The sequence below is a fragment of the Roseofilum reptotaenium CS-1145 genome (assembly GCF_028330985.1).
Taxonomy (GTDB): Bacteria; Cyanobacteriota; Cyanobacteriia; order Cyanobacteriales; family Desertifilaceae; genus Roseofilum; species Roseofilum reptotaenium.
This window is the reverse complement of record NZ_JAQMUE010000036.1, coordinates 1-49,300: the sequence shown is the minus strand read 5'-3', so window position 1 is coordinate 49,300 and position 49,300 is coordinate 1. Positions and strand designations below refer to the sequence as shown.

General features: G+C 44.7%; 49 protein-coding genes and 4 pseudogenes. 32 read left to right on the top strand and 21 right to left on the bottom strand.

Features of this window, described 5'->3' with window-relative positions; genetic code table 11:
• Positions 1-180: pseudogene (locus PN466_RS06055) on the top strand (photosystem II q(b) protein); the annotation flags it as partial.
• A gap of 234 nt (positions 181-414) precedes the next feature.
• On the opposite strand, the gene PN466_RS06050 reads toward PN466_RS06055, so the two are convergent.
• The gene (locus PN466_RS06050; RefSeq protein WP_271937776.1) at positions 415-663 is read right to left on the bottom strand and encodes a transposase; all 249 of its coding nucleotides are present in this window, start codon (positions 661-663) and stop codon (positions 415-417) included.
• A 164-nt stretch (positions 664-827) separates the two neighbouring features.
• Between PN466_RS06050 and PN466_RS26215 the strand changes: the two are divergent.
• Positions 828-935 (top strand): annotated as a pseudogene (locus tag PN466_RS26215) (IS630 family transposase); the annotation flags it as partial.
• A gap of 111 nt (positions 936-1,046) precedes the next feature.
• On the opposite strand, the gene mraY reads toward PN466_RS26215, so the two are convergent.
• Both mraY and PN466_RS06040 read right to left on the bottom strand, forming a co-directional pair.
• On the bottom strand, positions 1,047-2,135 hold the full coding sequence (gene mraY, locus PN466_RS06045; RefSeq protein ID WP_271937774.1) for a phospho-N-acetylmuramoyl-pentapeptide-transferase: 1,089 nt from the start codon (positions 2,133-2,135) through the stop codon (positions 1,047-1,049).
• A 155-nt stretch (positions 2,136-2,290) separates the two neighbouring features.
• A complete protein-coding gene (locus PN466_RS06040) occupies positions 2,291-2,566 on the bottom strand; it encodes a DUF3134 domain-containing protein (RefSeq protein WP_271937772.1) in 276 nt (91 codons plus the stop codon).
• Between the two features lie 102 nt (positions 2,567-2,668).
• Here PN466_RS06040 and PN466_RS06035 point away from each other — a divergent pair, with 102 nt between their 5' ends.
• From PN466_RS06035 to PN466_RS06020, 4 genes are all read left to right on the top strand, one after another.
• The gene (locus PN466_RS06035) at positions 2,669-3,253 is read left to right on the top strand and encodes a PAP/fibrillin family protein (RefSeq protein ID WP_271937770.1); all 585 of its coding nucleotides are present in this window, start codon (positions 2,669-2,671) and stop codon (positions 3,251-3,253) included.
• Positions 3,254-3,297: 44 nt separating this feature from the next.
• The gene (locus tag PN466_RS06030) at positions 3,298-4,113 is read left to right on the top strand and encodes a PD-(D/E)XK nuclease family protein (RefSeq protein ID WP_271937769.1); all 816 of its coding nucleotides are present in this window, start codon (positions 3,298-3,300) and stop codon (positions 4,111-4,113) included.
• 102 nt (positions 4,114-4,215) lie between these two features.
• Complete coding sequence (locus tag PN466_RS06025; protein WP_278003004.1) at positions 4,216-5,022, top strand: prohibitin family protein; 807 nt, start codon at positions 4,216-4,218, stop codon at positions 5,020-5,022.
• Between the two features lie 148 nt (positions 5,023-5,170).
• Positions 5,171-6,151 (top strand): GAF domain-containing protein, encoded by a 981-nt coding sequence (locus PN466_RS06020; RefSeq protein ID WP_271937767.1) that lies wholly within the window; start codon positions 5,171-5,173, stop codon positions 6,149-6,151.
• Positions 6,152-6,364: 213 nt separating this feature from the next.
• Here PN466_RS06020 and PN466_RS06015 read toward each other — a convergent pair whose 3' ends face one another.
• The 8 genes from PN466_RS06015 to hoxE form a co-directional block, all read right to left on the bottom strand.
• Positions 6,365-7,051: a Uma2 family endonuclease gene (locus PN466_RS06015; protein WP_271937766.1), complete on the bottom strand. Its 687-nt coding sequence runs from the start codon at positions 7,049-7,051 to the stop codon at positions 6,365-6,367.
• Between the two features lie 134 nt (positions 7,052-7,185).
• Entirely contained in the window at positions 7,186-8,616 is a 1,431-nt protein-coding gene (locus PN466_RS06010; protein ID WP_271937765.1) for a Ni/Fe hydrogenase subunit alpha, read from the bottom strand.
• Positions 8,617-8,725: 109 nt separating this feature from the next.
• Positions 8,726-9,274, bottom strand: a complete 549-nt coding sequence (locus tag PN466_RS06005) for an NADH-quinone oxidoreductase subunit B family protein (RefSeq protein WP_271937764.1) — start codon at positions 9,272-9,274, stop codon at positions 8,726-8,728.
• Positions 9,275-9,291: 17 nt separating this feature from the next.
• On the bottom strand, positions 9,292-9,762 hold the full coding sequence (locus tag PN466_RS06000) for a hypothetical protein (protein ID WP_271937763.1): 471 nt from the start codon (positions 9,760-9,762) through the stop codon (positions 9,292-9,294).
• Between the two features lie 27 nt (positions 9,763-9,789).
• Positions 9,790-10,506, bottom strand: coding sequence for a bidirectional hydrogenase complex protein HoxU (hoxU, locus tag PN466_RS05995; RefSeq protein WP_271937762.1), 717 nt, complete (start codon positions 10,504-10,506; stop codon positions 9,790-9,792).
• 115 nt (positions 10,507-10,621) lie between these two features.
• The gene (gene hcp, locus PN466_RS05990; protein WP_271937761.1) at positions 10,622-12,265 is read right to left on the bottom strand and encodes a hydroxylamine reductase; all 1,644 of its coding nucleotides are present in this window, start codon (positions 12,263-12,265) and stop codon (positions 10,622-10,624) included.
• Between the two features lie 54 nt (positions 12,266-12,319).
• The gene (locus PN466_RS05985; protein ID WP_271937759.1) at positions 12,320-13,933 is read right to left on the bottom strand and encodes a NuoF family protein; all 1,614 of its coding nucleotides are present in this window, start codon (positions 13,931-13,933) and stop codon (positions 12,320-12,322) included.
• A gap of 88 nt (positions 13,934-14,021) precedes the next feature.
• Positions 14,022-14,546: a bidirectional hydrogenase complex protein HoxE gene (gene hoxE / locus PN466_RS05980; RefSeq protein ID WP_271937757.1), complete on the bottom strand. Its 525-nt coding sequence runs from the start codon at positions 14,544-14,546 to the stop codon at positions 14,022-14,024.
• A 469-nt stretch (positions 14,547-15,015) separates the two neighbouring features.
• On the opposite strand from hoxE, the gene PN466_RS05975 reads away from it, so the two are divergent.
• Positions 15,016-17,208: a hybrid sensor histidine kinase/response regulator gene (locus PN466_RS05975; protein ID WP_271937755.1), complete on the top strand. Its 2,193-nt coding sequence runs from the start codon at positions 15,016-15,018 to the stop codon at positions 17,206-17,208.
• Between the two features lie 76 nt (positions 17,209-17,284).
• On the opposite strand, the gene PN466_RS05970 is transcribed toward PN466_RS05975, so the two are convergent.
• From PN466_RS05970 to PN466_RS05955, 4 genes are all read right to left on the bottom strand, one after another.
• Complete coding sequence (locus PN466_RS05970) at positions 17,285-17,857, bottom strand: Uma2 family endonuclease (protein ID WP_271937753.1); 573 nt, start codon at positions 17,855-17,857, stop codon at positions 17,285-17,287.
• Between the two features lie 130 nt (positions 17,858-17,987).
• Positions 17,988-19,577 carry a glycoside hydrolase family 57 protein gene (locus PN466_RS05965; RefSeq protein ID WP_271937752.1) on the bottom strand — a complete coding sequence of 530 codons (1,590 nt, stop codon included), beginning with the start codon at positions 19,575-19,577 and terminating at the stop codon, positions 17,988-17,990.
• A gap of 169 nt (positions 19,578-19,746) precedes the next feature.
• Positions 19,747-21,198, bottom strand: coding sequence for an LCP family protein (locus tag PN466_RS05960; RefSeq protein ID WP_271937751.1), 1,452 nt, complete (start codon positions 21,196-21,198; stop codon positions 19,747-19,749).
• Positions 21,199-21,341: 143 nt separating this feature from the next.
• Positions 21,342-21,710, bottom strand: coding sequence for a hypothetical protein (locus tag PN466_RS05955; protein ID WP_271937750.1), 369 nt, complete (start codon positions 21,708-21,710; stop codon positions 21,342-21,344).
• A gap of 132 nt (positions 21,711-21,842) precedes the next feature.
• On the opposite strand from PN466_RS05955, the gene PN466_RS05950 reads away from it, so the two are divergent.
• The 6 genes and pseudogenes from PN466_RS05950 to PN466_RS05925 form a co-directional block, all read left to right on the top strand.
• On the top strand, positions 21,843-23,063 hold the full coding sequence (locus PN466_RS05950) for a caspase family protein (protein WP_271937748.1): 1,221 nt from the start codon (positions 21,843-21,845) through the stop codon (positions 23,061-23,063).
• Positions 23,064-23,074: 11 nt separating this feature from the next.
• A complete protein-coding gene (locus tag PN466_RS05945; protein ID WP_271937747.1) occupies positions 23,075-23,359 on the top strand; it encodes a hypothetical protein in 285 nt (94 codons plus the stop codon).
• 36 nt (positions 23,360-23,395) lie between these two features.
• A complete protein-coding gene (locus PN466_RS05940) occupies positions 23,396-23,641 on the top strand; it encodes a hypothetical protein (protein ID WP_271937745.1) in 246 nt (81 codons plus the stop codon).
• Positions 23,642-23,657: 16 nt separating this feature from the next.
• Entirely contained in the window at positions 23,658-23,900 is a 243-nt protein-coding gene (locus tag PN466_RS05935; protein ID WP_271937743.1) for a hypothetical protein, read from the top strand.
• Between the two features lie 19 nt (positions 23,901-23,919).
• Positions 23,920-24,129: a hypothetical protein gene (locus tag PN466_RS05930; RefSeq protein WP_271937742.1), complete on the top strand. Its 210-nt coding sequence runs from the start codon at positions 23,920-23,922 to the stop codon at positions 24,127-24,129.
• Positions 24,119-24,331: pseudogene (locus tag PN466_RS05925) on the top strand (PIN domain-containing protein); the annotation flags it as partial. The gene PN466_RS05930 and the pseudogene PN466_RS05925, both read left to right, overlap by 11 nt.
• An 83-nt stretch (positions 24,332-24,414) precedes the next feature.
• Here PN466_RS05925 and PN466_RS05920 read toward each other — a convergent pair.
• Both PN466_RS05920 and PN466_RS05915 read right to left on the bottom strand, forming a co-directional pair.
• The gene (locus PN466_RS05920; protein ID WP_271937738.1) at positions 24,415-24,708 is read right to left on the bottom strand and encodes a hypothetical protein; all 294 of its coding nucleotides are present in this window, start codon (positions 24,706-24,708) and stop codon (positions 24,415-24,417) included.
• A gap of 202 nt (positions 24,709-24,910) precedes the next feature.
• A complete protein-coding gene (locus tag PN466_RS05915; RefSeq protein WP_271937736.1) occupies positions 24,911-27,391 on the bottom strand; it encodes an HAD-IC family P-type ATPase in 2,481 nt (826 codons plus the stop codon).
• 80 nt (positions 27,392-27,471) lie between these two features.
• Here PN466_RS05915 and PN466_RS05910 point away from each other — a divergent pair, with 80 nt between their 5' ends.
• Positions 27,472-28,410 carry a D-hexose-6-phosphate mutarotase gene (locus PN466_RS05910; RefSeq protein ID WP_271937734.1) on the top strand — a complete coding sequence of 313 codons (939 nt, stop codon included), beginning with the start codon at positions 27,472-27,474 and terminating at the stop codon, positions 28,408-28,410.
• Between the two features lie 174 nt (positions 28,411-28,584).
• Positions 28,585-28,725, top strand: coding sequence for a hypothetical protein (locus PN466_RS05905; protein ID WP_271937732.1), 141 nt, complete (start codon positions 28,585-28,587; stop codon positions 28,723-28,725).
• A 61-nt stretch (positions 28,726-28,786) separates the two neighbouring features.
• Here PN466_RS05905 and PN466_RS26210 read toward each other — a convergent pair whose 3' ends face one another.
• On the bottom strand, positions 28,787-28,921 hold the full coding sequence (locus PN466_RS26210; protein WP_390889975.1) for a DUF6887 family protein: 135 nt from the start codon (positions 28,919-28,921) through the stop codon (positions 28,787-28,789).
• Positions 28,922-29,247: 326 nt separating this feature from the next.
• Here PN466_RS26210 and PN466_RS05900 point away from each other — a divergent pair, with 326 nt between their 5' ends.
• The 4 genes and pseudogenes from PN466_RS05900 to PN466_RS05885 all read left to right on the top strand — a co-directional run bounded on the left by PN466_RS05900 (position 29,248) and on the right by PN466_RS05885 (position 33,012).
• A complete protein-coding gene (locus tag PN466_RS05900) occupies positions 29,248-29,820 on the top strand; it encodes a Uma2 family endonuclease (protein WP_271937730.1) in 573 nt (190 codons plus the stop codon).
• A gap of 133 nt (positions 29,821-29,953) precedes the next feature.
• Positions 29,954-30,520: pseudogene (locus tag PN466_RS05895) on the top strand (Uma2 family endonuclease).
• A gap of 98 nt (positions 30,521-30,618) precedes the next feature.
• On the top strand, positions 30,619-31,614 hold the full coding sequence (gene ilvC / locus PN466_RS05890; protein ID WP_271937728.1) for a ketol-acid reductoisomerase: 996 nt from the start codon (positions 30,619-30,621) through the stop codon (positions 31,612-31,614).
• 162 nt (positions 31,615-31,776) lie between these two features.
• Positions 31,777-33,012, top strand: coding sequence for an LL-diaminopimelate aminotransferase (locus tag PN466_RS05885; protein ID WP_271937727.1), 1,236 nt, complete (start codon positions 31,777-31,779; stop codon positions 33,010-33,012).
• A gap of 347 nt (positions 33,013-33,359) precedes the next feature.
• On the opposite strand, the gene fba is transcribed toward PN466_RS05885, so the two are convergent.
• Both fba and PN466_RS05875 read right to left on the bottom strand, forming a co-directional pair.
• Positions 33,360-34,439 carry a class II fructose-bisphosphate aldolase gene (gene fba, locus PN466_RS05880; protein WP_271937726.1) on the bottom strand — a complete coding sequence of 360 codons (1,080 nt, stop codon included), beginning with the start codon at positions 34,437-34,439 and terminating at the stop codon, positions 33,360-33,362.
• A 133-nt stretch (positions 34,440-34,572) separates the two neighbouring features.
• Positions 34,573-35,007, bottom strand: a complete 435-nt coding sequence (locus PN466_RS05875; protein WP_271937724.1) for a hypothetical protein — start codon at positions 35,005-35,007, stop codon at positions 34,573-34,575.
• Between the two features lie 303 nt (positions 35,008-35,310).
• On the opposite strand from PN466_RS05875, the gene PN466_RS05870 reads away from it, so the two are divergent.
• The 8 genes from PN466_RS05870 (at position 35,311) to PN466_RS05835 (ending at position 43,380) form a co-directional block, all read left to right on the top strand.
• The gene (locus PN466_RS05870; RefSeq protein ID WP_271937722.1) at positions 35,311-36,531 is read left to right on the top strand and encodes a hypothetical protein; all 1,221 of its coding nucleotides are present in this window, start codon (positions 35,311-35,313) and stop codon (positions 36,529-36,531) included.
• A gap of 50 nt (positions 36,532-36,581) precedes the next feature.
• Positions 36,582-37,025 carry a hypothetical protein gene (locus PN466_RS05865; protein WP_271937721.1) on the top strand — a complete coding sequence of 148 codons (444 nt, stop codon included), beginning with the start codon at positions 36,582-36,584 and terminating at the stop codon, positions 37,023-37,025.
• Entirely contained in the window at positions 37,025-37,540 is a 516-nt protein-coding gene (locus tag PN466_RS05860; protein ID WP_271937720.1) for a hypothetical protein, read from the top strand. The genes PN466_RS05865 and PN466_RS05860 overlap by 1 nt, the downstream gene beginning before the upstream one ends.
• Positions 37,541-37,684: 144 nt before the next feature.
• Complete coding sequence (locus PN466_RS05855) at positions 37,685-38,269, top strand: hypothetical protein (RefSeq protein WP_271937719.1); 585 nt, start codon at positions 37,685-37,687, stop codon at positions 38,267-38,269.
• Between the two features lie 250 nt (positions 38,270-38,519).
• A complete protein-coding gene (locus PN466_RS05850; RefSeq protein WP_271937717.1) occupies positions 38,520-39,248 on the top strand; it encodes a hypothetical protein in 729 nt (242 codons plus the stop codon).
• A 16-nt stretch (positions 39,249-39,264) separates the two neighbouring features.
• Positions 39,265-40,350, top strand: a complete 1,086-nt coding sequence (locus PN466_RS05845) for an AAA family ATPase (RefSeq protein ID WP_271937716.1) — start codon at positions 39,265-39,267, stop codon at positions 40,348-40,350.
• Positions 40,351-41,356: 1,006 nt separating this feature from the next.
• Positions 41,357-41,977: a Uma2 family endonuclease gene (locus tag PN466_RS05840; protein ID WP_271937715.1), complete on the top strand. Its 621-nt coding sequence runs from the start codon at positions 41,357-41,359 to the stop codon at positions 41,975-41,977.
• A 128-nt stretch (positions 41,978-42,105) separates the two neighbouring features.
• Positions 42,106-43,380: a DUF2201 family putative metallopeptidase gene (locus PN466_RS05835; protein ID WP_271937713.1), complete on the top strand. Its 1,275-nt coding sequence runs from the start codon at positions 42,106-42,108 to the stop codon at positions 43,378-43,380.
• 339 nt (positions 43,381-43,719) lie between these two features.
• Here the strand turns inward: PN466_RS05835 and PN466_RS05830 are convergent, their stop codons facing one another.
• Positions 43,720-44,112 carry a transposase gene (locus tag PN466_RS05830; RefSeq protein WP_278003002.1) on the bottom strand — a complete coding sequence of 131 codons (393 nt, stop codon included), beginning with the start codon at positions 44,110-44,112 and terminating at the stop codon, positions 43,720-43,722.
• Positions 44,113-44,582: 470 nt separating this feature from the next.
• On the opposite strand from PN466_RS05830, the gene PN466_RS05825 reads away from it, so the two are divergent.
• The 5 genes from PN466_RS05825 to PN466_RS05805 all read left to right on the top strand — a co-directional run bounded on the left by PN466_RS05825 (position 44,583) and on the right by PN466_RS05805 (position 49,184).
• Complete coding sequence (locus tag PN466_RS05825; RefSeq protein WP_271937710.1) at positions 44,583-45,248, top strand: hypothetical protein; 666 nt, start codon at positions 44,583-44,585, stop codon at positions 45,246-45,248.
• A gap of 342 nt (positions 45,249-45,590) precedes the next feature.
• A complete protein-coding gene (gene hemJ, locus PN466_RS05820; protein WP_271937709.1) occupies positions 45,591-46,181 on the top strand; it encodes a protoporphyrinogen oxidase HemJ in 591 nt (196 codons plus the stop codon).
• A 173-nt stretch (positions 46,182-46,354) separates the two neighbouring features.
• Positions 46,355-46,741 (top strand): hypothetical protein, encoded by a 387-nt coding sequence (locus tag PN466_RS05815; protein WP_271937708.1) that lies wholly within the window; start codon positions 46,355-46,357, stop codon positions 46,739-46,741.
• 336 nt (positions 46,742-47,077) lie between these two features.
• Positions 47,078-47,629 (top strand): L,D-transpeptidase family protein, encoded by a 552-nt coding sequence (locus PN466_RS05810; protein ID WP_271937706.1) that lies wholly within the window; start codon positions 47,078-47,080, stop codon positions 47,627-47,629.
• Between the two features lie 277 nt (positions 47,630-47,906).
• Positions 47,907-49,184, top strand: a complete 1,278-nt coding sequence (locus PN466_RS05805) for a hypothetical protein (protein ID WP_271937705.1) — start codon at positions 47,907-47,909, stop codon at positions 49,182-49,184.
• Positions 49,185-49,300: the final 116 nt, after the last annotated feature.

Genomic DNA, 49,300 nt, shown 5'->3' with positions numbered 1-49,300 from the left:
TTCAACCAATCGATTATGGATTCCCAAGGTCACGTAATCAACACCTGGGCAGATGTAATCAACCGTGCCAACTTAGGTATGGAAGTAATGCACGAGCGCAACGCTCACAACTTCCCCTTAGACTTGGCGGCTGGAGAAGAAACTCCTGTAGCTTTAACTGCTCCTGCTATCAACGGTTAATTCCAGTTTTTAATCAACTGATTTAATCTAAAAAAACGCTCTCCGCAAGGGGGGCGTTTTTTTTGGCTTGCTATAATCTCATTAGCCGTCAATCGTTAAGGCCATGGATATCGAACAATTATGGGCACTCTATATAGCGTTTCTCTCTTCTATGAGGTACAGCTTGAAGCCTTAGAACCGAATCCATACAAGCTATTGCCTATTGCCTAGCGCGAAGCGCTATAGTCATTCCAATTAAGTTCCGTACAGTTTAACGATCTCATCGAGAGTCGTACCAGGCTGGGCATAAATCCTCTGCTTTTTGAGAATAGCAAAATCTTCTTCGATAGGACTATACTCAGGTGAAGAAGCTGGTAAAAACACAACCGGGTGTCCGTGAGTTTTGGCAATCGCTCGAATATCTCCTTGCTTGTGAAAGGCAGCATTGTCCATAATTAGCAGGCTCTTAGGATTGAGTTCTGGTAGTAGATGATGTTCTGCCAATGGTTAAAAAACACGGCATTGGTTGTTCGTGTGAATAAAACGGGGGCTAATAGTTTTGAGCCTCTCCTACCAGCAATCAAGTAGGTGCGCTGACGGGGTTTGCCGTCGCGTTCTCCATAAACTTTTTTCCCTTTTTCTGCCCACCCATAAGGACGAAATGTGGTTTGAGTAAAGCCGGATGGCATATGAGTGAGAAGGTTATACTACCAGAAAGGCTAGATTTGCTCTTTCTACCTTCCCATTCTCCCGAATTACAACCAGCCGAGAGATTGTAATCTGTTGTCAAAGTGTACTGAAGCAGCCGGGAAGGATTCGAGAGTTGACCAATTTTCAATAGCTAAAGGGGCGATCGCCGTTCGATCTATAAACACTGACAGGATGACCTAGAAGTAACTGAGAATGGCAAGGATACCAACAAAGCCATAAAATACGCCAACCACTTGGGTTTCTGACCATCCAGAGAGTTCAAGATGATGGTGTAGAGGAGCCATTTTCAGAATCCGTTTACCGATACCGTCGGGTCCTTTGGTGGCTTTGTAGTAGCTCACTTGTAAGATAACGGAGAGGGCTTCAATGACAAAGAGACCGCTGAGAATCAATAAGCTCCAGATGTTACCGCTAATGAGGGCGATCGCCGCTAAACCGCCGCCAAGAGCCATAGAACCCGTATCTCCCATAAATACTTGGGCAGGGTTGCGGTTGTAGACTAAGAAACCAATACAACTGCCACTGATGGCAGCGCAGAGGATCATTAAACTGGGAGCAGTAGGTGCTAGCAAAACACCGAGGGCTAAAAAGGCGATCGCACAGGTTCCTCCCGCTAAACCGTCTAAACCATCTGTGAGGTTCACCGCATTACTTTCAGAAACTAGGGCAAAAGCTGCTATCGGCCAAAAGACAAAACCCAAAGGCAGGCTAACCGCTCCAAATAGAGCCACTGTGGTCAGATCTCCTGGTTGTGTCCAGAGCATCCACAGGCAAAAAACAACCGCCAATAGGGTTTGTAGGATCAGCTTCATCCGAGGAGAAATCCCCTTATTGGAGCGGCGGCGGAGAATTTGCCAATCATCAATCCACCCGATCGTTCCATAGCCTAAGATAACAAGGGAAACGATTAGAACCAGGCGATCGCCACCCGAAGCCACCAGCGCCACCAGAACAGCTACTGGAATAAAAAAGATCCCTCCCATAGTTGGAGTGCCCGCTTTCTTCAAATGGTCTTGCGGCCCATCTTCGCGGATAATTTGGCCAGCTTTAATCTTCCTTAACGTCGGTACAGCCCAAGCCCCCATGAGGGCAGTCAGTAGGAACCCGCTCCAGAATGGCAGACTCAGGGAAAACCAACCCTGGGATAATTGGTTCATCTGTAGATCTAACGTTAAAGCCGTCAGTCCCAGACCGACCAGTAAGATTAAAAATAGACGGGTTCCCCAGGGAAAGGAAAACCCCCCAAAGCTAAGTTTCGCGTCCACAGTTTTTCCTCACATTCACACTCAAAAAAACACTCAATCTAGAGTTACAGCAATTTTCACCTTAGAAAAGGGGGCAGTAAAAGTCCCCCGATCTTCGGGGGATTTAGGGGGATTGTTCTGACTGTACCTCATGACATCACAAAGTGCTGTATCGCTTACTCATCCTCGACGGAATCATCATCGTCATCATAGTTATCGTCTCCTCCCTCAATCAGTTCGAGTTCAGAGATATCCACATCATTATCTACAAACTCTTGCTCTTGGGGATCGCGGGCAGACATGCGTCCGGTTTTTTCCAACCAGTCTACTAGGGACTCGGTTTGAGGAGAAGGAAGAATAGGAGCCAGTTGAGAACGAGGGGTTTCTCGCAAGGAGGGGTTTTTGATCGGTACAAATTTGGCAGACATGGCTGAGAGAATAGGAAAATCCAATTGGTGATACTCATCTCTTTTGAGTTTATCAGGATTCTGGAAAGCCAGTTGTTAGCATAAGCATAGCTGTTAATTGTATAGGTCATTCACTTAGGGGGAATTATGATTGGTAAAGACCGTTTGTTAGAAGCGATCGCCGGCACAAATCGGGGTATATTGGCTTCAGCCACTGAAAAACAGGCTATTTTGTCCTATGTGGTGCAACTCGAAGAGCGCAACCCCAACCCTCGCCCAACTGAATTTCCGGAACTTCTGAGTGGCGACTGGCGTTTGCTGTATACCACCAGTGCAGAGTTGTTGAATATTGATCGCATTCCCCTGTATCAGTTGGGCCAAATCTATCAATGTATTCGGGCTGATGAGCAAGCAGTTTATAATATTGGTGAACTCGATGGTTTGCCTTATTTAGACTCTCTCGTAAGTGTTCGGGCCAGTTTCTCCGTAGTCAATGAGCGACGGGTAAATGTGCGATTTAATCGAGGAATTTTCGGCCTGCAACGGGTTTTGGGTTATGAATCTCCCTCACAAATAATTGAGAAAATACAAGAGAGTGCCACCTTCTGGCCGTTTGATTTCCCCATTAGTGAGGAAAATCAAAAAGGTTGGTTAGATATTACCTATTTAGATCAAGATTTACGCATTAATCGTGGCAATAAGGAGAGTGTATTTGTGCTAGCTCGATGTTAGCGTGCTACGGGCTGGGAAGGGGTAATGAATAATAGGTGATGGAAATGATGGAGCAGTTGAGCTTGCGCCTCTCTCAAGGTCATTTAAATATTTTGAGTACCTGTGGGCGTAAATTTCAGTATATCTTTTTGGAAAAAATTCCTTATGTTGTTCCTGTGGAGCAACAGGAAAAATCTGAATGGGGAAGCCAGTTTCATTTGTTGATGCAACAGCGAGAATTAGGGTTACCCATTGAAGGGATTTTGGCGCGCGACCCTCAATTTAAACAGGGTTTAGAACGATTAATGACTACTTATCCGGGATTGTTTGCAGATGGGGGGGATTTTCGGGAAAGTGAACACCAGCGAACCCTGGAGTTTGAGGGGTATTGGCTGACAGTGATTTATGATTTATTGATTTGCCGATCGCACCAGGCGCAAATTATGGATTGGAAAACCTATCTGCAACCGCAAAATAGCGATCGCCTGAAACAGAATTGGCAAACCCGTCTTTATCCCTTTGTCTTAGCCGAAACCAGTCATTATCCCCCTGAACAGATTTCCATAACCTACTGGTTTGTCAAAGGTAAAAATTCGTTACATAATCGAGCAACTGCCCTCGAATTTAAGTATGATAACGGGCAACATAAACAAACAAAACTGGAATTAAGTAAACTTTTATGCCAACTCAACCAAGAGTTAAAGGACTATATCCAGGGACATGATTTTCCTCAAGTTCCAGTCACATCAAGTGAATGTACCCGATGTCCATTTGCGCGCCGATGCGATCGCCTCTCCTCTGATCAAGTGACAGAAGTTACGGTAGATTCTGAATTATGGTCTCTCCCTCCCCTAGACAGTATTCCAGAAATCCCCATTTAATAAGACGACCCATTAACCCTTCTCGATTATCCATTACCCATTCCCATTATGAAATCGCCTAATCCTTTTCCCTCAAACTCCCAATTCACCAATCCCCAATTGATGATTCCCGTATTAGGAGCATTTTTCCTCGTATTTATCAGTTTGATTTTTCGTCCTTTTGTCATCGTGAATGCTGGAGAAAGGGGCGTAGTCATGAAATTTGGCAAAGTCCAAGATGTCATATTAGACGAGGGGATTCATCCTATTATTCCAGTGATGACAACCGTACAAAGTCTCAGTGTACGAGTCCAGAAAAATGATGTCAATGCAGAAGCTTCTTCCCGTGATTTACAAGATGTGGGCATGGAAATTGCCATTAATTGGCATATCGATCCATCACGAGTGAATCGAGTCTTTCAACAAATTGGTAATCACGAACAAATCCTGATTCGGATTATTACGCCCTCGGTTTCCGAAGTCGTGAAAGCCGCAACCGCTAAGAAAAATGCCGAAGAAATCATTACTCGACGAACCGAATTAAAACAGGAAATCGATCAAGCTCTGAAGCAAAGAATTACATCCTATGGCATTTTGATTGATGATGTTTCCCTGGTCAATGTCTCCTTTTCACCAGAATTTTCCAAAGCCATTGAAGCCAAACAAATTGCTGAACAAGAAGCAAAGCGGGCAGACTTTGAAGCCTTGAAAGCAGAAAAAGAAGCCCAAGCGGAAATCAACCGCGCCAAAGGACAAGCCGAAGCGCAACGACTGCAACGACAAACCCTAACACCGATTTTGCTGCAAAAACTAGCCATTGAAAAATGGGATGGTCACTTTCCGACCGTTATGGGTGGCCAAGGTGCGCTACCCTTTATTAATCTATCACCGGAAACTTTAGCCACTCCAGCGCCAGCCCAAAATCCTTAAACCACAGTTTCCTACTATGAGGTAAACTATCGATGGGTTTTCCTTCAGTAGTTATTTTGGGGAAAGTCTTAAACATAGGGACTTTCGAGGAAGAAAAAGGTTTATCCATTACCAGCGCCCAGCGCGATAATTTCAGGACTAAGGAAAAATGAGCGATCGTCTAGACGAGAACCTAACCGCAGAACTCCATCATTTGCATCAAGAGATCCGGAATCTGAAACAGGATCAAAAAGCCTTTGAAGCTCAAAATGAACTGCTCCGCACATTTACAAATTTAATGCGGACTTCGACGGGTTCGTTGATGCTGCGATCGGTTCTACAACAAACCTTGAAAATCGCTATTCAGTTTACAGAAGCAGAAGAAGGGAGCTTATTTTTCTTAGATCCAAAAGGAACAGTAGTCGCCAGTGTATTAGCGCGGGGGGCAACCATTCGAGATCATAAACAGGCGATCATTGGTCAAGTCTTAGACAAAGGATTAGCTGGTTGGGTGAATCATCATCGAGAAATTGGTTTAATTACTGATACAAAAACCGACGATCGCTGGTTAACCCTTCCTGATGAGCCTTATTTGGTGCGTTCAGCATTAGGTGTGCCCATTTTTCGCTCTCAAACCCTTTTGGGAATTTTAACCCTCATGCATCCTGAACCGGGATATTTTACGGAAGATACTGCGAGTTTAATGGAGAAAACAGCCGAACAAATGGGGGTAGTGTTGGATAATGTCCGGCTTTATGTAGAATATCAAAAACTGGAGCGTCCCTCTTCTATACCAGAGAAGAGTGCTGAAGAACCCTCCCACGAAGAAGACTCCTTAGACAAGTTAGGATTCTATATGCTCACGGAACGGGGAAAGTTTGTGTATGCGAATCGGCAGTTAGCTAATCTATTTGGCTATCGATTTGCAGAATTAGTCGGTTTAGAGTCATTTCTGGATTTAATGGCAGTGGAAAGTAGGCGCTCTGTGTTCGATCAAATTCACGAGTGTTTTCAGGGCGATCGCAAGCGGTTAACCTATCAGGGTAAGGGTCGATGTAGTGATGGTAAGCTGATAGCGATCGATCTCTATGGAGAACGAACCAAACTCTATGGCAAGTTGGTCATTATTGGTGTAGTCCAGCAATGCTAGAGTAGGAGCTTTTACCTCCTATAATTGTGATGCCATGCAATGCGAGGTTGCAAGTTTTGTGTCAACGCTACCAGTCAAGATGAGTAATATCAATTAAAAATTAAAAATGATGGACTGGTTCTATTGTATCGGAAATTTCTGCAAAGAAACCGGGTTTGTCGCTCCTCTCCATCCCAGGGTGCATCTGTGGGCACAAACCCGGTTTCTAATTCCCTAGAGATCGGATAAAAACTGGACAAAATCTTGATGCTCTTCTGTAGCCATTCCTGCTTGCAAAACCTCCAATACCTGGGCTAAATTACCGCTCAACAGTGCCCGAACATCTAACCATAACCCGGGATACATTTCACTGCGAATTATCCCTTGTTCGTCGGCTTCTAATTTGTCATATTCACTCCCTCGCAGTCGAAACCAATCTATCTCATTATCTTGGACGCGCCATACCAGGTATTCTTGCACCTGATGACGACAATAAACCTGCAACTTATCATGCAGATCGAGGGATACGGTAGAAGCGGCTATTTCTACCACTAACTCCGGCGCTCCTTCCACATATCCCGCATCATTAATTCTAGATAGTCCTTCCTTCTCAATGCGAAGCAGTCCATCCGGTTGCGGTTCATTTTGGTTATCTAGAAGTACGGTACAATTATCTCCACTTTCTACACCTGAAGTCATGGCTTCATAAGTGCCTAACCATGTCATAATATGACTGTGAGGTTTGCCATGTTGCTTGAGCCGTAACGCTGATGCCATATAGACTCTTCCTTCAATGAGTTCCGCTTTCTTGAGTTCCGGCATGTTGTTGTAGCGCCGCTCAAATTCTGCGCGAGAGAGGCGATCGCCGTTTTCTAACCGTGGAATTTCTATATTTCGAGTAATAATTGTGCTGACTACCATGCTTGTCTCCGTTCTCCCATAGCTTTAAAACCCAGTTTCTAATGCGTCGGTTGTAGGGGCGAAGGCCGTTCGCCCCTACAAGATTTATCGTAACCCCTATAAGATTAGCGTGGGAGAGGGGTTGGAGAGAGGACTTAATCCCGATAAAGCTGGTGTGCAATACTACCATCGGGGCGCACTAACTCTAGATGCAACGGCATTTGTCCTATGGCATGAGTCGAGCAGCTCAGACAGGGATCGTAGGCGCGAATTCCGGCTTCTGTGCGGTTGAGCATGGCTTCAGGAATCTCATTGCCGTGGATATAATGTTTGGCAATTTGAGTCACGGTTTTATTCATCGCCAGGTTATTTTGACCGGTGGCAATAATCAGGTTAACTTTCTCAATTAAGCCCTGTTCATCCACTTTATAGTGATGGAAAAGGGTTCCTCTCGGCGCTTCGCTGACTCCAATTCCTTCTAGGTTATTAATGCCTCCAGTGGCGCGAACGCGGGACGAAACCACATCAGGATCGTCTACTAATTGTTCTAAGCGCTCCAGACACGCCATGATTTCAATCAACCGAGCATAGTGGTAGTAGAAGGAAGAAGTCGCAACCCGTCCGCCCGCGCGATCGCGCATTTCTTGTAATTCTCGGTCTGCATTCGGTGTTCCCACGCGATCGCACACATTCAACCGCGCTAAGGGACCGACGCGATAGATGCCATCGGGATATCCTAGAGGTTTATAGTAGGGGAATTTCAAATACGACCAATTTTCCACTGCTTCGCCGATAAAGTCTTGATAATTATCCTCGCTCAAATGATCGGCAACGATATTCCCCTCGCTGTCAATAAAGCGCAGATGACCGCCATAATGTTCCCAACTGCCATCAGCTCCAACTAAGCCCATAAATAAGGAGGAGAACTTACCAAAAACTTCGGCTTCTGTGGTTAACTCACTATCCAATAGGCGCTTAAACAGAGCTAGGGCTTTCTCCGTCACTGCGCGCGACTCTGGTAGACGCTCCTTGATCCAAGCGCGACCTTCGTCTGAAAGTGGCGATCGCACTCCACCCGGAACTGCCCAGGCTGAATGAATTTTCCTCGCGCCTAACAGTTCAATAATCGTTTGTCCAAACTGCCGCAGGCGAATTCCTTCCCGTGCCAACTCTGGATCCGCTGCAATTAAGCCAAATACATTTCGAGTTGCTGGATCGCTCTCCCATCCCAGCAGAAAATCGGGACTACTGAGATGGAAAAAGCTCAAAGCATGGGATTGAGTCAACTGAGCTAAATTCATCATTCGCCGCAGTTTTTCCCCTCCCGGAGGCACTTGTACAGCTAATATTTTATCTCCAGTTTTGGCAGCAGCTAACAGGTGACTAACCGGACAAATTCCACAGATTCGGGCGGTAATGCCAGCCATTTCAAACATGGGTCGCCCTTCACAGAATTTCTCAAATCCGCGAAATTCAACAACATGAAACTGGGCATTTTCCACTTCTCCCGCATCATCTAAGAAGATAGAAATTTTGGCATGACCTTCAATACGGGTTACGGGATCGATAACAACTTTTTTACTCATTTTAGCGTTCTCCTTTATTGGTTTTGGGGTGGGGATGTATGGGGTTGGGGCGGGTTTGCACAAACCAAGTTCAACCTGCCCCTACGGGTTTTTAGCGAGGATGGATGGGTTAGCCAAATTTAATCATTTCCCGTCCTTCCATGGTTGGAGTTTGTCCTTCTAATAAAGGCGCGATCGCTGCTTTAATCCGATCGGCTGGGGGTGGACATCCGGGAATAAACAAATCCACTTTAATCGTTTCATGAAGCGGGCGGACTTTATCGAGTAATTCCGGCACAATTCCTGGCTCATTGGGCAATTGGGGAGTGGTATCTCCCAGTTCCAAATAACAGCGTTTCAATACCGGTTCCGTTCCTCCCAGCATATTCCGCATGGCGGGAACATTAGCCGTCACGGCACAATCTCCAAAGGAAATCACGGTTTTCGTTCTCTCGCGAACTTTTAGGGCAAGTTCTAAATTTTCCTCATTGGCGATCGCCCCTTCGACTAAACAGACATCTACATTTTCTGGATATTCCTTAATATCTGAGCCGACGGGAGAGTAAACTACATCGACTTTTTCTGCTACATCAAATAGAAATTCATCTAAGTCCAAAAAGGACATATGGCAGCCCGAACATCCCGCTAGCCAAACCGTTGCCATTCTAATCTTTGCCATGGTGTTCTCTCCTAGTTTTAGTTTCCATTCAATAGGTACTGTGCTTGTTTTTCTAGAATTTCTTGAAACTTAACTCCCCTCCATTCATCCAATAATTCAGCGATCGCGTCTAAGGACTCGAAATTACCGGAAGCCAATATGCTGCTTGCTTGTTGTCCTTGGAGCATAGCAACTAACAGGCTACAAAAGTCTCGGACTCCAAATCCAATAGGAGACTCTTTAACTCTCCAATTATCGACTGTACTTGCATAGCCAAATATGGCATTGACAGCCATTTGAATTGACTCTTTATAGATCATCAAAAAGCGAACAAAACCATTCACATCTTGAGCAAGATCGCAGAGTCTATCTACAGATTCATAAGGAATACTAGAGTATTCTGCATGATGAGAGCCAAGAGATTCACAACTCTCCAGAACTTCTAAGAACTGCTGTTCGATTAATTCTGACTTCGATAAACTCGCTGTTACATCAAGGGGTTGAGTCATGATTTTGCTACCTTGAGCCATTGATGATTATCTCGTCCATTGGTGCTTAGTCCGAGCAGTGACGAGGAACTCCAGTTTTTCGCGATCGCTTTCTTTCTCTGCGGTAGTTGTTCCTTTGCGGAAAATTGACCCCGTAGGACAAGCATTGACACATTTACCACAGGAGGTACAAGCACTGACTTCACCCCAAGGTTGATTTAAACCTGAGATGATTTTTGAGGTTCCCCCGCGTCCAGAAACATCCCAAACATGGGCCCCTTCAATCTGATCGCAGACGCGCACGCAACGAGTACAGAGAATACAACGGTTGTGGTCGATACCAAATTGAGGATGGGAAACATCCACTTCCCGGTTGGGGAAACGATACTCAAAGCGGGAATGATCCATGCCAACGGCGATCGCCACATCCTGAAGTTCGCAGTTGCCATTAGCGACACAAAAGGCACAAAAGTGATTGCCTTCAGAAAACAGTAATTCAACCGTCATCCGCCGATAGTCTTGCAGTTTTGCCGTTTGCGTTTGCACTTCCATGCCTTCAGAAACCTCAGTGACGCAAGCCGGCAGTAACTTCGGAATGCCAGTAACTTCGACTAAACAAAGGCGACAAGCCCCCACATCAGAGATGCCATCTAAGTGGCACAGGGTTGGGATCTCAACCCCTGCTTCTTTGGCTGCCTCTAAAAGCGTGGAGCCTTCTTCAATGGCAACATCAATTCCATCAATAGTTAGGGTTTTTACAGACATAGTGTTCTCCAAAATTAGGGAATGGGGAATGGGGAATAGGGAATCGGGAATAGGGAACAGGCAATAGGCAATCAGTTGATCTCCCCATCCCCCTATCTCCCTATCTCCCCATCTCTTACACGGCTAAACAAGCGGCTAGATCGGCTTCTGGGGTAGAAATCGGTTGCAAGTTATAGGTCTCGGAGAGCAACTTAAACACATTGGGAGTTAAGAACGCGGGCAGAGTTGGTCCTAAGCGGATATCTTTAATTCCCAAATGAAGCAAGGTGAGTAAAACGGCGATCGCCTTTTGCTCGTACCAAGACAGCACCATAGATAAGGGCAGTTCGTTCACATCCATCTCAAAAGCATTCGCTAGACCCAGAGCAATTTGAATCGCAGAATAGGCATCATTACATTGCCCCACATCCAATAAGCGCGGAATCCCTCCAATGGTTCCCAATTGCCGATCAAAGAAGCGGAATTTTCCACAAGCGAGCGTCAAGACTACGCAATCTTGGGGCACTTTTTCCACAAATTCCGTATAGTAGTTGCGATCGGGTTTCGCACCATCACACCCCCCCACCAGGAAGAAATGGCGAATTTGACCCTGTTTAACTGCATCAATAATGGTCTCACTCACGCTTAAGACCGCATTGCGAGCAAACCCGGTCATCACCTGGCGAGGTTCAGTTTCTTCAGTAAACCCTTCCATGGTTTTTGCCCTGGAAATCACCAAACTATAATCCACAGTGTCATCAAGGGTGGGTAAATGGATAATTCCGGGAAAACCAACCGGCCCAACCGTGTATAGATGCTCTTCATAAGTCTCATGGGGAGGCATCAGGCAGTTGGTCGTAATAACAACCGGGCCGGGGAATTTGGCAAAGTCGCGGGTTTGATTTTGCCAAGCTGTGCCATAGTGACCATACAGATGGGGATAGCGCTCTTTGAGCTGGGGATATCCATGGGCTGGAAGTAGCTCGCCATGGGTATAAACCGTAATACCACTGTCTAGGGTTTGTTCGAGTAGAGCCGCGAGTTGCTTAATGTCATGACCTGAAACCAGGATCGCCTTGCCTGGTCTGGGGTTAAGGGGTACGGTAGTCGGTACGGGATGACCATAGGTTTCGGTATGACCCGCATCTAAGCAAGCCATGGCTTTCAGGTTCATTTCTCCTATTTTCAGCGCTAAAGCCACCCACTCCTCTAAGGTCAAGTGGTCTTGATCGACTGCATGTAAAGCTTGATGGCAGAACTGGTAAATATCGGGGTCTTCTTGACCGAGTTCGTAGGCATGGAAGGCATAGGAAGCCATACCTTTGGCTCCATAGAGTACCAGCAACTTCAGGGCAAAGATATCGGGGTTGCCCTTGGCGGACTCTAGCAAGCGAGCAGTAAGGTTTTCCCCCTGTTCGGCTAAACTTTCGGTAAAGTCGGGTTGATAGTCGGCAATTTCGGGCCACTCAATGCTCGTAGATTGGGCAATTTGAACTTTCAGGTCTTCCCGCAGGGCGATCGCATGACGAATTAAATTGGCAAAATAACGCTGGTCAAAGTTGACATTCGTCATCGTGGTAAACAGGCTCTCGCAGGTAAAGCGATCGACTTCTAAAATGGATAATCCTAGTTCTCCAGCTTTTAGAGCTACGGGAGCTAAACTTCTAAGGCAATAGACCAAGAGGTCTTGAACCCCATTTACGGCTGGACTTTTCCCACAAGCGCCCCATTGGTGACAACCTTGACCACTGGCGGTTTGTTCGCATTGTTCACAAAACATAATTGAATTTCACTCCTTATGAGGCAAAGCGAGAATAACTAAATGGAGGGAGGGTTAAGCCTTGACAGCTAAGAACTCCTCATACTCAGATTTGAAATAGCGCAACGTACTCAACACCGGGTTGGGCGCACTCATGCCTAACCCGCATAAGCTGGTTACACGCACCATCTGACAAAGATTTTCTAGGTTTTCCAAGTCTGCAAGGGTTCCCTTTCCTTTAATGACTTTGGTCAACAGTTCGTACATTTGCACGGTTCCGGTGCGACAGGGAATGCATTTACCACAAGATTCTTCCTGGCAAAATTCCATGTAAAATTGGGCCACCTGTACCATGTTGGTGGAGTCATCCATGACCACCATTCCTCCTGAACCCATCATGGAACCGAGTTTAGTCAGAGAGTCATAGTCTACGGGGGTATCCATATATTCAGCCGGAATACAACCGCCAGAGGGACCACCGGTTTGCACTGCTTTCACTTGGCCGCCATCGGGGACTCCGCCCCCCATCACTTCGACAATTTCCCGTAAGGTAATTCCCATGGGCACTTCAATCAGGCCGTTATTGCACACTTTTCCAGTGAGGGAGAAAATTTTGGTGCCTTTGCTTTTTTCTGTACCAATACCAGCAAACCAGTCTGAACCATTGCGGATAATGGGGGCAATGTTACCCAGGGTTTCTACGTTATTGATTAAGGTGGGTTCTCCCCAGAGTCCGGAAACAGCAGGATAGGGAGGACGGGGACGAGGGACTCCGCGTCCGCCATCGATGGAGGCAATGAGGGCTGTTTCTTCGCCGCAAACGAAGGCTCCTGCACCGACGCGAATGGCAATGTTAAAGTCAATTGACGAGCCGAGGATACCGGAGCCGAGGAAGCCTTGCCGTTTGGCTTGTCTGATGGCTTTTTCGAGGCGGGTAATGGCGAGGGGATATTCGGCGCGGACGTAGATGTAGCCTTGGTTGGCTCCGACGGCGTATCCGGCGATCGCCATTCCTTCTAAAATTCGATGAGGATCGCTCTCGAGTACAGAACGATCCATAAATGCGCCGGGGTCTCCTTCATCGGCGTTACAAATGACGTATTTTTGTCCAGAGGGCATTTTCGCCATGGTCGCCCACTTTAATCCGGTAGGATAACCTGCACCTCCCCGTCCCCGAAGTCCAGCTTTCGTAATTTCTGCGATTACCTCTTCTGGAGACATTTCATAGACGGCATGATACAGGGACTGATAGCCTCCCATGGCCAGGTATTCACCAATACTTTCTGGGTCAATTTTGCCGCTGTACTCACGCACAATGGGGAACTGACGACTGAAGAAGGGATGATTGGGATCACCTTGATTGGCAGTAACCGCTCCTCCCTTTAAGCCGTCAATAATAGAGGGCGCTTGCTCTGGAGTCACTTTTTCATAATAGAGTCCATCAGCCGCTTCTGAAGATTCCGAATCGATCTGAACAATGGGCCCTTGCCCACAAAATCCCATGCAACCTACACCAACAATTTGCACCTCTTCTTGCAAGCCTTGATCTTTAACGGCTTGTTCCATACCTTTTTTGACGGCTAAAGATTGAGCAGCTTGGCATCCAGTTGATGTACAGCAATGGACTCTGGTAGGTTTCTGGGCTTGTTTCTCCTGTTCGGCTAGGTCTTGCAGTTCGCTAAATTCCATAAGTGTTCTCCGTAATCATTATGTGTACCGGGGTGGGGGAATAGGCAATAGGCAATAGTTTCCATCCTCCCCATCTCCCTATCCCCCTCTACTCTTGCCAGCCTTTTATGCGCTCAATCACCGATTCTGGGGTTTGCTGGGCAGCCACTTGACCATCAAACACAACAGCAGGGGCGATGCCGCACGCTCCGATACACCGGGCAGTAACGAGAGAAACTTGTCCGTCGGGGGTGGTTTCTCCAGAATGAACGCCCGTATGGTCTTCGAGGGCAGCTAAGACTTTATCTCCTCCTTTGACGTAGCAAGCTGTTCCCATACAAACGACGCAGGTATGAGCGCCGGACGGTTTGAGGGAGAAGAGATGATAGAAGGTTGCGACTCCGTAGACTCGACTCAAGGGGAGTTTGAGGTTGCGGGCAATGTATTCTAGGACTTCTTCTTCAAGATAACCAAAGGCTCCTTGAGCTTTGTGCAGGATTTCAATCAGGGCATCTTGGCGATATTGATTGCGCTTCATGGTTACATCTAAGGCTTTGAAGCGTTTATCTTTGGCCGCAGGCTTGGCCGAGGCATTTTTTTTGTCTGAGGTGGGAGGGGCGACTGAAGATTGCATGGTCTGTGTTGAATTTTGGGTGTTCTTAAGTTTCTATTGAAGCGCTAAATGGAGGAAAATTCTCAATTTTTTATAAAGATTTTCAGTAAAATCTAGATTTTTTTTGACAATATTTTTGTTGTTTAATCTTGGATTTAAGTGGGCTTAAGTTTTGAGGAAATTTCTATAAAATAATACTAAATTTAATGTCTGAATTTATGTTTTTATGAATTTTTGTAAAATAGAAATCGATGAGGTGCGATCGCAATCTATAGCAGTGAAAGAGTTGATTAGGATAGTGAGGTTATGGTTTGAGGCAATAGGCAATAGGTAATAGAAAATGTCCTAACTCTCCCTTTCTCTGCTATAGATCGAAAGCCGAGTCACCTGACCTCAAGAAATGTAACGTTATGCGAAGATATATCTCGTCAGTTGAGTACATTGGGAAGATAATGCCATGCTTGTATCCCCCAACCGAGAATAAACTGCCATGGATCTACAGCGTCTTCAAGAAGAACAAGAATTAATTTTGTCTCAAATGGACAACGCGATCGCTCTATTCGACGCTTCCCATCACTTGGTCTTGTTTAACCAGAAGTTGGCTCAGTTGTGGGAAGTTGACCTTGAGTATCTACAAAAACAGCCCCATATTGAAACGGTTATTAGCCACTTAATCCATCAAGGCTATTGGAGTCCAGGAGAATGTCAAGAACTCAAATCCAGAATTATCGGATCGGCAAAAACGGATGTAGCCATTGAAGTTGAACAATCTAATGGAATTCACTTGGAAATTTCAACAACAGCTACTTCTAATGAAGGACGATTACTGATTTTCCGCGATGTGACCCGCGATCGCCAAGCACTCAAACAAGCAGCCCTGATGGAAGAAAGCTTAAATGCAGAGGTCAAGCGTCTCCGTTTCCTGTTAGGCCTCAATGAACGGCTACAGACCCCAGTTTCCCTGAAAGATATGGGTCAATATGCCCTGAATTATCTCATAGAAACGATGGACTCAGCATTTGGGGATATTAAAGTGATTAGCGGAGAAGGGGAGGAACGACTAGCCGGCCCCTTAACCAATAATATTTCCGGTCAATTTATTGCCAGTTGTGGTAAACCCGTGGTGGAAGAAATGGAATCCTTACTACAAAAAGGCATTCCCCAGGGTCAAGGTTTGCTCTGGGAAGTTGTCCGTACCGGAGAACCCTTATTTATTGAAAATTACTGTAACCATCCCCAATCACTCGAGATATTTCGCCATCCGAACATTGGCCAATTGGGGATTTTTCCCATTCCTACTTCTGATGGTCGGGTGATTGGGGTGTTAACCTTAGAATCGCGCAATATACACCGACTGGAAAATTCTCCCCAGCAGGATATGCTCATCGCAGCGTGTCGGACTTTGGGTGTGGCGATTGAGCGGGCCAGCGCTCAGGAAACCCTGCATCAAATTAATCAAGATTTAGAGCGAGCGTCTCAATTAAAATCGGAGTTTCTGGCTTCTATGTCCCATGAACTACGAACTCCATTAAATAGTATTTTAGGCTTCTCCGATTTATTGATCCGCCAGCGCTCTGGTCAATTGAATGAACGGCAACAAAATCAGGTAAAGGCGATCGCCTCTAGTGGGAAACATTTGCTCTCTCTGATTAATGAGATCCTAGATTTATCGAAAATAGAGGCGGGTAAATCGGAACTGGAGCTACAAATTCTGGGTATTCATGAGCTATGTACGGATTGTCTGAAGATGATCCAACCCCGTGCAGATAAAAAACGGCAAATTCTCTCGTTAGAGTTGGATTATCGTTTGGATCAGGCCTTACTCGATGAACGGCGTATCCGTCAAATTTTAGTCAATTTGCTCTCTAATGCGGTGAAGTTTACTCCGGAGAAGGGACAGATTAAACTCAAGGGCAGATTAGCATATGGGGAAGAATTAGCCCAAGAAAATCGCTGCGATCGCTCCCCTATTAATCAGAGTACTCCCTATCTTTGTTTAGAAGTCCAAGATACAGGTATTGGCGTTCCCGAAGATCAACAACACCTACTCTTTCGTCCCTTTCAACAAATTGACTCCTCTTTAACCCGTCGTCATGAGGGAACAGGTTTGGGTCTTTCCCTAACGAAACGACTGGCTGAACTCCATGGGGGAACTCTCTCGTTTGAGTCCCAAGAGGGTAAAGGTAGCGTGTTTCGAGTTTGGTTACCCCTGACGGGAATGAGTCGTTTATCTGCTAAGGAGATGGACTTGGATCAAGAGGGGCCTCCCATCGGCGATCCTCCTAAAGAAGTGAATGGGAAGCGGGTGTTAGTGGTAGAAGACCAACCCTATAATCAAGCCTTGATTTCTGAGATCCTGGAGCTGGAAGGCTATAGGGTGGAATTGATCGCTGATGGTCAAGTAATGGTCAATACCATTGAGTCTCCCTTAGTAACCCAACAAAATTTACCCGCATTAATCTTGATGGATGTACAGTTGCCAGAAGTGGATGGTTTAGAGTTAGTCCAGCGCTTGAAAGCCAATCCTTTGTGGAAAGAGGTTCCAGTGATTATTGTCACGGCAATGGCGATGGCTGGCGATCGGGAGCAATGTATGAAAGCAGGAGCAGATGGCTATTTGAGTAAGCCTTTGGACTTTGAGGAAGTGGTGGAAGTGATTCAACAGGTTCAGCACAAGAGTTAGTAGGCGATCGTTGATCGCAGAGAGTGAATTGTGAATCATTAAACGCAGCACGGATTAAGGAATGAACGAGGGGGATTTACCAAATTTTGGATAATTTCAAAACAAACCCGGGTAATATCTTTTCTCCTGATAATGTAGAAGGGCGGTCTAATTTTTCCACTTCTCGATCGGGTCGATAAATCTCTACTTGTTTTTTCTGTCGATTGATCAGCCAACCTAATTTTGCTCCATTATCCAAATATTCTTGCATTTTTTTTTGGGTCGCTTTCCATGAATCGCTTGGTGACATTAATTCGACCACAAAATCAGGACAAATATGGCTAAATTTCTCTCGTTCTTCTAGTGGTATTTTTTCCCATTTTTCGAGAGGAATCCAAGAAGTGTCGGGAGAGCGTTTTGCACCGTTAGGCAAGGTGAAACCGGCTGAAGAGTCAAATACGACACCTAATTGTTGGTCTTCATTCCATAACCAAAGTTGAGCAGTTAGTCCAGCATTACGATTACTGGTTTCATCACCTGCGGGAGGCATAATGACTAAATCTCCATGAGCATTACGTTCAAAGCGAAGATGCTTATTTCTGATGCACAACTGATAATATTGCTCATCAGTCAAATTGACGGTTTCTAGGTCGAGAGTCAAATGAGTCATCTTAACTCCTAATCTCAATTAAAAATGGGGAAAGGAACACAGTTGAGTTATTTACAGTGCTTTGCGCTCTCCGTAGGGGAATGGAGAAGAAGTCTATCCCCGTGTCTACTGATACTCCTCTCTCCACACTCTAGCGCGGACGATATACCCGATAGTCAATGTTGGGGAAGATATTGTCCATATGCTCGACCTTTTCTAACCAACCACTATCAATACTTCCTGCCATCACATCGTCATAGATTTTATTAAAGCGCATCAAATGGGATTTGGTGCGCCGGTTGGCATAGGGAACCATGGTTCCGCTCCGCATAATGAACGCCCAATCGGAGGATTGGGCTAATAAGAGTTCCCTAGCACATTGGTTAATGGCTCTTTCTTCCAGGCGATCGCCTCCTTCACGTATGCTTAACTCTACCATGCGATCGGCTGCCTGATGTAAGTGGGGATAAATCCAACTATTGGTTTCATTCAACCAATATTCATGAAATCCTTTATAACCCCAACTTGACTGGGCAGGACGGCACACTTGTTGGGTAGGATAGTCATTCAAATAATCCGATAAATGGGTCATCGCATAAGTGCTTTGATCGAACCAAGTTTTACGATACAGATAATCTAAAAACCAAGGCCCTTCATACCACCAATGACCAAATAATTCAGCGTCGTAGGGCGATAAAATAATTGGCGGACGTTGCATAATTCGGTGCAGATGTTGCACTTGATATTCCCGATTAAACATGAAGTTCCCGGCATGTTCAGCCGTTTTTTCTTTTGCCCAATAGGGATCGTAGAGTTCTTTTTCTGATAATCCTAAGCCTCGACCGCTGATTTTATGATATTTAATACCAATATTTTTCCGTTGTCCATTGGGTAAAATATAAGGTTTAATATATTCATATTCTGCTTCCCATCCCAAGTCTTTATAAAATTCTCGATATTCTGGCGCTCCTGGATAACCAACTTGAGAAGACCACACTTGTTGGGAGGATTCATGGTCGCGGCCAAAAGCGGCTACTCCAGTCTCGGTGAAAATGGGGGCATAGGTTCCAAACCGGGGACGGGGACGAGCATACATGATCCCATGACCATCAATGAGAAAATAGCGTAGTCCAGCATCAGCGAGCAGTTTTTCTACGCCTTCATAATAGGCACATTCGGGTAACCAAATGCCCCTCGGAAGCTGACCAAAGATATCTTGATAATGGTCGCAAGCGACTTTAATTTGTGCCCAAACCGTTTCTGGCTGCCTTCTCATTAAGGGGAAGTAACCATGGGTTGCGCCACAGGTGATAATGTCGAGATTATTACTATCTTGAAATTGCTTGAAGGCGGTAATTAAGTTCCCTTGATATCTCTCCCAAGTGGCGCGAGTCTTGGCAAATTCTTGGGCATAAAATTCTGCTAAATATTTGAGGTGACCGTGATATTTGTAGCGATCGATTTCTTTTTCAATTAATTCTTGGAGTTGGGCTAAATGGTGGTCATAGCGTTTTTGTAGGAGGGGGTCCATGAGCATGGAGACAAGTGGAGGAGTCAAGCTCATGGTTAGTTTGAAGTCTACCCCATCCCGTTTGAGTCCTTCAAAAATATGAATTAAGGGAATATAGGTTTCTGTAATTGCCTCGTAAAGCCATTCTTCCTCTAAGACATAGTTACTTTCTGGATGACGGACAAAGGGAAGGTGTGCATGAAGAACAAAGGCAAGATATCCAATAGCCATAGAGAGTTCCGTAGGAGTTTGATCAGATGGGTGGGCGTTTTTCACCTCTTTATTACAATACAGCAGTAGTGGGTAATGGTTAATGGGTAATTAGCTAGCCAATAGGCAATAGAGAATTTCCAATTTCACTGCGTCCCTCGATCGCCCTATCTCCCTATCCCCTCATGGTCTAATAGGATTGCCATTCAGAATAGGAGGTAGAGTCGATTCTTGATTCTGTTGCCATTTGCGTTAACCAGTCTTGGCCGAGTTGAATGGTGACATCGGATTGTAAACTACCAGTGCTTTCAACACGGACTTCTCCAAATCCGAGGACGTTACGAATGGCTCTGGCGCTTTCGATATTGCCGTCTTGGGCAATAATGCGGGTGGTAGTGAGGGGATCGCTCCAGGAATTAGTGGAATAGAGGTTATAGTAGCCTTGGGCTTCTAACCAAATGAAGAGTTGATCGACGGATTCGAGTTGGCCGGTGGTGTCTTGAATGGCGATCGCCAATTGGGTCGGATCGATCTCATAATCGGTATAGTCGTCATAGGCTTCATAGCCAAAATCAAAATGCTCGGCCATGAGCGAGTCAATACTACCGTAATTCGGAACCCAATAACTGGCATCAAATTCTTCTAGTTCGCTAAATCGTCCGGGTAAGAGTAACATCTGCATTTTAGAGCGATCGGTTTGCCCAGCAAAGTTGGCTAGGGCTAATAATTCTTCTACGCTTAAGTTGGTGTCAATATGGGAGCGAATCACCGATAAAATTTTGGGTAATCTGCTCAGGGTGGCTGGACTGAGGGTTTGTTCCGTCATTGCTCGTAAGAACATCTGTTGCCGTTGAATGCGCCCAATATCGCCTAAATTATCGTAGCGGTAGCGCAAAAATTGTAGAGCTTGAGCACCGTTTAGGTGTTGAGTTCCAGCTTTGAGATTGATGTAGAGATGTTGGCTATCATCTTGGTATTTCATGTCCTTGGGCACATGAACCGTGACTCCACCCAAAGCATCAATCAGTTTTTCAATACCTTGGACGTTGATGCGAACATAGCGGTCAATTCCTACGCCTCCGAGTAGTTCGCTGATGGAACTGGCAGTGAGGGCTGGGCCACCATGGTAGTTGGCTGCGTTGATTTTGACTAGACCATGGCCTTCGACCCAGGTGCGGGTGTCACGGGGAATGGAAAGGAGGGTGACTTTATTTGTGGTTGGCTCAAACCGCAGCATGAGCATGGTATCGCTGAGACCTTCAAAGGAGTTGACGAGGGCGTGGTATCCTAAATCAGCGATTTCTTCGGGAGGGGTGTCTACATCGGAGGTGAGGACTTTTACCCCTAGAATCATAATGTTGACGGGGCGGGTGAGTTCGGGGAGTTGGAGGTTGTTACCGGAAGAGATTTTTTCCCCTTGACCAAAAACGGCAGCTTCTTCTGGAGTGAGTCTGCTTTGCATTAAGGGGGTGCTAATTAAAGAGACGGCTAACAGGGCCCCAGCCGTGGCTGATAATAGGGCAATACCGGTTAGTCCTAGTCCAATGGAGAGCCATCGCAAACCACTCCCAAGGGGTCTGGGGACGGGTTGGGGGTAGGATTTGAAGGGGGTCTTGCGATCGGAGCTTTGATGAATGGACACAGGTTTCCTCACACTTTAATTAGAAATAATGAGAAGAGGTTCGGACTCTTCTGATTTGGGATTCAGCGGCAATTGTTACATATTATTGCCTTTCTCACCACTGGTTGATACCTGGTGAAGGTTAGAGTAGGTTTTTGTTCCGGTTAGGGTAAGCGATCGCCGAGTTCAGAAATGCCCGGAATGCAAATGTTTTGGTGTCTCCACAGGCGAATCATTAACCAAATATTAAGGAAAAAGTAGCCGGAGGTGAGGGTACTGCTGGTGATTAGCAGAGGAAGATGCAGGGATTCGGAAGCGTTGGCGCTGGTGTTGAGTAGACTAATGGCGATCGCCCAACTGAGGGCAAGAACAACGGCTAAACGGCAGGTGAGTTGGATTTGGCGATCGCCTTTTTTCTGGTAGAGCGTCCATAGAGCGGGGACAAATCCGACGACGGGGGTGAGGTACACATAGAGCTGTAGGCGCTTGAAATAGGGATTTTCCTTATTTTCGGGCGATCGGCGATCGGTCATTATCGAGTTCCATCAGCAAGTCCTTTACTATCCTACAGGCTTTGGCTCATTCCTTCCGGCGATCGGGTTTCCTAGTCCGGAAAATTTTGGGCACAATGGAAATCATTCATCGTTTGCTTAGAGTTTCCGGTTATGTTTTGGTCTCATCTATTGTCTGCTACCCTGACCAGTTTATCCGCACTGGCCGTTTTTCCCCCCTATTCTGCACCTGTTTCTACTTCATCAACTTGCCAATCTCTGAGTCAGCCCCCCAATTTTCTGGTGGTTGCGGGTGGTGGAAATCCTGCCACTAACGAAATTGCCCTAGAAAAAAATGTCCTTTATTTTCAACGAGTGCTGAAATATTTGGGCTATAACCCAGAACAGGATGCTGATTTTTTCTTTGCTAATGGAAATGATGGACAGCTTACTGTGCGTTATTTAGATGAGAATCAGGAAGAGAAATTTAAAGTTCCTCAAATTCCCTTTTTAAAGGGTTCTTCCACCTTGAAAAACTTGACGAATTGGTTTCAAGCGCCCCTCGCCCAATCTCTCGATCGAGGCTTGTTTCTCTATTTTACTGGCCACGGCTTACAAAATCAAGAAAATACTGAAAATAATACGCTTTTATTGTGGGATCGTCAACAAGTCAGTGTGCAAGAGTTTGCCCAATTGTTAGACCTGATGCCCGCCGAAAAGCCTGTCGTTACGATGATGGCTCAATGCTATTCTGGCTCCTTTGCGAATATAATTTATGAAGGGGGGAATTCAGAAAATCCCGTTGCCCCGCAGACTCGATGCGGTTTTTTTGCCACCGTAGAAACTTTACCTTCGGTCGGTTGCACCCCAGAAGTGAATGAAGCAGACTATGTGGACTATAGCTCTAGCTTTTTTGCCGGTTTAAGTGGTCAGAAGCGCACGGGAGAAAGAGCCGATTCTGCGGATTATAACCAGGATGGTCGTATTTCCTATATAGAAGCCCATGCCTTCGCCAAAGTAGACAATAAATCGATCGATTTACCCCTATCGACTTCGGAAAATTGGTTACGGCAAAAGGCATCAGAAGCAGAAATTCAAGAAATCTTAAAGCAACCGATCGCTACGGTGATGAAAACAGCTCGTCCTGAGCAAGTTTATGTGATTAATCAACTAATGGAGACATTTGAATGGAATCATCTCAAGTCTTATCTGGAAAACTTAGAAGAGATCAATCCAGAAACCCTAGAAGATGAAGTGCAAGAAGCCTTGGCAGTGCGATTAATGCTAGAGTTGGTGAATGTGGGGATGGAAGATAAAGTGCGTCAGAGCGATCGCGAAGAGGATTTAGCGATCTTAAATCGCTTGTTAGAGTGCGAGCAAGGATCGTGGCGGTAAGTGAGTATAATATGATTCTGTCCATATCCAAAAATTTGCTAGATAATGCTCGTACAAAGGAGGCAGAAAATAGCCCGCCAGGAATCTATTATTTAAGGGATCTGTATAAAAGTGCTATCATCGTTATCCATCAATTGCCGAGAATTCCAGAAACCCTATGGTTGAGACTTCTGGGAAGAGGAACAGTTCAACAACAAGCCATTCAAGAATTGGAGAGCCTGCCGCCAACCCATCGATGGCGAGCGAATGTGATAAAATTAGTGTGGCATTTTTTAGCGGTTTTAGCCCTACGGTAAAACCCAGCAGCCGATCCAGATGAGGAAGTGCTAATCGTGACTCTAACTCAATTGTATGAAGAGGCGATCGCCCAACTGCGCGAAGAAGGACGCGAAGAAGGGCGACAAGGAATCCTCCGGTTGATAGCGGATATTTTGCGCGTTCGTTTTGGAGAACTAGATGAGGAACTGGCGGCTATTGTGGAGGAAATTGCTACTCTGCCATCAGATGAGTTTACGCCTCTGTTGCTACAATTGTCTCGCGAAGAGCTACTGGAGCGATTTACAAAGGACGCAGAATAGGGACGATCGGGAGCTAATGGTGACTCTACATAAATTGTATGAAGAAGCGATCTCCCAACTACAAGAAGAAACACGACAACAGGAAAAACTCCGTTTCGTTACTAATCTTCTACGAGTCGGTTTTGCAGAAGTGAATGAGGAACTGCTGGCTATTGTGGAGGAAATTGCCACCCTGCCATCAGATGAGTTTACCCCTCTGTTGCTACAATTGTCTCGTGAAGAGCTATTAGAGCGATTTAGAAAGGAAGCAGAATCTTAGCTAATGGAGTTGGTAGACAATGAATAAGCGCCAACAGTTGATTGAAGAACTTGAACAAGCACCCGATGATGTAGTGCAAAAAGTTCTAGAGTTTTTACACCAAATTCAAGTCAGTAAGAAAGAACATCCTCTGGCGAAGTTTGTGGGAATTTTGAGTGATGCTGAGGCAGAGGAGATGCAGCAAGCTATTCGGCAAAATTGTCGGCAGGTAGATGGAAATGAGTGGTGAGACAGCTTTAGATACTTCAACTGCCATTCGGTTTCTCAATGGTGATGAAAGGGTAGTTGAAAACATTTTGGCTTTGCCAGAAGTGATATTACCAACAGTTGTGGTTGGTGAGTTGCTTTTCGGAGCCGAAAATTCAACTCGCCCGTTACAGCATCTGCTTCGTTATCAGGAATTTATTGCTCCGTGTATTGTTCTCCCCTTAGAGCTGATTTATAAAGGAAAAACCCGAAGAGAAAAGTGATCGGTAAAGTGGTAGAGTCATGTTCTCCCTAACTTCGTAAGATATCAGAAAGGCTCGTTTTCCCTTTCCTCCACGGCTGCAATCTGCTCTCTGGTTAGATATTTCTCTCTTACCGCTCGTACTGCTCCTTTAGTAAAGAATATATCTCCGAGAGTATGAATCCACTCATTCAACTCACTATTGTTGTAAATATATTCGTCAAAGCTGAAGCAAAGCCAATCGTGTGCATTCCGAGCAGCATACTCTTCTGGAGACATTTCTTTGTAGGGAAAGATTTGTAAGGCATGCTCTTCACGTGACTCAGGTGCAGGTGGATATTTATCTAAGTGTTTATGCATACAAGTTCTCTTAAGAGGGGAATAGGGAGAAAGGGGGACAAAAGAGTCGCTATAGTTCGCAAGACTTGATTTTACCGTTCTCTAGCTCTTAACATTCACTTTATAAATAGGCTCTAAGCCGGTAGTTTACCAATCCGTTTTATGTTTGCAGGGATTCTAGCACAACTAAAATGGTTTAGGACTCGCTTTTATTCTCATTTAATTAATGAAATTTCCCCAAGAAACGCTCTAACCATTTCCGTCGCCAGGTGAGGCGCAGGAGATACATCCACAGCAAAACGATCGCCACAATAAAGGCGTAATCTGATGCTGATAATAGCGTCAAGTCAAAGAAGTTTCTCACGGGGGCGATCGCCAAAATCAGCCCGTATAACCCCAACAAACTCACCGCAACCTTCGTATATCGCCAATCTCCGCTCAGGGGTTCCACGGCTACCCAGAACCGCGTTGGGGGTTTGAGAAACAGCATTAACGTTAAGCCACAGAAGATTAAGAGGGTGACTAACGCGCTGCGAGGAATAGCTAATAACTCATTATCGACAATCACCATCCCACCCTGACTCACCGCTCGCCAAACACTGGTGACTAAATAGCCTAAATAAACGATTAATCCGGCTAAAGTTACTGATAATGTGGCGGGTAAAATAAACCGAAAGAGAGCGCGAACCCGATTGCCATCCTGTTCCCCTCTCGGTTTCGCATAAATGGGCAAACTCATGGTTGGAAAGCCGACAGAAAGCGCAGTCACCAAAGCACTATGTTTATTCAATAAGGGAAATGTACCAATCACTTGACCGGTGGCTAAAATGAGTAAGGTAAATGAAAAAATGCGGATAATAAACAACTTCAATACATCCTGAATTCCGTTTTGAATTCGTTGCCCTTCCAACAGTGCAAAGGGGAGCGAAACAAACGAATCTTTTAATAACACTAAATCCGCCACTGCTTTGGTTGCTTTACTGCCACTTTCCATGGCAATCCCCAAATTCGCTTGTTTCAGGGATAAAACATCATTCACTCCATCCCCAATCATGGCTACATAAATCCCTTTTTGGCGCAATTCTTTCACCAATTGCGCTTTTTGATCGGGGGTAATCCGCCCGAAAATGGTATAGTCTTGCACGACTTGCGGCCATTTTTGCGGTTCAATTTGGGCTAACTCCGCTCCCGAAATCATCGCTAAATTTCCCTCTAATCCCACCTGACGGGCGATCGCCTGTACCGTCTGCGGATAATCCCCCGAAATAATCTTCAGTTGCACCCCTGCTTGTTGAAATCCTTGCAGCGTTTCTAACACTCCCGGACGCAATTTATCCCCTAAAATTACCAATCCCAAAGGGGCGAGGGTAGGGGGAATCGTGGGCGTATTGTTGCGTTCGCGAAGCGACTCCAAAGGAGTATCGTAAAGGTTGATAATCTCTGGAGAACCGGCAAACAGCAAGACGCGATAGCCTTGTTCCGTCCACTGGTGAATCGTTTCCCGGATTTCCTCGGAAAGGGGAATCGAGCGCGCTAGGATATCCGGAGCGCCTAGCACATAGGTTCCTTGTTCTGTCCCAGGAGCAAAAATACACCCGCTCCACTTGCGTGCAGACGTAAAGGGAACTTCCTCCTTAACCGATTGTGGGAAACGGGGAGAATAACGAGCGATCGCCTCACTGGTGGCATTTTGAGTCGTCGAACTCGCGGCATAAACGCCTAAAACCTGCTCTAGACGCTCCGTTTCACCATTAATTGCCTCTAACTGATGCACTTCAATTTGATTCGCGGTTAGCGTTCCCGTCTTATCCAAACAGAGAATTTCCACATGGCTCAGGGATTCCACAGAATTCGCCTGTTGAATCAGAATATCTCGATCTAGCATCCGCACCGCTCCCAGAGCATAGGCTAGAGTAATCGATAAATAGAGGCCCGCAGGCACTAAACTGGAGATTACTGCCGCTTTTTGCACCCCATCGCTCACCGATAAGGTGCGACTGAGAACGGCGATCGCCACTAAAATCCACAGAAACCCAGCCACCAAAATAAAGATGCGAATCACCAGATTAATCTGTTCCTGTAAAGGAGTATACACCTGTCGCACCGCCCTAGCCCCCGACGCCAGACGATAAGCAAGGGTTTCCTTCCCCACCTGTTGTGCTTCATAATACCCATTGCCGCTAATGCAAAACGTGCCAGAGAGCAGGCGATCGCCCGGTTTTTTGACAATGGCATCACTTTCCCCCGTTAACAGAGACTCATCCACCTCAATTTGTCCCTGCAACACTTCTCCATCAAGGATGATTTGCTCTCCAGGAACCAGATGCAGCACATCCCCCTGAACCAGTTCACGAGGATCGAGGGTGCATTCTTGACCATTGCGCATTACCAGCGATCGCGGACGGGTTAACAACGCTACTCGGTCTAACTTGCGTTTCGCCCAAATTTCCTGACAGACACTCACCATCACCGCACTAAACAATACTGCAATCACGATCGCTCCATCGCTGTAGCGTCCCAGGGAAATCAGCAGCATAAAAATCGAAAAGAATACCCCATTAATGAAGGTAAATACGGTTTCGCGTAAAATATCTTGATAGGAACGACTATTGGGTAAATTAACATTATTATGCAAGCCGGACCGATAGAGGCTTTCCACGCGATCGTCCGTTAATCCGGTGGGTATAGAATTAGCATTTACCATGAAGCATGATTGGTGGATAATAATGGAATAAAAAGCCAAGCGGCTAGGTACATTTGAGACTCAATTATCAGGTTTATTTTATGATTAATCAACTCAATGATCGCTATGCAATTGACGGCCAACTCAAATTTATTGATGGCACAACCGAGTTCCCACCCGATCGCATTATATCGGTTCCTGAAGAAGTAGAAGGCTTTCCCATTATCCAAATTGAGAATAACTTCGCCAAGGCTACCATTGCCCTTTATGGGGGTCATGTCCTCTCCTTTCAACCCATGACTGAAGCGGAGGATCTCCTGTTTCTGAGCGAAAGCGCACGCATCCAAGCGGGAAAAGGACTGCGCGGTGGAATTCCCGTTTGCTGGCCCTGGTTTGGCCCCCATCCAGAAGACTCAACACTTCCGAGTCACGGGTTTGTACGCAATCGGTTTTGGTCAGTTTTGTCCACCGGAACGACTCCAGGAGGAGAAACCCAAATCCAGTTAGGATTAACCGATACCCCAGAAACCCGCGAACTTTGGCCTCATGCTTGGGAATTAGTCATTGACATTGTCGTTGGTGATACCTTAACCGTGGGTTTAATTACTCGTAACCAAGGGAATGAACCCTTTACAATTACCCAAGCCTTACATACCTATTTCCAGGTCGGCAATATTGATGGAGTCAGGATTTTGGGCTTAGATAGAACAGAATATATTGATAAAGTAGAGGGTGGAGTGCAAAAATCTCAAGCTGGAGTAGTAGAGATTGACTCAGAAGTCGATCGCATTTACATGAATGTTCCACCTAAGTTAGCGATTGATGATTCCACCTGGAAACGCCAGATTCAGATCCTTTCTAAAGGGAGTAGCAGCGCTGTTGTCTGGAATCCTTGGTCTGAAAAAGCTGCTAAATTTGCCGATTTAAGTGATGATGACTATCTTCGGTTTGTCTGTGTGGAAACTACTAATGCAGGGCCAGACCAAATTGAAGTGTTCCCCGGACATGAATATCGATTAGAGTCGAAAATTAGGAATTGAAATCATCGTAAGGTGGGCAGGAGGATTAGCGATTGAGTCACTTTCGACAACTTTAACCCTGCCCACCTTAGATCAAATCCTTAAATATGCACTATAGCGCGAAGCGCTAGGCAATAGGCAATTGAGAAGTTGGTATTTACTTTCTTAAAGATAGGGAGAATTTAAAAAGTGATCATGAGTCAATTATCTCTCAGTGGCAAGAAACTAATAGCGTTCGACTTTGAAACAGTTATAGTCAATTGTCGTGGTGAAACCATCAAAGGCGAAAACCACACTGCCCAATATTTCATTGAGGATTTGGGCAATTATGAGTAAGATGCGATCCAACTAGCCTTACCATACCTCTTGTTGGGTCATTCATTGCCTCAAAGCTCTGCTAATTGCTCTCTAACGTTTTTAGTTTTTCCCGAATGGCTGATTGAATCTTCGCGTCAAAATTGGGGTCATTTGGACTAGCAATCAGTGATTTTGGACGTTGGTTAAATCTGTCCAAATAAGCCTGAAAAGCCATTTTATCTTCGCGGTTGCTGAGAAAGTAACGTTTTAATTCGTCATCACTGCATTGCCTCAAAATTGACTGGATACATCAGAATACCTCCCCATTAGGCACGATCTCAGACTCAATATCTAATGAATGTTAATTGATAGCTCACCCGATACAAACTTTCTAGCTGATCGGCAGTAGGCATTTTGTTCACTTACTCCACCGGTTACCCTTGCTTAGGATAGATTTAGAGAATTATAGCTCAAAGGCTCAAAGGCGATCGCTCATATAATACGCTAACATAGACGAACCCTATCCCATCCCTGGCAACTCTCTAGAGGCTGAGTGTAACCATGATTTCATCAGAAGTAAAAACCGTCCGTTGGACAATTGATGATTTAGAAGGATTCCCCGACAATGGCACGAGGTATGAGATTATTGATGGAGAACTATTCATGACCAGATCGCCCCATCTAAATCACCAGGACATTTCTGGAGCGATTTATACAGAACTACGAATTTGGTCAAAAAAAACAGGTTTAGGAAAACCATTTTTTTGTCCTGGAGTTATTTTTTCCAATAGTGATAATGTAATCCCTGACTTAGTGTGGATATCCCGCGAACGTCTATCCCAAGTTTTAGATGAATCTGGACACTTTACGGGTGCGCCAGAGTTGGTAATTGAGATATTATCGAAGTCAGAGAAGGATAAAAAGCGAGATAAAGAAACGAAGTTAAAGTTGTATTCTGTACAAGGAGTGCGAGAATACTGGATCGTTGACTATCAGCAACGAGAAATTGAAATCTATCGCCGTAATCAAGGAAGTTTAGAAAAAGCTGTTACCTTATTTGAGCAAGATACGCTCACTAGCCCCCTTTTGCCAGACTTTCAGTGTCCTCTAGAAGTATTGTGGGAAGACGAATAGAAATGCCCTCTCCCTAAATCCCTCTCCTATGGGAGAGGGACTTTTTCTCCCCTTCTCCCACAGGAGAAGGGGCTGGGGGATGACGGGCACACGGTTAAAACTCATTTAAAAATCCTATAGATGCCCTGTAACCATGAGTTCATCAGAAGTAAAAGCCGTCCGTTGGACAAGTAAAGATTTAGAAGGGTTCCCTGATAATGGCATAAGGTATGAAATTATTGATGGAGAATTATTCAGGACTCAAATGCCCCATTTGCATCACCAAATGGTTATGGGTCATGTCTATTTCTGTTTAAATATATGGTCAGAGAAAACGGATTTGGGAGAAGCCGTGTTTTGTCCTGGGATTATCTTTTCTGAGAGTAATGATGTGATTCCTGATGTAGTTTGGAACTCCCATAAACGTCTTGCCAAACTGTTAGATGATGATGGAGATTTGAGGGGTGCGCCAGAGTTGGTGGTTGAGGTTTGATCGATGTTAGAGAAGGAGAAGAAGCAAGACCGACGAAATAAGTTAAAGTTGTATTCTGTCCAAGGAGTGCGAGAATACTGGATCGTTGATTATCAGCAACGAGAAATTGAAATCTATCGCCGTAACCAAGCCCGTTTAGAAAAAGCTGTTACCCTATCTGACCAAGATACCCTCACAAGTCCCCTTTTGCCAGAGTTTCAGTGTGCTGTTGAGTCCCTATGGACGTGAAGCAGTTTTACCTATTGCCTATTGCTTTTTTCCCCACAACGCGCTAAACTTAAAGGCTGGCATAAAATACAAATCAATCACCAAGGAGAATCGTGATTATGGCCCGGATGTACTACGACGCGGATGCTAACTTAGATTTACTGAACGGTAAAACTGTTGCCATTATTGGCTATGGTTCCCAAGGACATGCCCATGCGCTGAATTTAAAGGAGAGTGGGGTTAAGGTGATTGTGGGGTTGTATGAGGGGAGTAAGTCAACAGCCAAAGCAGAAGCTGCCGGGTTAACGGTTAAACCTGTTGCGGATGCCGCGAAAGCAGCAGACCTGATTATGATTTTACTGCCTGATGAGGTGCAAAAGACGGTTTATCAGAATGAAATTGCCCCGAACCTGAGTGAAGGTAATGTTTTAGCCTTTGCCCATGGTTTTAATATCCACTTTGGTCAAGTGGTTCCTCCAGCAAATGTAGATGTCATTATGGTAGCGCCAAAGGGGCCGGGACATTTGGTGCGGCGAACCTATGAACAAGGGGAAGGAGTTCCCTGTTTATTTGCGGTTTATCAAGATGCAACAGGACAAGCTCGCGATCGCGCCATGGCTTATGCTAAAGGTGTAGGCGGTACTCGTGCGGGTATCCTGGAAACCACGTTCCGCGAAGAAACTGAAACTGACTTATTTGGCGAACAAGCTGTCCTCTGCGGTGGTTTAAGTGCCCTAATTAAGAGCGGTTTTGAAACGCTGGTAGCGGCAGGATATCAACCGGAATTAGCCTATTTTGAATGCCTCCACGAAGTCAAGTTAATTGTAGACTTGGTGGTCGAAGGCGGCTTGGCCCAAATGCGCGATAGTATCTCCAATACGGCTGAATATGGCGATTATACTCGCGGACATCGGATTATCACCGACGAAACCCGCGCCGAAATGAAGAAAATCCTCGAAGAAATCCAAAGCGGTCAATTCGCCCGTGAATTTGTGTTAGAAAATCAATCGGGTAAAGCCGGATTTAATGCCATGCGCCGTCAAGAAGCTGAACATCCCATCGAAGAGGTAGGGAAAGACCTACGAGCTATGTTTAGCTGGCTGAAGAAAGCATAATCTGTGGGGGTGGGTTACACCTCAATGTTAACCTGCCCTACTCGACATTACCTTCACCCAACTCAAAGATGACTAGCTCATCTCTCATGACTGGCGATCGGAGATCTTCCTATGATACCGGTTTACGCCTAAGCTGATAGAAAGAGTCTCAATAAAGCCACAATGGTCACGATTAACGAAAATTATCTCAAGTTGAAGGCGGGTTATTTATTCCCAGAAATTGCCCGACGGGTGAGAGTGTTTACTGAGTCTAATCCGGATGCTCCCATTATTAAGCTAGGTATTGGAGATGTAACGGAACCTTTACCCGAAGCTTGCCGCACAGCAATGATTAAGGCAGTGGAGGACATGGGCGATCGGGCTACATTTAAAGGATATGGCCCAGAACAGGGGTATGCTTGGTTACGGGAAAAGATTGCTAGTCAGGATTTCCAAGCACGGGGATGTGAGATTGATGCATCGGAAATCTTTGTCTCCGATGGCGGTAAGTGCGATACAGGCAATATTTTGGACATTTTCGGCAAGGGTAACACCATTGCTGTCACCGATCCCGTTTATCCAGTATATGTGGATACTAATGTCATGGCGGGTCATACTGGACCAGTCAATGATAAGGGCGAATATGAAGGCTTATTCTATCTGCCCATTACAGCCGAGAATAACTTTACCGCCAAAATTCCCGATCGCCCCGTAGATCTAATTTATCTCTGTTTCCCCAATAATCCCACGGGGGCAACCGCATCTAAGGCTGACCTGAAAGCTTGGGTCGATTACGCTAGAGCCAATGGTTCCGTGATTCTCTTTGATGCTGCCTATGAAGCATTTATTACCGATCCAGAGCTGCCCCATTCTATTTATGAAATCGAAGGCGCACGGGAATGTGCGATCGAGTTTCGTTCCTTCTCCAAGAATGCGGGATTTACAGGAACTCGATGTGCCTATACCGTCGTTCCCAAAAGCTTAAAAGTCACCGCGTCTGACGGTGCAGAAGTCACCCTACATCAACTGTGGAATCGTCGCCAATCCACCAAATTTAACGGCGTTTCCTATCTGGTGCAGCGTGGAGCAGAAGCGGTTTACTCTCCAGAAGGACAAAGCCAAGTTCAAGGCTTAATCAAGTTTTACCTGGAAAATGCCCAAATTATCCGTCAAAAGCTCTCGGATGCTGGATTAACCGTTTATGGTGGAGTTCATGCGCCCTATATTTGGGTAAAAACCCCCCAAGGACTCTCGAGTTGGGATTTCTTTGACAAATTGCTCAATTTGTGCTATGTCGTGGGGACTCCCGGATCGGGATTTGGCGCTGCTGGAGAAGGTTACTTCCGTATCTCGGCATTCAACAGTCGGGAAAATGTGGAGGAAGCCATGAGTCGCATTACCGACAATTTCAAGGTTTAAGTACGCAACCTTTAGGGGCAAACCGTTGTTCGTTCCTACAACCTACAGCGCTTTGCTTGCGTTATGAGAGACCGTGTTGAATCCTCAAAGCTATAGTCAATTCAAATAACAGTGAGACATTTATGTAGGGGCGAAAAATTTTTCGCCCCTACATATACCGTTGTTGTAGACACTCTTAGAGTGTCTCAGTATTAATTGAATTAACTATCTATATATGTACCAAAAGCCTATTCCCTAGCGCAAAGCGTCATAACATTAAACAAAAGGGATGAACCCGAAGATTCATCCCCCATCCATAATATCAGTGAACAGTTAGGAACAAACGAAGAGCAAATACTCAAGAAAAATTAAACAGCAGCTACTTGTTTGGTGGTTGCGTTTAATTCACCTTTGCCATATTTAACGGCATAAACATCCAAGGTTTCTTGTTTGATCTTGCTGGCATTACCGGCAGTCCAGAACTGTTGATAACGATCCAAGCAAACTTCTTTCATGTACTTGATAGAAGGCTTCATAAAGTGGCGAGGATCGAAGTTAGAAGGATCTTTAGATGCCGCTTCGCGGATAGCAGCGGTAATGGCTAACCGGTTGTCGGTGTCGATATTAACTTTACGCACACCGCTCTTGATTCCTTTCTGAATTTCTTCAACGGGTACGCCGTAGGTTTCAGGGATGCTACCACCATACTGGTTGATGATGGCAATTAAATCTTCAGGTACAGAAGAAGATCCATGCATAACCAAGTGGGTGTTAGGCAGGCGCTTGTGGATTTCTTCAATGCGGCTGATTGCTAGGATTTCACCAGTAGGTTTGCGGGTGAATTTGTAAGCACCATGGCTGGTTCCAATCGCAACAGCTAAAGCGTCTACTTGAGTTTGTTCTACAAATTGAACAGCTTCGTCAGGATCAGTTAACAATTGATCGTGAGAGAGCGTTCCTTCAAACCCATGACCATCTTCTTTGTCACCTTGTCCAGTTTCCAGAGAACCTAAGCAACCGAGTTCTCCTTCAACACTAACCCCAATGGAGTGAGCAACTTTAACAACTTCAGCAGTAACGTTAACGTTATACTCAAAGCTGGCAGGAGTTTTGGCATCAGCTTCTAAGGAACCATCCATCATGACGCTCGTGAAACCATAGCGCATAGCGGTATAGCAAGTATCAGGAGCATTCCCATGGTCTTGGTGCATAGCAATGGGAATATGGGGATAGCTTTCAACTGCGGCTTGAATCAGGTGACGGAGGAAGTTCTCACCTGCATATTTTCTAGCACCACGAGAAGCTTGCAGAATTACGGGGCTATCGGCTTCATCAGCAGCTTGCATGATGGCCAGGATTTGCTCCATGTTGTTTACGTTGTATGCTGGGATACCGTAGTTGTTTTCGGCTGCGTGATCGAGCAGAAGTCGCATGGGTACGAGGGCCATACTATACTTGTCCTCCTAAGATGGTTGTGGTTATCAGCAAGTTGTCTAATGACAAATCCAGTCTTGAGACAATATTAAGATATTTTTGGGATTTTAGGAAATCAAACTTTCATCTTGCTAGGATGATGGGTTTTTATGCTGTGCGATCGCCGCGATTGAACAGTGCTAAGGTTTGACGGCAAAACTGCTTCAATTTGCTTGCGGTGTCTGGATTGGGTTGGGTTTCGCCCTCAAAGTGCCAATTCTCCACGGTGGAGAATCGCCATTGTTGCCCTTTGTGGCTGTATCCAGTTACCTCAATGCCGATCGCCCGATAAGCGTTTTCTAGGCGATCGTGATGAAAGCGAATCTGGATCAGCACGGAACGACTTTGGAAAGATCGACTAAATCCAGGAAAATGGAAGCCCAGATCGATGGAGTCAGGATCGACGAGTTCTTGGGTACACGGATCGTTCATCCAAGGCTTCATATCCACCCGCGCATCCGGAAACTGGGACTTCAACAGGTTGATGACGGTAGCTATTTGGCTGGCGACTTCAAAGTTTTTTGCTTGTTCGGCTGCATTCACAGGCAATCCTCCTCAATCGTGAATGATGATTATTCACTCATCCTCTGCAATTTTGTTGTATCTCTAGTTACGGTAACTCTACTCAAGGTTAAGGATTTGTAAAGGTTTATTAAGTTGACACAATAATCAATTGATCGCTAGTCGATCTAATTGAGCGTGGGTTGGGGGCGATACTTCTGCCCAGTCGCTTCGCGATAATGCGACCCATCGCTGCCGCGTTAGCGAAGCTTTCTGGAGGAATCGCAATATTACCAAATGTCAACTAAGGATTTGTAAAAGTTCAAGCAGTTGACAAAAAAATCAATGGCAGGATATCCTAGCAAGGAATCGTATCATTTCCGGATAGAAATGCAAGGTTATAGATACCCAGACCCCATGCTGAATAACGGCGGTTCAGGCACTGGAATCTCGCCAACATTGAAAGATTTCTTATTACCCATCTACAAGGGAGATGACGCAGGGGAAGTCGAATATAAAAAAAGTCATTTTCTCCAGACGGCTCGAACCTTATGCGATCTCGGTTTTTTTGCCAAACATCACCATCTTTCTGATGATGCTCTGATCCTAGAAATTATTGGTCTCAGCATAGACTGTGATCGCTCTCCAGAGACATTATTTCTGGAAGGAAATTATTGGGAAATGTTAGAGGTAGATACGGAGCGAATTCTCTGTTGTCCCTCACTTGAAGAGTGGAAAAAAATACGACGACAAAAAACAGGAAAGCAAGATACATTACTTGATAAAAACAGCAACAAAAGACCAGAGCATACCTTCGATACATTATTAGATAGCTTAGGAAAGCTATCTAAAATTTCTCGTGGTAAATTCGTGCCTGAGAATATTGTAGAGTTAGATCCAAACTGTATTGAATTTGATTTAGAGGGTAAAATCCACAATCTTACACTCAATGGACTTCCTTATGAACCTTCAAGTTTGGCTGTGCAAATCAATCCTATAATTTCCGAAATCGGATATCAATTTGAATTATTAAGTGGGTATGATGTTGATTGCAAATATGAGAGAGATGAGAGATATGATCTGTATATCATTCTGTTATCAGAAAAAGAGAAGCAAAATCTAGCTAATAAAATAGATGACATTTGCGATCATTTTTGGCTCTTGCCTCGTCTGGATATATGGTATGACATGTTAGATGGAGAAGAACCCCCAGACTATAGTTTTGAGATATTGTTAGACACATTAGTAAATTTATCTAGAATTTCTCGTGGAAAATTTATATTTCAGAACATTGTAGAGATAGAGAAAAATTTAATTCAATTTAATTTAAATCAAAAAACATGTAGTCTTGCCATAAAAGGCCCTCCAGACGATCCTTGGATTTTAGCTGGACAAATTAATCCAATGATTGCCGATACAGGATATCAATTTGAATCATGTTCGGATGGCTATCCTGATGAATTCATGGTTTTCTTGTCAGAAGATGAGAAACAAAAAATTATAGATAAAAAAGGATTGACACTTGAAAATTGTTGGGAACATTATCAAGTTTTCTTCAATTACTAAAAAAATAACGAAGACCATTGGTGTTAGAGGAATTTCTGTCGGTAAATGCAATGAATACTAAAGATTGGTTTCTGGAAAAAATAAGATACTACTGCGGTATCGAAATGTATACAAAGTTTTACAATCTTTCAGATGAAGAGATGGCCATAGAAATTCTTAGCAGACAAGCAGACATCGATCCAGAGGGTATAGCCGACTTGTTTGGTGACGAAAATTTTGGTTACCAAAACTATAGTGACAAAAATGATTGGAAGCTTGTGGAAGCCATAGAGATGATTCGTCGCAAACAAGTAGATATCGATACAGGCGATATAACCAAGCTGTTGGGTTACAAAAAACATTGGAAGCTTCTGGAAAAAGATTACCTATTAGAAGTCAATACTGAAGATAAAACCGAAAAAAACATCACAAGAAGTATTTTATTCAGACAGTTGAACAATTGTTCGATCTTAGCTTTTTTGCCGAATATAGATATCTTAGTGATGATGCTCTGATGCTTGAAATTCTTTGTCTTTCCATGGATGATGGTAGACAGCCGAAGCGATTATTTCTTGAAGCAAGTTATGGAGAAATGATTCGACTAGATAGCACACGAGTTATCGGTACATCACTGGAATTTTTGTATGGACTAGAGCCACCAGACTATAGTTTCGAGATCCTGTTAGAGACATTGGCAGATTTATCTAGAATTTCCCGTGGCAAGTTTAGACCTCAGAATATTGTAGAGATAGACAAAGAGATAATTCAATTTAATTTAAATAGCAAAATTTGTAGTCTTGTCATAGAAGATGCTCCAGACAATCCATTAACTTTAGCTGGTCAAATTAATCCAATTATTGCAGAAACAGGGTATCAATTTGAATCATATTCAAACTGCCGTTCCAATCTATTAATTCTTCTCATATCAGAACAAGAGAAACAAAAAATAATTCCTATAAACGGCTGGGAATTTGAAAACTGTTGGGAACATTATGCGTTTATCTTCAACGACAGGAGAAGTTGGTACTAGAACTATCGCCGTTATGAAGAATATTATAGTTATATGTTCTATTGAAATAGTCCAATAAATGAGAATCATAGGTTTTTCTGAAAACAAGATTAATTGCAAACATCAATGTAAATAGATTCATGGCGATCTCTCCCTGTAAATTCAATGAATACTAAAACTCGTTTTCTGGAAAAAATAAGATACTACTGCGATCTCGGTTTCTTTACTGAATATCATGATCTTCCTGATGAATCTATAGCCATGGCAATTATTGGCAGACAAATAGAACTCTATCAAGGTGGAGTCGCAGAGTTGTTTGATTGGGAGAATGATTGGAAACTCCTGAAACTCGATAGCCAACGAGTTATTGGGATAACCCCACAGCTTTTCTATGGAGAACTCCCTCCGCCCTATACTTTACCCGTATTAATGGAAACATTAGGAGCTTTATCTAAGATTTCTCGCGGCCAGTTTATGCCAGAGAATATTATTGAGTTAGGACAAGAGTCCATTGGTTTTAGCTTGAATGGTAAACCCTATAATTTGACTCCGCTAGATCCTCTAGATGAACCGTTGATTTTAGCTGGACAAATTAATCCAACGATCGCGAAGACGGGTTATCAATTTGAGGTGTGCGATGTCCCCCCTAGTTTATACCTCGTTCTTTTATCACCAGCAGAAAAGCAAAAATTGATTCATGATAAAGGTTGGGTATTTCTTCCTAAGAGGTGGGCGTTCTTTTCTGACTAAAGTTTTATCGCGGGAGGTCTAGAAACCGGGTTTCTCAAGCCAGATGGTAGTTGAGAGTCGGAAGTTATGGGAGAAACCCGGTTTCTTTGTTGGGTTGGGGCGATCGCTATCATCTACTGGGAATGAGGATGTTGAGCGGAGATCGATCGCCAGTCGATATAATTGAGGGTGTGCTAGTAGCGATACTCCTGCCCAGTCGCTTCGCGATCGCAAAATTGCCAAATCTGAGTGAAAGAAGGTCGTTTATCTTATGTCCATCACATCACGAAGTTTGCAAAAACTGCTCCGGGAGAATATATCCGGGCAAAAACCCCTTAGCGTTAATCCCGAACAGGCTAAAGATCTAGCAGAAGACTTATTGGCGCGAGTTGAGCCTCTCGCTGGTGCAGAGCGGCATGATAACTGTCACCATTACCATCGTTTCCAAAGGGGATCGAGTGCAGATCAGCCTCCCAGCAATACCCTCTGTTGTTGTATTTTGCTCGAAGAATCCAGCGAGCGTTGGTATCGAAATCACACCCATTTACATTTACTCTTGAGTCCGGAGCAACAGCTCTGGGTAGAGTTAGGGGGAGAGCGATCGCCTGCCCCCGTTTCAGACATCAGTGAGATAGTTGCCCTCATTCAAGCATTTTTCCAGAGGGTTGACCGGCAAAAAGCACAGGCTGCCAAGCGCCAAAAACAGAAAGACTTGAAAGTGCAAGCTATCTTGGCTCAGGTGCGTAAAATAGCCAAAGAAGATCAATTTGACTTTGCCACCGAAGTCGATACAGTTAAGCTCAAGCTGATTATTCGTCTGTCTGACAACAACGACTATTTTGCTATTTTGATTCCCTTTAACCAATTCAAGGAAGTGCTACCCAAATTGCGAACCGCAATTCAGACTCTGCGCGAGACTTACAACACCGGCGTTCGTTTTACAACTCGTCTTAAGCGGGGCTACGGCCGCTCTGGCTGGATTCGTCATCAGGATTTGTAGTGAAAGGTCGAAGACAATGATTCGTATTGATGCGAGGGAACTCTATCACGTTCTGGAACTGACTCCACCGGAGCAAAATATCCTCCTGGTGGGCAAGCATGGGATTGGCAAATCGGAAATGATTAGCCATTTCTACCGCGATCGCCAGAACTTGCCTGTTATCCCCTTCTTTCTGGGTCAGATGAGCGATCCGGGGGATTTGATTGGCTTGTTGCACAAAGACGAGAAAACGGGGCGATCAGTGTTTTTACCGCCCTACTGGTGGCCGGAACCCGATCGCCCGGTGGTACTCTTCCTAGACGAGCTTAACCGCGCCCGACCCGAAATTTTGCAAGCCGTTCAAGACCTCACCCTCAACAAAACGTTAGCCGGTAAAGCGCTACCCCCTGGCAGTATTGTCATTGCTGCGGTGAATGGGGGAGAAGAATATCAACTGACGGAACTCGATCCGGCGCTGGTGTCGCGGTTCAATCTCTACGAGTTTGCGCCGACGGTAGAAGATTGGCTACTCTGGGCTTCCGATCGCAATATCGATGCGCGAGTGTTAACCTTTATCCAACAGCATCCGGACTATCTCGATGGCGACAATCCAGATGCAGATGCGGCGATCGCCACCGCCGGACTCGTCAAAACCCCCGATCGCCGCGCTTGGGTGAAAGTCGCGAATTTTGTGCGCAACCATCCAAAGCTGGAAGACATTCACTTCAAACTGATTGCCGGTATGGTGGGGACTCGCGCCAGTATCACCTTTCGCCAAAGCCTGGCTACCCAACGGGGTCTGAGTCCTGAGCAACTTCTATTGCAATTTGCGAAGCATTCCAAACAGCTCAAAGACCTGGAAATTCAGGACTTTGCCAGTTTGAACGAACGGGTCTTACTCTGGCTCAATGCCGGGCATTGTCCTGACAATAAAGCGGAGAATGCCCGCAAAAATCTGTTGAAATATCTCCAATATCTCGCCAAAGCCAAACAACAGGAGGCGATCGCTCATTTTTCCTCTCTGGTTCAGGGGCCCAAATTTAGCGATGCTATGGGCTTTGTCGCTGAATCGATGGATCTGATTGATTTCTTGTCAGAATATTTGGAGGCGATTCAGGTTTGAACCTGAAAAACCGTTACAGTCGAGCAAGAAGTCGCCTTCTTGCCCTCTGCTTCAAAACCGTGCGTGCGACTTTCACCGCACAGGGCTCCTGAATCATACTATCCTTGACACGGACGTTAGGCTAACGAATCCTAACTTTGACTCCTAGAACTTCAATCCTTTACTCTCAACCGCCTTAGAGCTTATAGTGTAGTTGATGTATTGCTCTCATCTTTAATCCGGGCAATTACGGAAGCTACCTGGGTAATCTCTGTACGCATTAAGGGCATCCCTTCGTAGTCTCTAAACTCGCATTAGGCTTATTTAGATTGACTCGTCTGTGAATCTTTCGTATGACCCGTAGCCCGTCTGCATATCTCTAGGCTTTCCCTAGAGCCTTGGCTTCTGGCTACATCCTTCAACCTATTAACCTACCTTTTGATAGAGTTTTCGTCTCGGTTGACTGCTCAAGTTGAATAACTGAGAGTTAATCGGTTGTTACTTCGTTCCCAATCATCATGGATTGAACTGTTAGGATGATGCTGTACGCCGGGAAAGATTGGTCTTCTTGTCGATAGCGGAATAAATCTATCCACCCCTTTCCGTTAACTTTTGTTTCCAGCCTGTCAGCCCTTTGGCTGGTTGGAATTGACGACGCTTCCAACACATCTTCACACGGAGTTATCCATAAGTTCTTGCTTGGTGGGTTTCCAAATCGGGCTATCAGATCCCCCCTTTTTTCCTCGCTCACCACCAGAGGTTTACCAGGTCTCCAGCAGCAGGAAATGCTTTCACTCCAAGAAGAAGGAGGGTAGGACTTGATATAGAATCAATCGCACCTACATGATGATTGAGTTGTCAAGGTTCTACTTTTTTTCCGGGCTGATAGCGTTCGCCAAGCGACTCCGTAGGAGTATCGCTAATCAAACCCTAGGTAGTTAACCTTGTCGCTAATCCCCTGAGCTAATAAGTTAGCCTAGGGGAATAGCGAACGAATCGCACTATTCCCTATTCCCTATTCCCTAATATGATTGCAACTCTAACGACACCTATCTCATTCGATGAATTTGTTGACTGGTATCCGGAAAATGCGACCTGTAAATACGAACTACGCAATGGAGCAATAGTAAAAATGCCTTTAGCAACTGGGGAACATTCTAACGTCATCGGTTTTTTAACGATAAAACTGGGAGTTCAAATCGACCGTTACGAATTACCTTGTACAATTCCTGGCGATTGCTTGCTGAAACCACTCGATGACGAATCCGGTTACCAACCTGACATGATATGTCTCAATAAAGCGCAACTGGCTGAGGAACCCCATTGGCAGAAAAAATCGGTTATTACTAAGGGAAATTCCGTGCGATTAGCTATAGAAGTTGTAAGTACAAACTGGCAAGATGATTATCTGCGGAAGGTCGGGGATTACGAACTGATGGGTATACCCGAATACTGGATTGTAGATTATCTCGGTTTAGGTGGTCGGCGGTTTATTGGTAATCCCAAACAACCGACTCTCTCAGTTTACCAACTGGTGGATGGGGAATATCAGGTAACGCTATTTACCGGAAACGAGAGGATTGAGTCTTTGGCTTTCCCAGAATTGCAACTGAGCGCCGCCGAGATTTTTGCCGCCAAAACGATATAGCGCTTTCCGCTTCGCGGAGATGTTCATGTCGGACGAAGTCCGAAACGCGCGGCAGAAGGATAATAGGTTATCGGTAATGAGAATACCATTTTTCATGCTACAACCCCCATTTTTCAGTTTTAATTGATATGAAACAGATCGCCCGTCACCGTATTGCTCGGATTGTGGAAAAGTGGTTGCTGGTTGAGCCACTGTTGCTGGCAACTTGGACAAGTCACGCTTTAGTTTCCGAGCCGCGCATTCAAACGATTCGCGTGCAACGGGGACGAATTGAGTACAATCCGGAGTTTATCGCCCAGTTGAGCAATCGCCACCTGGAAGCCACCCTGCGCTTTGAAGCTCTACGAATTCTGCTCAAACACCCCTACAGTCGTCGCCAAGCGCACTCGGCGATTAGCTATGCTGCCAGCAATTTAACGCTCCAGGAATATTTGCAAACCGAGCTGCCTTTTCCTCGGGCGCAGGATGTTTTTGGCGATCGCAATTATGACCAACTATTCTTCGAGTTTTATTACCACAAATTGCTCGACCAACAGTCCTCCAGTGTACAGGGAGCAGCCTCTGGAGTGCCAGGAGTAGAGATGAGGGAAGCGAATGCTGCACTTGCATCAGGCTCTCCTGGCTCTTGTGAATCTGAACCGACTTCAATCCCTAGCGATCGCCCCCCAGATCTCCTGGTGGTTTATACCGATGTAAACTTGAGCGGTGTAGAAAATACTGACCAGTGGGATCGAGATGAATTATTGAGCGATCACCTAGACGATCTAGTGAGAATGGCTCAAGCCAATAACAGTTGGGGTAGCATTGGCGGCAAATTGCGCGAACGTATCTTAGCCAATCTGCACCCTAAGCTCGACTATCGGGCGGTTTTACGCAAGTTTCGCACCTCTATCCTCAGCCAACAGCGACGGCTCACCCGCATGAAACCCAATCGCCGCTATGGGTTCGCCTATATGGGTAGTCGTCGTGACTTTACCACCCGTTTGCTGTTTGCCATTGATGTGAGCGGCTCCATGGGAACGAAAGAGCTACAGCATGGATTTTCGGTGGTGAATCGCTTTTTTAACTACGGTGTACCGGCGATCGATGTGATTCAATTTGATACCAAGATTACCGCCGACTTAATGACGTTCCGTCGCGCCAAGCACGAGGTCAAGCTAACCGGACGAGGTGGCACGAATTTTCACCCGGTTTTGACGTATCTTGATGAACACCGGGATTACGATGGCCTAATTATTTACACAGATGGTTATGCTCCCTGCCCCCCACCGCCCCAAAATCGGCGGACTCGTATTCTGTGGTTATTTGTGAGCGAGACGCATTACCGGAGTTGTTATCCTAAGCTACAGCATTTGGGGCCGGGGTCTTATCTGAAAGCTAATGCTAACCTCAGTTCGAGTTAAGACCGTTTTGGGGATAATCTCACGAGAGAATCGGGGGTTCAGGTTACAACAGAATGAGGGTTTCAGCCAGAAGTGTTGAATTTCGGCATAAAACTTTACATTAAACTAAATAAGAGTCTCTGGGAGCTAATCATAGTTCCAATGGATGAGGGAGCATTTTTGACTTAATTTAAGTTGCAAATAACGAAATTTATCTAGTAATGTATGCCCATAAAATTCATGAATTTCCATTAACTGTAAAATCAAATAAGCAATTAACGACATAAGAATTTGTAGTCGGACACCGGGAATGTTTTTAGTGATTAAATTGTCCAGCTTTAAATGCATCTTTAAGAATTTTCACAAAATTTCAATATCCCAACGTTTACGGTAAATTTCTGATACTTCTTCATCCGTCATGTCTTTTAGATTAGTAGCCAGACGATATTCGGTTTGGGTTTCTGGATCATGAAAGCATACCACTCGATATCTTTGGGGATTAAATTGGGTTTTCATATGATTCTTAATCCGAACCACAAATTTTGTCTGAGTTTTACTCATTTCTTCTATAAATTCCCAACTGGCAAAACCTCTATCCATTATGATCACTGCTCCGTCGGGAATCATCGTCATCACCTGTTCCCTAAATTTAGCATCATGTTCTTGACCAAAGTTGATCAAACATTCAGTTAAGTTACTTGAGCTTATCTCTCTTCCATTTATCAGTTTCACTTGATGATATTTTGTCCCCAAAAGACTTTGCTTGTTAGCGTTATTACCGTTGAATCTATGGCTATTAAATTCATTGTATAGCGTTTCTCTATTCTATGAGGTACAGCTTGAAGCCTTAGAACCTAAGCCATACAAGCTATTGCCTATTCCCTATTGCCTATTCCCTAGCGCGAAGCGCTATATTTGCACAACTCATTTAGGCTTGCTATATAGTGACTCATCTTCTTCGTCCTCGGCGATCGATATCATTTAATTTGATGCTGAGATTATAAACGAAGTGTAGGTTAGGATTGCTCGAAGCAACAATTGAGTAATGAAGCAATAGGTTTAACTGGTGAGAGAGCTGTTAATCAGCCATAGCTTTGAGAAAAGGGTTCTAAGTCAACAAATTCCGAAATCATCTTTTACAATCGTTTTTTTATAGAAGCAGCTTATAGGAGCGCTCCCTCCATAGGCTTACACTCGTCTATTCTCTTTAGAAGGAAATCTTAATGGACAGAAAGATTTTTTACGATCGGATCAGAAATAGCCTATTTAGTGGCAATCTCACCCCAGGCCAAGTGGACGGAATAGAGGCGATTCTAAATTTTTGGGAAGATCCACCAGTACAACCCGTAGGTGAGTTAAAGACCGACTGGGGTATTCGCACTATTGGATGGTTAGCGTATATGCTTGCAACGACCTACCATGAGACAGCTCAAAAAATGCAGCCTATTTCCGAATACGGTTCAACGGCTTACTTTCAAGAGAATTATTGCAACAGAAAGGACTTAGGTAACGGCCCGCAATACGGTGGCAAACCCGGCGATGGTCCTCGATTTCATGGACGCGGCTATGTTCAACTAACCGGACGCATAAATTACACAAAAGTAACTCCTGTAGTCCGCGAATTTTACCCCAGTAGTCCGGATTTTGTTGCCGATCCTGATGCTATTAAGAGTCCCAAATATTCTGCTATAGTCATGTTTTATGGGATGTTCTTGGGTATTTTTACAGGATATGCGTTGAAGAACTTTATTGGCGACCCCAACAAAGGACAAAAAGTTGATTTTTACCAAGCTCGAAAAATCATCAACGGTTTGGACTGTGCAGAACTCATTGCAGGGTATGCAGAGAACTTTAGCCAGGCGCTAGAAGACGCAGGAGTAAAAGCTTAAACTCCTGAGGAACTTAAAGTCCGACTAATCTTTGACAACCCCAAGACTCATGGTATTACGTCTGTCTATAAAACTTGCCCTGCCTATGAAGCCCCCTGTTTAGCTCGGTGATTTACCACGGATAGATGAAGTTCATCCTACTCAAACACCTTTATCGAGTGTTTGAGTAGGATAAATCCCTTGCATTTCATGCACTGATTGAGTGAGATCAAGGCACTACACAATCAGCGATCGCACTCCCTACTCTCTCAGAGTATATTAACTTTTGTTGCGGGATCACCCTGTTGACCCAAGAGAAATCTTAAACTCGCCTTGATGAGTTGCTCGATAAGAACACCTTTTATGGCTTATTTTTGGTTTAAAGCATTTCACCTGATCGGTGTAGTGGTCTGGTTTGCAGGCTTGTTTTATTTAGTTCGTCTCTTTGTTTACCATGCTGAAGCCTCAGAACGAGATGAGCCGGCACAAACCATTCTCAAGGCGCAATATGAAATTATGGAAAAGCGCCTCTATCATATTATTACCATGCCTGGAATGGCCGTTACAGTGGCAATGGCGATTGGTTTGATCTCTACAGAACCGGAAATTTTAAAGTCGGGTTGGCTACATATTAAACTAGCTCTGGTTACTGTATTACTGGGGTATCATTTCTATTGTGGACGCATTATGAAACGGTTAGCATCTGGTGAATGCAACTGGACAGGTCAACAATTTCGCGCCTTAAATGAAGCCCCAACAGTATTGTTAGTTGTTATCGTTCTTTTGGCTGTATTTAAGGGTAGTTTGCCTTTAGATTTAACAACATGGTTAATTTTTGGGCTTGTTGTTTCGATGGTAGCTGCGATTCAACTTTATGCGAAGAAACGTCGTCAAGATAAGGAAAAAATGTTGGAACGTATTGAACAACAAACATCGGCTTCATCAGCAAGTTAACATAATCTTCGATTACCCGAAATTCCCTAAAGACAAGAGATGCCTTGTCTTTAGGGTAAGGGGAAGAGATGATCGCGATCGACGATTGAGATTGACAAAAAGCAAACAATATAATATAATATAATATAAAATAAGCTACTGAGATTCACATTGCCGTCTAACAATCATCAATTATGGATGAGCAAGAGAAAAATTCCTCACGATCGGAATACTTGAAAAAACTAGCTGCTGCTTACCGTGCTACTTATGCAGTAGGAGTTTTAAGTATATTTCTTGGCTTGTTAGCATTATTAGCAAGTTTTTCGAGTGCGGTAATACCCGGTGGTATGTTTTTGGCTTTCACCTTTTTGATATTTGGAGCATTTTATTTATTATTAGGCTTCTTCATACAACGCAAATCAATCCTTGCATTAGGAATTGCTGTTGGCTTTATGGGACTCAATGCTATTGCGGGGCTTTTGAATTTGGTTCAAAGTGGCTCTCCAGTTGGTTTAATTATTCCAGTTGCATTTCTCAGTCAAACATGGGAAGGCTTTACAGCTATCAAAAAATTAAAGTAAGCGATAAAAATTCATGGCAGAGAAGTTGCAGCACTTTTCGCTCTCCGTGGAGGAATAGGGAAATGGAGGGAATGACAATAAGCTCAATCTAGTTTTAAGCTTTTAAAAACTACTATTGATGTACTGCATAGCAGAGGAAACTCCTGTTATAGAACGTTTAAAAGTAAAATATCTGGTTTTTTCGCAAGAGAATCGATTATGTTTGACAATCTTATTAAAAAAGCTAACAGAAAAGCGATTAGTTGGGTTATTTTTTTATTGTTATCAGGCAGTATTGTTTGTTTTCTCCTGATCAAACGAGGTTACCTTTTTCCGCTCAATCATTTGTGGGGAATTTTGGCTAATGTAGAATATTTTGAACCTCTGCATTCGAGTCCTGATTATAGTCAATTATTAAACTATAATTGGACTATTTTAGATATTCTTAATACTGGAACAATCGACACGAGTAAAACCTCAATTCTTATTGAGAAATCTCAAGGAACTCTGACCCTTTATTACGATCGCCAACCCATTAAATCCTATCCCGTTGTTTTGGGAGGTAATCCGACTGGAGATAAGCTTCGAGAAGGCGATCTCAAAACTCCTGAAGGCATTTTTAAGGTACGAGATATGTATCCTCATTCGGATTGGTCTAAATTCATTTGGTTAGATTATCCTAATGCTAACTCTTGGCGCAAACATTTACAAGCGAAACAACAAGGAATTATCCCAGTTAGCGCCACAATTGGCGGAGAAATTGGTATTCATGGTGTGCCATCAGGCCGTGATGATCTCATCGATCGCAAAAATAATTGGACCTTAGGTTGCATTTCCCTGAAAAACCAAGATGTTGATGAACTATATGGTGCAATCCAGCCTGGAACGACAGTAGAGATCATACAGTAAAATAAATCCGTATTGCAGGATGATTCCCTCAAGCAGAAGATGTTCTAGTAGTTGTGGTCTAACACCGGATTTCTGCGTATAATCCTGCAAATACTGGCATATTTATCGGATTTTGGTCCAAGATTTGAACCAACTGTTAAGTTGTGTTAAGTTGCGATACATACTTGTCTTATTCGAGGCAAAATAATATCAATAGTAAAACGAATCTAGCGCGCGATCTCCTTAAACCTATCTTGATCGTCCCATCCCATTGCTAACCTCCATTGAGTTAAAACCTATGCGCCGCGTTAATTTCAACAAACCTGACATTCGCGCCATTATCTTTATTTTTATTCTTCTCATGACGGCGATTGGATGTGCCAAACTCAGCGCTGCACAACATTCGCCAATCTCACCAACCTATGCACGAGATATTGCTCCAATCCTCAACAACAATTGTCTTGAATGTCATCGCACTGGAGGTATTGGCCCATTTCCCTTGCAATCCTATGAAGATGCCCGTTCCCATGCCAATCGCATTGTGAAAGCGACAGCAGATGGTTTTATGCCTCCTTGGAGAGCCAAACAGGGATATGGAGAATTTCGTAATGAGAAATTTTTGAGCCAACAACAGATTGCTACCCTCAAAGTATGGGTTGAAGCGGGGACTCCGGCGGGAAATTTGGCCGAACTTCCCCCCCCTCCCAATCTACCGCTCTCTCGGTGGCGTTTGGGGGAACCTGATCGCCAGTTTCCCATGCCAGAAGCCTTTGAAGTCCCGGCAACCGGAGAAGATATCTATCGCTACTTCGTTCTCGATGGCAAGCTTTTAGAAGATCGAACGGTCACGGCGATCGACTTTCAACCCGGAGCGGCAGCAGTCGTCCATCATGCTAATTTTTTCATCGATTATGAGGGACGCGGACGCAAATTAGATGCCGAAGATCCGCGACCAGGATTCTCGACTACTGAAACTGGAGGTTTTATGGACTACGATGGTGCCAGCGCGATCAGGGGTTGGGCACCGGGAGTCGATCCTTACCAATTGCCTCCCGATATTGGGATGTACTTGCAAAAAGGTGGCGATCTTGTTGTCGAAATTCACTATCATCTCAATGGTCAAAAAGCGAGTGATCGCAGTATTCTCGGTCTCTACTTTGCCAAACAGCCCGTGCAGAAATATATTGAGGGACTAATCATCGGCACCCAAGACCTCGATATTCCGGCTGGAGAAAGCCAGTATTGGCGACATTTCAGCATGGACGTACCTGCAACCATGGATCTTGTCGATATCTCCCCTCATATGCACTATATTGGTGCAGAAATGCAAGCCATTGCCACCTTACCCAACGGCAGTAAAAAACCGTTAATTTGTATCCCCAATTGGGATTTGGGATGGCAAAATACCTATGTTTATCGCAACCTCATTCGGTTGCCCGCAGGTAGTCGTATTGATGCTTGGTTTCGCTATGACAACTCCCCTCAAAATTCATCCAATCCCCATAAACCGCCGCTCGATGTACGCTGGGGTTGGCAATCGACTGATGAAATGAGTGATATCAAGTCCGATGAATAAGTTACGATATAAATGAAGAGTGTCCAAGCAAAGCAATGCCCCGACTCCTTAAGATAGTCCCCCACCAGAGTAGAGAGTCCCTGGGCGTAGCCTACCATCAAGCAAAAGAGGGCCCA

What these genes read in the sequence shown, in the direction of transcription:
- PN466_RS05970 (WP_271937753.1), bottom strand. Translation starts at nt 17,857, where the DNA reads ATGACTCATTTGACTCTCGACCTAGAAACCGTCAATTTGACTGATGAG.
- PN466_RS05905 (WP_271937732.1), top strand. Translation starts at nt 28,585, where the DNA reads ATGAGTCAATTATCTCTCAGTGGCAAGAAACTAATAGCGTTCGACTTT.
- PN466_RS05865 (WP_271937721.1), top strand. Translation starts at nt 36,582, where the DNA reads ATGAATACTAAAGATTGGTTTCTGGAAAAAATAAGATACTACTGCGGT.
- hoxU (WP_271937762.1), bottom strand. Translation starts at nt 10,506, where the DNA reads ATGTCTGTAAAAACCCTAACTATTGATGGAATTGATGTTGCCATTGAA.
- PN466_RS05915 (WP_271937736.1), bottom strand. Translation starts at nt 27,391, where the DNA reads ATGGTAAATGCTAATTCTATACCCACCGGATTAACGGACGATCGCGTG.
- PN466_RS05910 (WP_271937734.1), top strand. Translation starts at nt 27,472, where the DNA reads ATGATTAATCAACTCAATGATCGCTATGCAATTGACGGCCAACTCAAA.
- PN466_RS26210 (WP_390889975.1), bottom strand. Translation starts at nt 28,921, where the DNA reads ATGGCTTTTCAGGCTTATTTGGACAGATTTAACCAACGTCCAAAATCA.
- PN466_RS06020 (WP_271937767.1), top strand. Translation starts at nt 5,171, where the DNA reads ATGAGCGATCGTCTAGACGAGAACCTAACCGCAGAACTCCATCATTTG.
- PN466_RS05850 (WP_271937717.1), top strand. Translation starts at nt 38,520, where the DNA reads ATGTCCATCACATCACGAAGTTTGCAAAAACTGCTCCGGGAGAATATA.
- PN466_RS06030 (WP_271937769.1), top strand. Translation starts at nt 3,298, where the DNA reads ATGATGGAGCAGTTGAGCTTGCGCCTCTCTCAAGGTCATTTAAATATT.
- PN466_RS05870 (WP_271937722.1), top strand. Translation starts at nt 35,311, where the DNA reads ATGGCAGGATATCCTAGCAAGGAATCGTATCATTTCCGGATAGAAATG.
- PN466_RS06005 (WP_271937764.1), bottom strand. Translation starts at nt 9,274, where the DNA reads ATGGCAAAGATTAGAATGGCAACGGTTTGGCTAGCGGGATGTTCGGGC.
- PN466_RS06010 (WP_271937765.1), bottom strand. Translation starts at nt 8,616, where the DNA reads ATGAGTAAAAAAGTTGTTATCGATCCCGTAACCCGTATTGAAGGTCAT.
- hcp (WP_271937761.1), bottom strand. Translation starts at nt 12,265, where the DNA reads ATGTTTTGTGAACAATGCGAACAAACCGCCAGTGGTCAAGGTTGTCAC.
- PN466_RS05885 (WP_271937727.1), top strand. Translation starts at nt 31,777, where the DNA reads ATGGTCACGATTAACGAAAATTATCTCAAGTTGAAGGCGGGTTATTTA.
- PN466_RS05825 (WP_271937710.1), top strand. Translation starts at nt 44,583, where the DNA reads ATGGACAGAAAGATTTTTTACGATCGGATCAGAAATAGCCTATTTAGT.
- PN466_RS06035 (WP_271937770.1), top strand. Translation starts at nt 2,669, where the DNA reads ATGATTGGTAAAGACCGTTTGTTAGAAGCGATCGCCGGCACAAATCGG.
- PN466_RS05840 (WP_271937715.1), top strand. Translation starts at nt 41,357, where the DNA reads ATGATTGCAACTCTAACGACACCTATCTCATTCGATGAATTTGTTGAC.
- PN466_RS05935 (WP_271937743.1), top strand. Translation starts at nt 23,658, where the DNA reads ATGGTGACTCTACATAAATTGTATGAAGAAGCGATCTCCCAACTACAA.
- PN466_RS05975 (WP_271937755.1), top strand. Translation starts at nt 15,016, where the DNA reads ATGGATCTACAGCGTCTTCAAGAAGAACAAGAATTAATTTTGTCTCAA.
- PN466_RS05965 (WP_271937752.1), bottom strand. Translation starts at nt 19,577, where the DNA reads ATGGCTATTGGATATCTTGCCTTTGTTCTTCATGCACACCTTCCCTTT.
- PN466_RS05835 (WP_271937713.1), top strand. Translation starts at nt 42,106, where the DNA reads ATGAAACAGATCGCCCGTCACCGTATTGCTCGGATTGTGGAAAAGTGG.
- PN466_RS05815 (WP_271937708.1), top strand. Translation starts at nt 46,355, where the DNA reads ATGGATGAGCAAGAGAAAAATTCCTCACGATCGGAATACTTGAAAAAA.
- PN466_RS05955 (WP_271937750.1), bottom strand. Translation starts at nt 21,710, where the DNA reads ATGACCGATCGCCGATCGCCCGAAAATAAGGAAAATCCCTATTTCAAG.
- PN466_RS05985 (WP_271937759.1), bottom strand. Translation starts at nt 13,933, where the DNA reads ATGGAATTTAGCGAACTGCAAGACCTAGCCGAACAGGAGAAACAAGCC.
- ilvC (WP_271937728.1), top strand. Translation starts at nt 30,619, where the DNA reads ATGGCCCGGATGTACTACGACGCGGATGCTAACTTAGATTTACTGAAC.
- hemJ (WP_271937709.1), top strand. Translation starts at nt 45,591, where the DNA reads ATGGCTTATTTTTGGTTTAAAGCATTTCACCTGATCGGTGTAGTGGTC.
- PN466_RS06025 (WP_278003004.1), top strand. Translation starts at nt 4,216, where the DNA reads ATGATTCCCGTATTAGGAGCATTTTTCCTCGTATTTATCAGTTTGATT.
- PN466_RS05860 (WP_271937720.1), top strand. Translation starts at nt 37,025, where the DNA reads ATGCTTGAAATTCTTTGTCTTTCCATGGATGATGGTAGACAGCCGAAG.
- fba (WP_271937726.1), bottom strand. Translation starts at nt 34,439, where the DNA reads ATGGCCCTCGTACCCATGCGACTTCTGCTCGATCACGCAGCCGAAAAC.
- PN466_RS05930 (WP_271937742.1), top strand. Translation starts at nt 23,920, where the DNA reads ATGAATAAGCGCCAACAGTTGATTGAAGAACTTGAACAAGCACCCGAT.
- PN466_RS06015 (WP_271937766.1), bottom strand. Translation starts at nt 7,051, where the DNA reads ATGGTAGTCAGCACAATTATTACTCGAAATATAGAAATTCCACGGTTA.
- PN466_RS05805 (WP_271937705.1), top strand. Translation starts at nt 47,907, where the DNA reads ATGCGCCGCGTTAATTTCAACAAACCTGACATTCGCGCCATTATCTTT.
- PN466_RS05950 (WP_271937748.1), top strand. Translation starts at nt 21,843, where the DNA reads ATGTTTTGGTCTCATCTATTGTCTGCTACCCTGACCAGTTTATCCGCA.
- PN466_RS06000 (WP_271937763.1), bottom strand. Translation starts at nt 9,762, where the DNA reads ATGACTCAACCCCTTGATGTAACAGCGAGTTTATCGAAGTCAGAATTA.
- PN466_RS05945 (WP_271937747.1), top strand. Translation starts at nt 23,075, where the DNA reads ATGATTCTGTCCATATCCAAAAATTTGCTAGATAATGCTCGTACAAAG.
- PN466_RS05845 (WP_271937716.1), top strand. Translation starts at nt 39,265, where the DNA reads ATGATTCGTATTGATGCGAGGGAACTCTATCACGTTCTGGAACTGACT.
- PN466_RS05920 (WP_271937738.1), bottom strand. Translation starts at nt 24,708, where the DNA reads ATGCATAAACACTTAGATAAATATCCACCTGCACCTGAGTCACGTGAA.
- hoxE (WP_271937757.1), bottom strand. Translation starts at nt 14,546, where the DNA reads ATGCAATCTTCAGTCGCCCCTCCCACCTCAGACAAAAAAAATGCCTCG.
- PN466_RS05855 (WP_271937719.1), top strand. Translation starts at nt 37,685, where the DNA reads ATGAATACTAAAACTCGTTTTCTGGAAAAAATAAGATACTACTGCGAT.
- PN466_RS05900 (WP_271937730.1), top strand. Translation starts at nt 29,248, where the DNA reads ATGATTTCATCAGAAGTAAAAACCGTCCGTTGGACAATTGATGATTTA.